Origin of the sequence: Microbacterium sp. 4NA327F11 (assembly GCF_005503465.1) — a bacterium.
Lineage (GTDB): Bacteria > Actinomycetota > Actinomycetes > Actinomycetales > Microbacteriaceae > Microbacterium > Microbacterium ginsengisoli.
Genome location: NZ_SCOB01000003.1, coordinates 1 through 57,671, shown reverse-complemented (window position 1 = coordinate 57,671; position 57,671 = coordinate 1). Strand labels below are relative to the sequence as shown.

Sequence of the window (57,671 nt, the reverse complement as noted above, 5' to 3'; positions counted from 1 at the left end):
ATCCGCTCATCGTCATGCGACGATCCTCCGAGATACCCACCGGGTGCGCGTGCGGGCCCGGCGGAACGGAGGACCCCGCGGTCCAGATCCGCGCGGGGGAGGAATCAGGGGCTCGTCAGCGGCGAGCCCTGCTGGGTGCCCAGCACCGAGACGCCCGTGCTGTCCTGCTGCCAGGTCGTGCCCGATCGGATGAACACGGTGCCGTTAGCGTCGAGCACGCGGGCGATCGTCGGCAGGTTCACACCGGCGATGGCCACGGCTCCGGGTGGAGCATCGGCGGTCGTCGCGACGCCGCCGATCTGCACGGTGGTGAACTGCGCCGACGATCCGCTGCCCGAGATCACGCCCAGCGTCGACTCGTCGAGCCAGGCGGCATCGCTCGCGCCCGCCGGGAAGCTCAGCAGCGTGACGGCGTCACCCAGCGACTTCGGAACCCCCTGCGCGTCGCGCACGACGCCGGCGACCATCAGGACCGACCGGCCCCCCGAGATGACGAGCGCAGCGATGCGTGTGCCGTCGCGCGAGACCTGGAGCGCGTCCACGCGGCTCGCACCTCCCCACGGCGATGAGATCGCGATGCGCGTCGCCCCCGTCCCCGCCGCGACGAGCGCGGACGGCGACGTCTGCGGGACACTCCAGATGTAGCCGAACGGATCGATCGACGGCGCGATCAGTCCGGCGCGCTGGTCGAGGGCTGCGGGGCCGGCGGCATCCACCCGGGTCACCGCGCCGTTGCCCGCCAGCACCGCCGCCGTCGTCCGGTCGTCGCTCAGCTCCACCGAACGCGGGGAGAGAGCGGCCACCGCCGCCGAGACGCCGGGCAGCTCGTCGACCTGCCCGGCGGCGATGAAGCCGAAGCCCGTGGCGGTGAGGGCGAGAGTGCGGGAGTCGACGCGGGTGTCACGCGACGGCGCCGGAGTCACGTCGAGGGCCGAACCGGCGATCGAGAGTGTCACCGACGTCACCTGCCCGGTCGAGGCGAGACTGTCGGTGAGCTGTGCCTGCATGCGCGACAGCGTGGTCTGATCCGACGTGAGAGCCGACTCCTTGAGGTCCACCTGCGCGACACCGTTCACGACCGGCACCGAGGGGCTCCCCAGCGACACCGTCTCCGGGAACGCCGAGACGACGCTCTTGGCGAGCCAGGGGCTCGGCTGTCCGTTGATGAGGGCCGCGGCGATGCGCGTCGACGCGTTGAGGGTCGGGAACCAGCGCACGTCCGGCACGAGGAACGTCCAGGTCGGGTCGTAGTACATGAGCGAGTAAGCGCGGAAGACGCTCTTGAAGAGGTCCTGATCGAGCACGATGCCGTTCGGGGCCGAGGTGATGCGCCACCCCGCCGGCAGCTTGGTGAGAGTGAACGTGAGCGGCGGAGCAGCGGCCTCGGCGACCGCCGTGTAGGCGCCCTCGCCGTCGACCGTCGCGGTCGGCGAGAGCGAGACGGTGACGGTCGCCGAGCTCTGATCCGACGACGCGACGGCGATCGAGCGTGCGGAGAGCACGTCGACGGTCGCCCCCGCATCCGGGCGCCAGCTGTCCACTGCCGTGCCCGTGAGGAACTCCCGCGCCGTGGCCCACCCGCCGGCGGGTCCGGAGCCGGCGTTGAGGAACCCGTCCACGATCTGCTCGGGGGTCGCGCCGACCTGCGGACCGTTCGGCTTGAACTGCACGTCGGGCACATCGGGCTCGGCGGTGCTCGAGAGCCCCTCGTGCACGGCTCCCGTCATGGGCAGTCCCGCGCACCCGACGAGCGCGAGAGTCAGCGCGCCGACGAGCACGAGTGAGCGGATGCCGCGCCTCATCGCTTCTCCTTCGCGTCACGCTCGGGGGCGAGCACCGCGATCGGCTCGGTGAGACCGAGACTGTCGAGCACGGAGGTCTCGTCGGACACGTCCACGACGACCGGCGACACGAGCTCCCCGTCGATGTCGCGGCGAGGGAGGGTGAGGACGAAGTTGCTCCCGCGTCCGAGGTCCGACCACACGGCGAGAGTGCCGCCGTGCAGCCGCGCGTCGCCGAGGGAGATCGACAGGCCGAGACCGGTGCCGCCGATCGTGCGCCGCCGGGACGGATCCGCACGCCAGAACCGGTCGAACACGCGCTCGACGTCCTCGGGCCGCATGCCGAGACCGTAGTCGCGCACACCGAGGGCGACAGCATCCTGATTGCTGTCGACCGTGACGACGATCGGACGCCCCTCACCGTGTTCGATGGCGTTGCCGAGCAGATTGCGCACGATGCGACGCACCCGTCGAGGATCGAGATCGACGAGGGAGTAGCCGCCGGGCGCGACGAGCCGCACCTCGCTCCCCCGCTGGTCGGCGAGCTGCTGCATCGAGCCGATCACGTCCTCGGCGAGCTGGGCGATGCTCGTGGGCTCGCGTTCCAGCTGCACCGAACCGGCGTCATACCGGCTGATCTCGAGCAGGTCGTCGAGGAGGACCTGGAATCGCTGGACCTGGGTCGAGAGCAGCTCGGCGGCACGCGCGGCCGCCGGCTCGAAGTCGTCGCGCCGGTCGGCGAGCACATCGGAGGCGAGCCGGATGGTCGTCAGCGGTGTTCGCAGCTCGTGCGACACATCCGACACGAAGCGCTGCTGCACGAGGGAGAGGTCGGCGAGCTCCTTGATCTGCGACTGGATGCTGTCGGCCATCGCGTTGAACGACCGACCGAGCGTCGCGAGCTCATCGGCTCCCCGCACGTTCAGGCGCACGTCGAGGTCGCCGGAGGCAAGTTTGGCGCTGGTCTCCGCGGCCTGCGCGACCGGCACGGTGATCGAGCGCAGCACGAGCCAGGAGATGCCCGCGATGATGGCGACGAGCGCGAAGCCGACGATCCAGAGGATGCCCTGCACGAACGCGAGGGTCTGCGCGGCGGCGCTCAGGTCGTAGGCGATGTAGAACTCGTATGCGCCGACCCCGGGCACCGTCAGCTGCTGGCCCACCACGATGCCGGGAACCGTCGAGCCGTTGGCCAGCGTCACCGGAACCGACTGCCAGAACTGCGCGCTGGAGCTGCTCTGCACCTGCGACCGCAGCTCGGGGGACGGGGCGCTCGTCGGGAAGCCGGTGGAGGTGAAGTCGAGGGGCGCGATCGAGGAGGGCGCGGTGTCGGTGCGGAACGCGGCGATCAGATCGCTCGAGGACTGACGCGACAGCGTGACGAGCACGCTGTTCATCAGGTTGCGCACGTTCACGCTGTCGCCCTGCGTCTCAGACGAGTCGAGCGTGCGCTGCGCCTCGATGCGCGCGCGGCTCGCGTCACCGAGCGCCTGCTGCAACCGGGACTGGAACAGGTCGTTCTGGATGGCGAGGGCGAGCCCGACGCACGCCGCGATCACGGCGAGCGCGGTGAGGGCGACGGTCGCGACGACGGTGCGCACCCGAAGCGAGTGGCGCCACACGCCGGCGAGCCGACGCGGCCATTCCCGCCACCCGCGCAACGCGACCAGCAGACGATCGACCGGCGAACGCTGCGCGGACCCGCTCATGTCGTCACACGATCGCGCCGGCGCGGTAGCCCACACCGCGCACCGTGGTCACGATGCGCGGGTTGTCGGGGTCGCGCTCGACCTTGGCGCGCAGACGCTGCACGTGGACGTTGACGAGCCGCGTATCGGCCTTGTAGTGGTATCCCCACACCTGCTCGAGGAGCATCTCCCTCGACCAGACCAACTGCGGCTTGCCGGCGAGCGCCGTCAGCAGTTCGAACTCCAACGGGGTGAGCGCGATCGGAGCGTCACCGCGGCGCACCTCGTGCGCGGCAACGTCGATGGTCAGATCGCCGATGCGCAACGACTCGCTCGGAGCGGCGGGAGTCGGCCGGAGCCGGGTGCGGATACGGGCGACGAGCTCCTTCGGGTTGAAGGGCTTCACGATGTAGTCGTCGGCGCCCGACTCGAGTCCGCGCACGACATCGGCGGTGTCGGTGCGTGCGGTGAGCATGATGATCGGCACCCCGCTCTCCTCGCGGATGCGCGTGCAGATCTCGATGCCGTCCATGCCCGGCAGCATCAGGTCGAGCAGCACCAGATCAGGCTGCACCGACCGCCAGGCGGCGACGGCCGCACCGCCGTCGGCGCAGAACTCCGCGTCGAATCCCTCGGTGTTCAGCACGATGCCGATCATCTCGGCGAGCGCGGTGTCGTCATCGACCACGAGGATGCGGGAAGTCATGCGAGGTGTCGTCCTTGTTCTCCGTCGCCGGCGGCGGTGAGGCCGGCGGGCGGGATCATCACCCCAGAGTAGTCGAACGGCGGCCCGCTCCGAAGGGAGCGGGCCGCCGCGCGTCGTGGCTCAGACGAGGTCGAACCTGTCGAGCTCGGTGACCTTCGTCCAGGCCGCGACGAAGTCGCGCACGAACTTCTCGGTCGCGTCGTCGCTCGCGTAGACCTCCGCGACCGCACGCAGCTCCGAGTTCGAGCCGAACACCAGGTCGGCGCGCGTCGCCGTCCACAGGGCCTCGCCCGAGCCATCCGACGTCGCCTGGAAGGCGTGCGAGCCGGGATCGATCGGAGCCCACGTGGTGCCGAGGTCGAGCAGGTTCACGAAGTAGTCGTTCGTGAGCACGCCGACCCGGTCGGTCAGCACGCCGTGCGCCGAGCCGTCCCAGTTGGCACCGAGCACACGCAGACCGCCCACCAGCACGGTGGTCTCCGGCGCGCTGAGGGTGAGCAGGTTCGCCTTGTCGATCAGCAGATACTCGCCGCGCAGCGTCAGTCCGCGGCGCTGGTAGTTGCGGAAACCGTCGGCCGCGGGCTCGAGGTACTCGAACGACTCGGCGTCGGTCTGCTCGACGCTCGCGTCCGTGCGTCCCGGGTGGAACGGCACCTCGACCTCGACGCCGCCCTCGCGCGCGGCCTTCTCGACACCGGCATTGCCGGCGAGCACGATCAGATCGGCGAGCGAGACGCGCTTGCCCGCGGGCGCATCGGCGTCGAACGCCGCCTTGATGCCCTCGAGAACGGCGAGCACCTTCTGCAGCTGGGCGGGGTTGTTGATCTCCCAGTCCTTCTGAGGCGCGAGGCGGATGCGCGCACCGTTCACGCCGCCGCGCTTGTCGCCGCCACGGAAGGTCGACGCCGCCGCCCACGTGGTGGAGACGAGCTCGGACACGGTGAGCCCGGAGGCGAGGATCTTCTCCTTGAGGGATGCCGCGTCCGCCCCGTCGATCAGTTCGTGATCGACGGCGGGCACCGGGTCCTGCCAGATGAGCTCCTCGGCGGGCACCTCGGGGCCGAGGTAGCGCACCTTGGGACCCATGTCGCGGTGGGTGAGCTTGAACCAGGCGCGCGCGAAGGCGTCGGAGAAGGCGTCCTGGTCGGCGGCGAAGCGACGCGAGATCTTGTCGTACTCAGGATCGAAGCGCAGCGCCAGGTCGCTGGTGAGCATGCGGGGCTCGCGACGGCCGTCGGAGTGCGCGAGCGGTACGAGGTCGCTTCCGGCGCCGTCCTTCGGACGCCACTGCCACGCACCCGCGGGGCTCTTGAAGAGCTCCCACTCGTAGCCGTAGAGGATGTGGAAGAACTCGTTGTCCCAGCGCGTCGGGTGATAGGTCCAAGTGACCTCGAGCCCGCTGGAGATCGTGTCGTCGCCCGTGCCGGTGCCGTGCGTGTTCTTCCAACCGAGGCCCTGCTGCTCGAGCGGCGCACCCTCGGGGTTCTCCCCGACGGTCGTGTCGGGGGCTGCCCCGTGCGTCTTGCCGAAGGTGTGGCCGCCGGCGATGAGGGCCACCGTCTCCTCGTCGTTCATCGCCATGCGGCGGAACGTCTCGCGGATGTCGCGGGCCGACTTCAGCGGGTCGGGCTCGCCGTTCGGACCTTCGGGGTTGACGTAGATGAGACCCATCTGCACGGCGGCGAGGGGCTTCTCCAGGTCGCGGTCGCCCGAATAGCGCTCGTCACCGAGCCAGGTGGTCTCGGGGCCCCAGTAGACGTCGTCGTCGGGCTCCCAGACGTCGACGCGCCCACCGGCGTAGCCGAACGTGCGGAAGCCCATCTCCTCGAGCGCGACGTTGCCGGCGAGGATCAGGAGGTCGGCCCAGGAGATCGACTGGCCGTAGGTCTTCTTGACCGGCCACAGCAGGCGCCGCGCCTTGTCGAGATTGACGTTGTCGGGCCAGCTGTTCAGGGGCGCGAAGCGCTGCTGCCCGGCCCCGGCGCCGCCGCGGCCGTCGAAGATGCGGTAGGTGCCGGCGCTGTGCCATGCCATGCGGATGATGAGCGGACCGTAGTTGCCGAAGTCGGCGGGCCACCAGTCCTGGGAGGTGGTGAGCACCTTCGCGATGTCGGCCTTCACAGCGGCGAGGTCGAGCGCCTCGAACGCCGCCTTGTAGTCGAACTCCTCGCCCACCGGGTTCGCGACCGCGGGGTTCTTCGCGAGGATGCGCAGGTTCAGGCGCTCGGGCCACCACACGCGGTTCGCGTCGCCCGCGGTCGGCGAGGGAAGGCGCCCCTCGGGTGCGCTGTCGCCGGGGGCGGATCCGACGGGAAGGCGCGTCTCGTCGGCGCCGTCGTGGGGCACCGGGCAGCCGGTCGTGATGTCGGTCATCTCGTTCCTTTCGTGGGGGTCTGGGGGATGTCTGCGGGGGCGGCGCACGCGGCGCACAAGCCCCAGAAGGTCACGTCGGCGGTGTCGAGCACGAAGCCGCGCGTGTCGTCGGGCTGGAGGCAGGGCGCCTCGCCGATCACACAGTCGACGTCCTCGATGCGCCCGCACGAGCGGCAGACGAGATGGTGGTGGTTGTCGGCCACCCGCCGTTCGTAGCGCCCGGGGTGGCCGGCGGGCTCGATGCGTCGCAGGAGTCCCGCGCCGCTGAGGTCGCCGAGCGCGTTGTAGACCGACTGCAGACTCGTGCCGGGCAGTGCGTCGCGCACGCGCGCGAACACGTCGTCGGCGCCGAGGTGCTCGTCCGGGCGCACGGCGGCGAGCACCGCGCGCCGTGTCTCGGTGACCCGCAGCCCCGCTCGCCGGATGGCGGCATCCGCGTCGCTGTCGTGTATGTGGGGCACACCCCCACGCTAGCGCTGTTTTGAGTGAATCAAAAAAGAACGCGACGTGACGAGTCGGTGTCAGCGGGCCAGCGCGTCGTGGGTCAGCACGACCCACCCCTGCGGCACCGACAGGCGTTCGGTGTGCGCCGCGCACAGGTCGTGCGCGTGCGGATCACCCGCGCGTCCCAGCGGGCCGAGAGCGGCCATCCGGTCGCCGTAGTCGTAGGTCAGCGTCGCGACGGCTTCCCGGGCGCACCCGATCTTCGAACACAGTCGCCCTCGCACGGCTCGACCCTACGCGCGGTCGCGCATCGCCCGAGGCTGCCGCGCCGGGCTCAGCCGCCGAAGGCCGCGACGTTCCAGAGATACACGGCGAGCGCGAGCACCGCCGTGATCGCAGAGCCTGCGATCGGAAACCACACGGTGCGCGCACCGTGCGCCTTGAACGCCACCGCTCCCGCCGCGGCGACGAGCCACAGCACGACCGCGACGATCGTGTAGACCACGGTGTTCCAGTAGACCGGCGCCGTGCTGCAGCCCGGGGCGCACGACGGCGACAGCCACCAGGTCGACCAGGCGAAGAACGAGCCCGCCGCGGCGACCAGCAGCTGCACGACGAGAAGGATGCCGGTGGCCCGCGCCACACGCAGGTGCGTCGCGAGGGACGGGACCGAGCCGTCAGTGCGCGCGGAGCGTGCGTTGGAGGAAGGCATAAGCGTCATTCGTGAAATCCACCATGTACTCGTTGTGGAGCTCGATCGCGTTGGGGGCAAGACCGCTCTGGCAGAATGCATCTCCCGCGACGCAGTACGAGCGGATCTTGGAGGTCGTCTGCGGCTGGCTCGCTCCCGCAGGGGTGTCTTCCCACGTGTATTGAGCGAGCATCGCGAGGCTTTCGGCCCTGCGAGGGAAGATACCCCATCCGGTGCCGGAACCGGGAGCATTCCACGGCTCGCCGGGCACGTAGCTCGGATCGCCGAACAGCACGACACCCGTGATCATCGCGCGCTCCTGTGCCGTGAGACTGAATCCGCTGGGCGCGCCGAACTCGTTCTGCGGCGCAAGGGTCTGCAGGATGACGTGCGCACCCTGGGAGTGACCGGCGAGCACGACCTTGGGCGGAGTGGCGCAGCCGGCGAGTTCGTCCAGCTCGGCCTTCAGCGCCCGCGCGCCTTCGTTCATGCTGCCGAGGTAGAAGCCGTCCAGCGACGCCGGGTAGTCGAGGCTCTCGACCCAGGCGGTCGTCCCGGAGGCCGAGGCATCCATCGTGAACCGCGCCGCGAGCCCCGCGACCTGGCCGAATCCGCCGTCGTTCCACGTGCGCCCACCGTCGCCCGAATCGGTGCCGGCCGGCGCTCCCGTGCCGCGCACGCCGATGAAGACGACGTCGGCGTCACACTTCGCGGAAACCGTCGCGGCGGCGCGTGAGGAGGCGGTGGCGGGCGCGCTTATCAGCGCCACCAGTCCCATTCCGATCACCGACACCGCGAGGACGGCGGCAACGACTCGTTGCCTGAGCGAGCCCACGCCACCCCTTATCCCCGAGCATGGTCAAAGTACGCCCCGACCGTAGGTTACGGGCGACCCTGTGACCTGTCTGTAGGTAGATCGGGGGACAAATCGATGCGGCCGACGGCTCGTTAGGCTAGCCGAATGATGCGTCGACGTTCCCGCCGCAGTGCCCGTGCGCTGCCCAGCCGGCACGGACGACACGGCCGCGAGGGCCGCAGCGCCGTCGTCCGCCCGCCGCTTCCCCCGCTCGAGACGCGTGTCGACCGCTTCGACCTCGCTGTCGGGAGCACCGCGGAATTCCTGCGCGGCGCATGGGAGGAGCTGCGGGAGGTGCGGTTCGAGATCGCGGACCTGCCGTCCGCCGAGACGCCGACCGGAGTGCCGCGGTGGAGCGTCGATGCGACGCAGAAGCGCATCGTGCTCTATCGGCTTCCCATCGAGCGGATGAGCAGGCTCCATCGAAACGACGAGCACCACCGGCGCATGATCGTCGAGAGCTGCGTGTTCCGCGCGGCTGCAGAGTACCTCGATCGCGATCCGTGGGATCTCGGGCCCGAGCGGTTCCGTTTCCTCTGAGCTGTCTCAGCGATCGACGATGACCGTGACCTGCGCGGTCTGGCTGGCCGACGCCGCCACCGGGTAGGACGCCAGCTGCCCGGTGGCGCTGTAGCCTACGCTCGCGCTCACGGGCGCGCTCGCCGACAGCACGTAACCGGCGCCGCTGACCACCGGGACGGCGACGGACCCGGACGCGGGAACGGACACGGTGGTCGCCGAGCCGCCCGATGTCGGAGTGAGCGTGACGGATGCCGCCTCCTCGCCCGCCGCGATGGTGAGCACCGGTGACGGGCCTGCCGCGACGGCGACGATGGCATCGTCCGTGAGGCTCGGCGCCGCGGAGTACCACGCGAAGTCCGAACCCTCACCGAGTCCGGTGGCCTGCCACACGGCGGCGACGACCGGGGCGGACGCGGTGACGGTCACAGTGACGCTTCCGGCCGCGAGGCCCGGAAGCTCCAGCTCGGTGGGGATCCCGGCCGCGAGCGGGATCTGCCGTGTCGAGAGCTGGCCGCCGCCGACCGCCGCGACCGTCACGGTCGCCGTCGTCGCGACGTCGGCTGAGAGGGCGCGCAGCACCGTCACCGGCGACGAGCCCTGGGCGCCGACGGCCGATGACGGCATCGTCACTCCGGGGATCACGACCCGTGTCGCTGCCTCCGCTGTCGCGGTGATCTGGTCGATCCCACCAGGGAGCAGGGTGCGGGTGAGACTCGACTGCAGGGCGGCGACGATGGCGGCGCCCGTGGCGCTCACGCGCAGCACCGGAGCCTCTTCGCCGGGCACGAGGCCGGCAAGCGGCAGCACGCGCTGGGATCGCGCCGGGACGACGAGGTTCTGACCGCCGGTCGGGCTCAGCGCGCCCTGCGAGCCGTAGGCCGTGATGTCGACCGTGGCCGGTACGTCCTCGGGGTTGGTGAGCACCACGACATCGGCGTATCCGGTCGTCGCGGCACCGCCCACGAGCCACTGCTGGGAGCGAGACGAGGTGCAGGCGCTGGCGGCGAATCCGCGCAGATCGTCGGCGCTCACCGAGCCGGACTGTGCGGCGGCCACGCCGACGCGAGCGCCGTTGGCCGGCGCCTGAGTGATCGTGGCCGGCGCGGAGCCGGGCACGGCCGGGCTGGAGACCCGTCCGAGGACCGGGTCGCCACCCGAGGCCGACGCCGTCGTCACCGCGACCGGACCCGCGTTGTCGAAGGCCGCGATGTCGGTGGAGCTGCGCCCCACCCCGATGAGCGGGCCGGTGCACGCGAGCGTCGTCGAGGATGCGGCCGGGGCCGCCGTGACGGCCGACTTGTCCGCGGCGACGGTCGGCCAGGGCGCAGCCGCGGCGACTCCCACGGCGAGGACGAGCGCCACGGCGACGGCGGCGCCCACGATCAGACGCGTGGACGTGGCCGCCCAGAACACGACGCGTTCGCGGGTCATCGGTCGTCCTCCCGAGCGCGCGGACCCACGACACGCGGGGTCTGGCGGGCGAGTCGCCGAGACGCGGCGGTCGGCAGCGAGAGCAGCAGCGCGATGACGACGATGGCGAGCTGCCCCACCCCGACCAGCGTGGCGGTGGCGGTGACGGATGCCGCGGCATCCGCTCGGGGCACGACCCCGGCGCGCACGGCCCAGAGCTCCCCCTTGGGGGTGAGGCCGACATCCGCGAGCTGCGCGTTCTGGTTCAGGGCGGCGGCTGCGGCCAGACGGGTCGCGCGAGCCGCGTCGGTCTCAGAGCCCGGCAGCGTCGGGATGAGGATGTATCCCACACCGGCGGAGGCGAGCGCCGCGAGCGGAGCGTCGGCGCCGGAGGAGAGTGTGTCGACGACCAGACCGGCGAACTGGACGGACGCCCCGGACGCCGACGTACGCGTGGCGAGCAGGGTCGACTGGCCGTCGAGGGTGGCGCCGCCGTTCCAGACGACGTCGAGAGAGATCGCTCCCGAGGAGAGCGGAGTGACGACGGCGGTCGCGACGTTCGGCGTGGTACGGGTCTGCGCGTCGACGAAGGCGGGCACCGTCGAGTCGGGGCCGTTGGTGATCTCGAGCGCGCCACGCCGCTCGGACGCGAGCAGCGGCAGGACGGCTGCCGCGCCGAGCACGACCAGGACGGCGATCGTGACGCCGCGTGCCGCCGCGGCCCGGACCGGCAGCCCGGCATCGAGCGTGACGAGCGCCGCGCCGACGACCCCCGCCCACGCCAGACTGAGAGCCGCGCCCGGCCACAGCGCGACGGGCGTGCCGTCGGCGGCGAACGCGACGCTCACCCCGACGGCGAGGAACGCCGTGCCGAGACCGAGGACCACGAGGATGAGGGCCGCGGCCCCCACGAACCAGCGCGGCGTGAGCAGCGAGGCGAGCGCCACGATCGCGAGCGGGGCCAGGAGCAGCGCCGGCGCCCACGTGGGGAGCCCGGGCAGGTGAGCGGAGACGAGCTGCTCCCACCCCCCGAGTCCATCCACGGGGAATCCGGCCACGAGCGCCAGGCGACCCGCGGCATCCGCGCTCGCCCCACCGGAGACGGTGATGCCCGGGTCGGCCAGGAGGCCCCACGGAGTGCCGGCGTTGATCTGTGCCCAGGCGAGGGGCAGGAAGACGACGACGGCCGGGACGATCGTCCACACGACCTGCGCGACACCCCGCCCCCCGCGCGCGACCACTGCGGAGATGACGGCCAGCACCCACAGCGCCACGAGCGCAGGAGCGAGGGACGGCGACGCCGCCCAGACCACCACCATCACGAGGGAGGCCGTGCCGGCAGAGGCCCACGACCGATGCGCCACCGCGCCGGCGTAGAGCAGCCACGGGAGGGCGAGGTGCGCGATCAATGCCGCCGGCCGACCGTCGACGAGCGCCACCAGGAAGGTGGGTGCGAGCGCCCACAGCACCGCACCGAGGATGCGCAGCGAGTCGCGGGAGGTGATCCGGGTGGCGGCGAACCAGCCGCCGAGAGCAGCGAGCGGCAGCGCGGCGATCCAGAGCACGACTAGCGCGCGCGACGGTGCCCCGGGAGAGAGGGTTCCGATCAGCGCGAGCAGGGCGGAGAACGGATCGGACGGGATCGCGGCGTCCAATCCGACCGAATGGGCGCCGTACAGCGCGTTCGCCCAGAGCTGCGAGAGCGTCGATGACAGCGGAGCCAGTGCTCCTCCGCCGAGCGTGGGCCAGGCCAGCAGAGCCGGGAACGCCGCGATGGAGACCACGAGCGCGGCCAGCACGACCCAGGCTCCGCCACCCGCGAAGAAGCGCAGCTCCTCGCGCGTCGGGCGGGCCGCGGCATCCGGATCGCCATCGGCCTCGACCCGCGTTCGCAGGTCCGAGCGGGAGATGCGCAGCAACGACAGAGACGACCACGCAGCCACCCGCGCGCGGCGGATGCGTGAACGCGACCGGGCGAGCGCGGCTGGCCGCCAGGCGGCGACGAGACCCGCACCCCATTCGGGGAGCACGAGCGCCGGGCTCTTGGCCACCAGGTGCATCACCGTGCGCCACAGAGTGATCGGGAGCAGGGTCAGCCAGTGGAGCGGGACGGCGCCCGCGGGGGCGTACGCGAGGCGCCGATGCAGTTGGGCCGTGCGGGTCGCGAACGCCCGAAGCCGACGGCGACGACGGGTGTCGGGGCTCGGCAGACCTGCGACACCATCACCCGCCACCGCGACCACGGCGCGGGGCTGCACGGTCACGCGATGCCCGGCGAGTCGGGCCCGGATGCCGAGGTCCAGCCCCTCGTCGGCACCGGCGAGCGCGTCGTCGAGACCGTCGAGCGCCCGCCACACCGAGGTGCGCACGAGCATGCCGCGCACGTCGGCGCCGAGCACGTCTTCCACGTGGTCGTGCTGGCCCTGGTCGAGTTCGTCGTCCGCCAGGCCGATACGGCGCCCACCGTGGGTGAGGGTCTCTCCGAGCGAGACGATGAGCGCGGTGTCGTCGGCGCTCACGACCTTCGGGGCGACGACCGCGACCGTCTGGGAGATCTCCAACGCGCCGACCAGGCGCGCGAGAGCATCGGGGGCGGGGGCGGTGTCCTGCGCGAGAAGCCACACCGCGTCGCCCGAGAGGCGCGCAGTCGCGAGCCGCAGGGCCTCCGCGAACGAGACGGCCGACCCCGCCGTGATGACGCCTTCGGCACCGGAGGTCCCGGCGATGTCGAGCACTTCGCCGGTTCCACCGCACACGACGATGGTCAGCGCGTCGATCTGACGGGTCTGCCGGGAGAGGGCGTCGAGCGTGGCGCGAAGATGCGCCGCGGCCGGGACGCGCCCGTCGGGGCGGACGACGAGGAGGGCGTGGACACGGTCGGGCATGACGTGGTCAGCCTAGGTGAGCGTCGACGCACTCCCCCACGCCGCGCCGAGCGGCGCCGCATTGGGTGGAGGTCAGGCGCGACGCTTGAGCTTGCGGCGCTCCCGCTCGCTCAGCCCGCCCCAGATACCGAAGCGTTCGTCGTTCTCGAGCGCGTAGTCGAGGCATTCGCCGCGGACGTCGCAGGTGGAGCAGATGCGCTTGGCGTCGCGGGTCGATCCGCCCTTCTCGGGGAAGAACGCCTCGGGGTCCGTCTGCGAGCAGAGAGCGTCGGTCTGCCACGAGAGCGGATTGTCGTCGTCGACCTCGGGGCGGCGTACGCCCGGGACGCCCAGGAACACCGGATCGACGAACCAGTTGCCGGGAACACTCGATCGGTACTGCGATGCCGACATCTCGTTCTCCCCTCCGCGTCCACCTGAAGCGCGTATGTAAATTACAGCGGTGTCATTCGGATTGGTCAAGTCGCGGATCATAAACACTCAACCATGAGTCGAAGGTTTGCGACGCGCCGGTCTGGCAGAGGTTTCAGCCCGCGTTCCCACCCGGCTCAGCCACAAACGCCTCACCCACGCCCGACAGCCGCACGACGGACTCATCGGCTGTCAGGAACACCGCGCCCCCGGGGACGAGAGCGATGGAGGTCGCGGCCTCACCGCCCGCGACCGACGGGGTCCCGGCCGTCGCCAGCACGATCGCCGGACCCGAGATCGGCACCTCGACCGCACCGCCCTCGAGGCTCACCCGCGTGAGCGCGAAGTCGGGGATCGCCGGCGCGTAGCGTCGTACCGCGCCGGACGCGACAGGCGCCAGCAACGGTGGCGCCGACGGACGGGTGTCGACGATGCGCAGCAGTTCGGCGACGTCGATGTGCTTCGGCGTCAACCCTCCTCGCAGCACATTGTCGCTCGCGGCCATCAGTTCCACCCCGAGGCCCGACAGGTAGGCGTGCAGGATGCCGGCCGGCAGGTAGACGGCCTCGCCGGTGCCGAGAGACACGTGGTTCATGAGCAGCGCGACCACGACGCCGGGGTCGCCCGGATTCATCGCCGCGACGCGGGTGAGGGCCTCGAGGCTCGCGGTGGGCTCGGCGGCGAACGCCACGCGGGCCGCGGCATCCGGGGACTGCAGCGCCGCACCGACCGCGGCGGCGACCTCGTCACCCTCGCCCAGCACCCACGCGAGCACGTCGGCGAGCACGTCGGCATCGTCGTCCCCGGCGAGCCGGTCGGCGAGAGCGGAGACACCGAGCGCCTCGACGAGAGCCCGGGATGCCGCGACCGGCCGCAGCCCTGCCAGCGCGTCGAATCGGGCGCTCAGCGCCACCAGGATCTCGGGCTTGTGATTGTCGTCGCGGTAGTTGCGCGCCGCGTCATCGCGCGCGAGCCCCGACGCCTCCTCCGCGGCGAACCCGGCCTCGGCCTCGGCCTTCGACGGGTGCACCTGGATCGAGAGGGGCGCCGCGGCGGCGAGGAGCTTCAGCAGATACGGGAGGGGGCGCTCGCCGCGCGCCGTCAGCCACGCGTCGAGCGTCGGGGACCCCGGTGCGCCGACGAGCGCCGGAGACGCCGGATGGTCGCCGAACCAGGTCTCGGCCTCGGGCCGGCCCGACGGCGCACGGCCCTCGAGGTCGGCGATGAGAGTACTCGAACCCCAGGCGTAGTCGCGCGGAGCGTTGGACAGCGTCACGATCACCCTGTCAGCCTAGGCGGGCGCGACTACGCTGAGATCACGATGGCCGTGCACTCGAGACACCCGATCGCCGCGCCGCCCGCCGCCCCGCTCCGCGAGACGACCCCGCACCTGCTGCTGCGCGCGTGGTGCCTCGTCGCGCTCGTCATCCTGGTGGGTCTCCCTCTCTGGGCATCGCTGCTCGGCCCCGACGTCGCCGAGCTGCTGCTCGCCGCCTCGCTCGTGGCCACGCTCGCGATCTGGCTCTTCGGCCGCGGGCGCCTCGCCTGGCGCCGGCTGCCGTGGGCGGCGCTCGCGTTCGTCGTCGTCGCGGCGACGACCATCGCCCTCTCCCCCGATCGGGCGACGCTCTGGCCCGCGGCACTCGCTCTCGCGTCCGCCGCGGTGCACGGCCTCTTCCTGGCGAGTGTGCTGACGTGGGTCGAGCTCGTGATCGCGCTTTCGTCGGCGGCGTCATGGGTGCTCGGGGCCGGACTCGCGCTGGAGGCGTGGGCGGCGACCGTGCTGCGCGGACCTCTCGAGGGCGCGACCGGGCTCCTCGTGAGCGACGGATCGCTCTGGCGTCTCGGCTCGATCACCGGTGGCCTCGGATCCCCCGACGTCCTCGCGGCGACGGCCCTCACCGGCCTCATCGCGACCGGCGCCCTGCTGCGTGCTCGGGCATCACGGCGCGGGGTGCGCGGGATCGTCCTGGCGCTGCAGCTTGTGATGTTCGTGCACGCCTGGTCGCCCGCGGGCGCGGCGGCCGCACTCGCGGTCGGGCTCGTGCTCACCACCCAGCTCCTCATGCGGACCGTGCGGCGTTTCGGCGGACGCACGCCGCTGTACGCCGCGTACGCGGCCGCCGCCGTGGTGCTCTCGCTCATCGTGTTCGTGCTGTGGCCGCGGGAGGTGACCATCGCTCCGGCGTGGAGCGGCCTCTGGCTCACCGCCGGCCCCGTCGCGACGGTGCTCGGCGCCGCGGCACTGGCCGGCGCCGTGTGGCGATCGTGGTTCTTCGGCGCGGACCGACCGAGATGGGACATCCGCGACGACCGCCCCTACTCGGCGCTCACACTTGTGCCGACCCTCGCTCTGACGGTGACCCTCATCCACTCGGCGACCTCGCCGGCCGGGCTGCCGCCCTCGGCGTGGGCACTCATCGTCGCCGTGACGTTCTCGATCAAGCGCGCGCCGCGCGTGACCGGCGATGCGCCCGCGCGCGGCGCCGCCTCGGAGCAATGGCGGTCTCGATGACGGATGCCGCCTCCGCCCGCCCGCCCGCACACCCCCTGACCACGCTCCTCGGCTCCGACAGATTCGCGCACGCCTTCACGATGACCGCTTTCCTGGTGGTCTGCTGCCGCACGGTCATCGAACGGACAGCGGGTATCGCGACTTACGTCACCATGGTGGCGGTGCTGTCGGTGCTCGCGGTGGCCGTCCTCCTCGCCCACCGACGCGTCATCTCCCTCCCCCGGCTGACCACGCCGCTCGCCGTCGGATTCGTCGGGTGGGCCGCCCTCAGCCTGCTGTGGAACACCGACCCTCAGGCCGGCCTCGTCTCAGCGGTCTCGATCGTCGCGATCGCGCTCGTCGGGGTCGCGATCGCGAACACCCGCGACACACTCGAGGTCGTGCACGCGCTCGCCAACGTCGCGCGCATCGTGCTCGTGCTCTCGCTCGCCCTTGAACTGCTTGCGGGTGTCTTCCTCGACCATCCCATCGACATCCTCGGCATCCAGGGCAACATCGCCTCGCTCGGACCCATCCAGGGCATCTTCGGCACCCGCAACGCCCTCGGGTTCACGGCGGTGATGGCGATCGTGACCTTCGTGATCGAGTGGCGAGCGAACACGGTCTCCCCGTGGCTCTCGCTGGGCTCCGTGCTGCTCGCCGGAGCGCTCGCCCTCCTCACGGGATCGCCGATCGTGCTGGTCGTCGCGATCGCCGGCGCGGTGGCGACATCCGTTCTGCTGATGGTTCGGCACACACGGGCGCCGTATCGGTCCGCCGTGCAGTGGACCCTCGGCGCCGCCGTGCTCGCCAGCATCGTGCTGGCCTACCTGCTGCGCCAGCGCCTCATCACCCTGATCGGCGCCGACGACGACATCAACGCACGCTACGACCTGTGGCTCACGGTGCTGCGATTCGTGCGCAGCCACCCCTTTCGAGGATGGGGCTGGTTCGGACCGTGGATCCCCGGCGACATGCCGTTCTCGGCCATCAACGCCAGCCTGGGCACGACCAACCTGTCGGCGCTGAACGCCTTCTTCGACGCGCTGCTGCAACTCGGCTGGATCGGGTTCGTCCTCTTCTTCGCGCTCTGCGCGACGGCCTTCGTGCGTTCATGGATCGACGCATCCAACCGGCGCTCGGTCGTCTACGCGTGGACGCCGCTCGTGCTCGTCGCCCTCATCGTCTACTCCTTCTTCGAGAGCTTCGCCCTCTCGGGATTCGGATGGCTGCTGCTCGTCGTCTGCGCGACGCGCGCCTACGAGCACCAGTCACTGTGGGAGTGGCGAGGAAGGCTCGGTAGGATGTGAGGGCTATGGCCGCCGCATCCCCTGCCTTCGACGTGCCCGCCACCACCTCGTTCGACCCCGCGTCGGCGACGATCGCGATCGTCACCTACAACCGGTCGGCGCTGCTGTCGAAGCTCCTCGACAGCATCATCGCGATGGATCCGAAACCGGGCCACGTCGTGATCGTCGACAACGCGTCGGGCGACGACACCACGGCGGTCGTCGAGAGCTACCGGGAACGTCTCGGCACCGAGCTCGTCTACCGCCGGCTCGAGGAGAACACCGGTGGCTCGGGCGGGTTCAGCGTCGGGATGCAGGTCGCGTACGAGCTGGGCAGCGAGTGGATCTGGCTCATGGACGACGACGTGGAGGTCATCTCCGACGGACTCGCGCGCATGGGCGCGTGGGCACCGCGGTTCAAGAGCATCCAGGGGCGCCGCTACGACTACGACGGCAGCGAGTTCTACTGGCAGTACCGCCTGTCGATCCCCCTCGGCATCCCGATCCCGTTCGCGCCCGCGGGGTTCGATGGCGCCGGCTACCGGGAGATGAACTCCGGGTGCTTCGAGGGCATGTTCATCCACCGCTCGATCGTGGCCGAGATCGGCCTTCCCGACCCGCGCTTCTTCATCTACTGGGATGACTCGGTCTACGGCTGGCTCGCCTCGCTGCGCACCACCGCGGTCATCGTCAACGAGTTCGTGCTCACCCGCACGCGCGAGATCCGCCAGTGGGACATGGGCACCCGGCACCTGAACGCATCGAGCGACGCGTACCGCTACTACATCATGCGCAACCGCGGGATCATGCGGCACTACTTCGCCGAGCACGGCGCCTACCGTCCGGTGCGTTTCGCGCTCGGCACCGCGCTCACGTTCGTCAAGGAGATCATCCGACTGCTCATCGTCGAGCGGAAGGTGCGCGGCACCAGCAATCTGTTCCGCGGCATGCGCGACGGCCTGCGCATCGCCCGCGACCGCTCGTGGGCGATCATGCCGCCGCTCGGGGACTGAGCGTGACCGGCGAGCGCCGCATCCGGGTACTCATCGTGACCGGAGACCTCATCGGTGAGAAGATGGCCGGTCCAGCGATCCGCGTCTGGAACATGGCCGAGGCTTTGGCGGATGTCTGCGACGTGCGGATCGTGTCCTGGAACCGCATCGAGCGCGCCAGCGAACGCTTCGGCCTGCATGCCGTGCATGAGTCGGATGACGCCGCGATCGCGGTCCATGAGCAGTGGTGCGACGTCATCGTCGTGCAGGGCGTCTCGTTCCGCATGTTCCCGTCGGTGCGCACGTCGGCGAAGATCATCGTCGCCGACCTCTACGACCCGTTCCAGCTCGAACAGCTCGAGTTGAACAAGTTCTCCGATGAGCGCACCTGGAACGAGGAGGTGCGGAAGGCCGTCTCGTTGATCAACGAGCAGCTCCTCCGCGCCGACGTCGTGCTCTGCGCGTCGGAGCGTCAACGGGACCTGTGGCTCGGGGCACTCTCCACCCTCGGGCGTCTCAATCCGACCACCTATCTCGCCGATGAGACCTTCTCGTCGTTCGTGCGGATCGTGCCGTTCGGTCTACCGGCGGTGGCACCAGTTCGCACGCGTCCGGCGCTCAAAGGCATCGTCCCCGGGATCGATGACGGCGATGTGGTGCTGATCTGGGGCGGCGGAATCTACAACTGGTTCGATCCGGTATCGCTCGTCGAGGCGATGGGCGTGCTCCGCGACTCGCATCCCCGGGTGAAGCTCTTCTTCCTCAGCGCGAGCCACTTCAACCCCGATGTCCCGGAGATGCAGGTGGTCGCCGACACGGTCGCCGCTGCCGAGCGCCTCGGCCTGCGTGACACGACCGTCTTCTTCAACGACTCCTGGGTCGACTACGACGACCGCGTCAACTACCTCCTCGACGCGGACATCGGCGTCAGCACCCACGTCGTGCACGCCGAGACCCGATTCTCGTTCCGCACGCGCCTGCTCGACTACCTGTGGGCGGGGCTCCCGATCATCGCGACCGAGGGTGACACGTTCGCTGAGGTCATCACCTCACAGGGACTCGGCGCCGTGGTTCCCGAGAAGGATGCCGCAGCACTCGCGGCGGCGATCGCGAGCCTCGCGGAACCTGTGACGCGCGCGGCCGCCGCGGAGCGGGTGCGTGCCGTGGCGGAGGCCTACACGTGGCCGCGGGCCCTGTCGCCCCTGGTCGACTTCTGTGCCGCCCCGGCGCACGCAGCCGACCACACCTCCCTTCCAGCGGGGCTGACCGGCGGCGACCGCTTCGAGCGCATCCTGGCGATGCCGCGCGGGCGACGGCGGGACCTCGCGCTGCTGCGCTATTACCTCACCAGCGGTGGATTCCGCCTCGTGCGCGAGAAGGTCGCCGAGCGGCGCGAGCGGCTCGGACGGAACGTCTGACCGGGTCGGTCACCCGGTGGTCAGCGGACCGCACTGCGTGATCTCGAGCAGTGACGTGTCGCCGTCGGTCGCGACCGGGGTGAACAGACCTGCCTCGACGGCGGCGTGCACGCCGGCGAAGTGGTTCCCCGAGGGGTCGCCGCCGCCGAAGGCGTGGGGGTTGTAGAGCACGTACCGCACGCGCAGGTCGTCGAGGGCCTGACACACGGCCGGGTCGGTGCGGATGTCCTGCAGGTGGAAGGCGAGCAGCAGCCGCTGCGGATCCCACTGTCCGTTGACGTGAGGGAAGACCGGCTCGCGGTCGCCGAACAGCAGCGACAGCCCCGACCCGTCCCACGGGTCGCCGATGACGCGCTGGCCCACGGGAACGATCATCGGCAGACGCGATGTCATGAACTCGATCTGCGCGGCGGAGACGATCGCCTCGGTGGCGTGCGAGACCGGCATCGCGAACACGCGCCCGATCGAGGCGGACGCGCCGCCGGCGACCAGGGCCACGCCGGAGGTCGCGGTGACGACCCCGGCGAGGGCGAGCGCGCCGCCGCTGCGCGCACCGGCGCGGCGCAGCCACGCGGTCGCGGCGAGCACGCCGAGGGTCGCGAGGGTCACACCGATGACGGGCAGCACCGAGTCGATGCGGTAGCGGTCCTTGTACCAGAGCGCGGTCGCGAGCTTCGTGACGACGTCGTCGGAGCCGGCAGAGGCCGCGAACAGCAGCGCGAGCACGGCGTAGGACACCACGATCCATCGAAGCCCGCGGGTACGCAGTGCGACGAGGATGCCGCCGACCACCGCCGCGGCGAGCAGCACCGCCGGGAAGGTGACGGTAGAGCCCGTCGGCCACGCCTGCAGCAGCACCTGACCGAGGCCGTCGAGCACGCTCTGAGTGGCCTTCGCCTGCGGTCCGCCGAGACGGTCGTCGAGGGGGCGGGCGAACAGGCCGAGGCGCGCGACGAGGTACCAGAAGCCGACCGCCGCGACCACGACGAGGGCGATCACCACTCCGATGAGGCTCCACGTCACCGCGCGACGGGAGCGCCCACCGCGACGCCATCCGGCGCGCACGAGCGAACCCGCGGTCGCGAGCACGAACGGCAGCAGCAGCACCGCCCAGCTCACCAGTACCCGTGGCTGGCCGAAGCCGATCGCGGCGGCGGCGGTCAGCGACATCCCCCCACCCCAGAGCAGCGCGGCGACACGGCGAGGGCCGCGCTCCGCGACGACCGCTCGCACCGCGAGCACCACGACCGCGACGCCCGCGGGCAGTAGCGCCGCGCCGAGGAAGGTCGGGTAGAGCGTGCCCCAGCTCAGCAGGGCGTAAGGCATCGCGCCGAAGGCGGCGCCGAGGGGAAACGCGACGAGCGCGACGAGACCGCGCGGATGCCGCGGCACGAGCGCCTGCGCGAGCCAGGCCGCCCCGGGCAGCCAGATGCCGGCGACGACGGCGATCCACGCCGCGTTCACCGCGACGGGCACGGTCGCTCCGGTGACCTGCACGGTCGCGGCGACGATCGAGTGCCACCCCGACGGGTAGAACGCGAAGGTCTTGCCGGTCTCGATGATCGAGCGCAGCGTCAGCGAGGAGGCGTCGCCCGTGGAGAGGATGTGCGCGATCGCGGCCAGGTGGAAGTTGTTGTCGTAGGTCTGGCTGAACAGATCGGGCGACGGAACCTGCCAGAACGCGATCACCGCGACGGCGAGCGCCGTGAGGATCCAGACGGGGAGCAGCCACACGACCCGCACACCGTCGGGGCGCACCCGGATCCCTGGAAGGAGGCGGGTCGTCACGAACAGCACGATGGCGACGACGAGCGCGACGATGATCGGCGACACGGCGCTGAACGGCAGGTGCAGCGGCTGCGACACGATGCCCGCGACGCCGATCGCCGTCACCCCGATGGGCCCGGCGAGCGCGACGCGCGAGAGCAGCCCCATGCGCACCGGCAGGGTGGCCGCGATCCCCGGGATCAGCACGACGGCGAGCGCGCCGACGACGACGGGCACGACGGCGAACCAGGCGGTCACGTCGCGTCCTCGATGATTCGCTGCCAGGCGGCGACGGATGTCGCGTCCCCCGCCGACGCGCGGAACCGCGCCGACAGGCGCGGCCAGCCGAGCAGCAGGCGCGCGTGCCGCGCGGCGCTCGCGGCGGCCGCACCGATCAGGGCGACGGCGGTGCCTGCGGGCGAACGGCGGGAGGCGGCATCCGTCATCGCGGTCATCGCCGCACGCACCGTCACGACACGGGTCGCGAGCCAGCCCGGGAGTGCGTCCGGTCCGGCGACGGCGTCGCGGGTCGCCCGTGCGCGCAACGCCACCGGTGCGGTGTGGCCGCGGGAGAGGAGCTTCAGATCGCCGAGGAACGCGTGCAGCACCGTCAGACGTCCGTATCGGCCGGTCGAATGCAGCAGGGCGGTGATGAGCCGGTTGCGGTGCAGGAAGTACGCCTCCCACGTGTGGGTCGGGAGCTTCGATCCCCAGCCGAGGTGCCAGACGGCGACGCCCGGCAGGCTGACCGTCTCGACGCCGGCCGCCGCGGCGCGCAGGCCGAACTCGACGTCGTCGCCCTTCAGGAACAGCGGCAGGGCGAGCCCCACGCGCCGCAGCACCGCCGTCGGCAGCAGGCACATCCACCAGCCGTTGAAGTCGGAGCGCTCGACGCGGTGAAGGATCTCGTGGCCCCGCCACGGCGTCTCGGCGAAGTCGACGTCGTAGGCGCCGTCGCGTCCGAGCGCGAACCACGAGATGCGGTCGTCCCACTGCTCGCTCTGCGCATACAGGCGCGTGGGCGCGTCGATGTGCAGCATCCCGCCGCCCACGACGACCTCCCGCGCGGCGTACCGGAAGAACGCGATCGCCCGCGCGATCGCCTCCGGCTCGGCCCGCGCGTCGTCGTCGAGCAGCAGCACGGCGTCGCTGTCGCCCGCGGCGAGCGCCTCGAGCATCCCGCGCGAATAGCCGCCCGCCCCACCCAGGTTCGGCTGACGCACGATGCGCAGGCGGTCGCCGAGCAGAGCGGATGCCGCGGCGAACCCGTCGGCGTCATCGGGGTGGGCATCACCCTGGTCGACGACGACCACGCCCGCGAGAGAGGCGACCAGCGCCGGGTCGCCGCCGACCGCACGCAGCTGGGCGACGCAGTCGTCCGGCCTGTTGAAGGTCGCGATGACGACGGTGACGGCGCCGCCGCGGCGGGGCGCGGCATCCGTCGTCCACCGAGCGGAGCGCAGCTCCAGCCCTTCGACGGAGCGGAGGTCGAGCCACAGTGCGCCGCCGTCGTCGAACCGGGCGAGGTCGAGCTCGACTCTCCGCTCGCCGGACCCGTCGATCGGGATGCGCTCGACCACGGCCTGGTGGCCGTGCGCGTCCGAGGCCACGACCTCGATCGTGCCGCGGCCCGCGGCATCCACCGTGAGAACCACCCGGTCGAGCGCCGCGTACCGGCGCCAGTAGGTGGCGGCGAAGGAGTTGAAATAGGTGCCGAGCGATACGGTGCCGCCCCCGGCGACGTGGAGAGTCTCGCGGGCCGCGATCTCGCCCGGCCCGTCGACGTACAGCGCGCGAGCCGCCGTCTCACCCTCGGGCGGGAAGACGGTGCGCTGCAGGACGAACGGCGCGGTCATCGAGCGCTACGCGAGCGTGTTGTTCCACAGCGACAGCGCGGAGCCGATGGCCATGTGCATGTCGAGGTACTGGTAGGTGCCCAAGCGCCCGCCGAAATGGACGTCCTTCTCGCCCCGGGCGAGCTCACGGTACGCGAGCACGCGCTCGCGATCGGCGGGGGTGTTCACCGGGTAGTACGGCTCATCACCGGGCTCCGCGAACCGCGAGAACTCCCGCACGATCACGGTGCGGTCCTTCGGGTAGCGGTCGGCGCGCTCGGGGTGGAAGTGCTTGAACTCGTGGATGCGGGTGAACGGGACATCCGCGTCGGCGTAATTCATGACGCTCGTGCCCTGGAAGTCCGCGACCTCCAGCACCTCCTGCTCGAAATCGAGCGTGCGCCACGACAACGCGCCCTCCGCGTCGTCGAAGTAGCGGTCCACCGGCCCCGTGTAGACGACCGGCACCTGACCGACCACGGCCTGCTTGTGCAGCGGCTGCGACGCGTCGAAGAAATCGGTCGACAGCTTCACCTCGATGTTCGGGTGATCCGCCATCCGCTCCAGCCACGCCGTGTAGCCGTCGACCGGGAGGCCCTCCCACGTGTCGTTGAAGTAGCGGTTGTCGTACGTGTACCGCACCGGCAGCCGGCTGATCACCTCCGCCGGCAGCTCCGCCGGCGCCGTCTGCCACTGCTTCGCCGTGTAGTCGCGGATGAACGCCTCATACAGGGGCCGGCCGATCAGCCCGATCCCCCGCTCCTCGAGGTTCGCCGCCGCACGCGCGTCGAACTCACCCGCCTGCTCCGCGACCAGCGCCCGCGCCTCGTCAGGCGTGTACGCCGCTTGGAAGAACTGGTTGATCGTGCCGAGATTGATCGGCAACGGGAACACCACACCACGATGCGTCGTATACACCCGGTGCACATACGACGTGAACGCCGTGAACCGATTCACGTACTCCCACACCGTCGCGTTCGACGTGTGGAACAGATGCGCGCCGTACCGGTGGATCTCGATCCCCGTCGAGACCTCGTCCTCCGAATAGGCGTTGCCACCGATGTGATGACGGCGCTCCAGCACCGTAACCCTCCGACCGGATGCCGCAGCCCGCTCCGCGATCGTCAGACCGAAGAAGCCCGAGCCCACGACCAAAAGGTCCATCATCCTCCGATCATCCGGATGTTGCCGCTGTGGCAACCACGGCCAAGCTCAGCGCTCCGCTCGAACGGGGGTCGTCGACGACTGTGAATGATGCGGCCTGCGCCTCGGCACTTACCGTCCGACCCACCCCGTCAATCACGACGACATTGACGAAGTATCGCCCGCCGCCAAAGCAGGTGGCCTTCAGCGTGAAGGTGACGACGCCCGAACTCGAGATGCGCGGCATAGCGACGTCATTACGATCCGTTCCGGTTTCGAACACGCGCAGGCCCATCGGGTCGTCGATCTGAATCCCGCACACCCAAGGACCGTCAAGGTTATCGGCAGAGAGACGGACATCGATCTCGAGATCGTCGCCGCGCATGAGAGCCTCGTCAGCACCTCGTCCGACGGCGCCCGCAGTCACGCCAACGATCGCCGCGGACGCGCGATCCACCGTCCGGAGACTCTTGATCTCGCGGAGACGCCGATCTTCGAGGACATCCCTGAATCGTGACACGGCCTCGGCGGGATGCCCATCGAACACGATGGAGCCCGCATCGAGAAGAACACCACGCGTGCACAGTTCCGAAATCTGGCCGAGTGAATGACTCACAAGTACAATTGTCCGCCCCTGCGACTGGAACAGCCGAATCCGATCCATGCATTTCCGTTGGAAGGCTTCATCTCCCACCGCGAGAACCTCGTCCACGAGGAGCACGTCCGGATCGGTATGCACGGCCACCGCAAAGGCGAGCCTCACGTACATGCCGGAAGAATAGAACTTCACTTGAGTGTCGATGAAATTGCCGATCGACGCGAACGCGACAATATCGTCGAAACGGGCGTCGGTCTCTTCGCGGGACAGCCCGAGAACCGACGCATTGAGATACACATTCTCGCGCCCGGTTAGGTCGGGATGAAAACCGGCTCCGAGTTCCAGAAGCGCCGCGATTCGACCACGCTGGAGCACCGAACCGCTGGTGGGATCAATGATCCCGCCAATCGCCTTCAGGAGAGTGCTCTTGCCAGAACCGTTGTGGCCGATCAAGCCGATCGTCTCGCCCGCCCGAATGTCCAGGTCGATGTCCTTCAGCGCCCAGAAGTCCTCGCGAAACCGGCGTCCCCTTCTACCGAAGGTGATGATTCGCTCTTTGATCGAGGAGTCCTTGCGCACAACAAATCGCTTTGACAATCCCCTAATTCGCACGACCTCGGGCACCTCGGTCTGCTCCACAGGCTCCGGAGAGATATTTCCCATTTACAGCTCCTGCGCAAAGTTGCCCTGCAACCGCAGGAATAGACGATGGCTAAGCAGGAGGAGAACTATTCCCACCAAGAGCGCGATACTCACGCGGAGCGCATAAAGGGGAGGAAGACCGAGCGAGTCTCCGGCCACCCAGAACGCTCGCTGGAATCCCAAAACCGCGAGCGTCAGGGGATTGTTGGTGTACGCCTCCAACAGCCACGGGGAACCGACTAGTGCGCTTACCATCTGCCAGGAGTAGACCACTGGGCTAGCCCAGAACAACAACATCGTGCCAACCTCGACCAGATACTGAGTGTCACGCAGATAGACGTTCAACGCACTGAACATCAGTGCAAACGCCGTGCCGTAAACGACGAGGAGGACAAAGGCAGGTATGGCAAGAAGGATTTCCCAATGAAGTGGAAACTTGCCCACGAGAAGAGTTGCCGCGATCAGCACGAGAACCTGCACCGCGAAGTTGAACAACGCCGACCCGACGCTTGCGAGAGGGAACAGTTCTCTCGGCGTGTAGACCTTCTTCACGAGCCCCGCGTTTGCCAGCACCGAGCCGGTCCCGGAGACGACGATCTCAGTGAACAGTCCCATCGCCGTCAAACCTGCGAAGACGTAGACGGCGAAGTCGGGGATGCCCTTGGCAGCCTGCAGAAACTGCCCCATGACGACAAAGTAGATCGCCAGCTGAATGAGCGGTCGTACAAGCGACCATAGGAACCCGAGCGCGGAGTCCTTGTACTTCGCCTTCAGGTCACGACGGACCAGAAGCGCGAGCATTTCGCGGTGGCGCGCGACATCGGCTATCGCCGACGCGGCGCTGCGGCGGCCCCCTGTTCCACCAGCCCCTGCCGGCAGCAACGGCAGTGAAGACAGGCGCAGCATCCGCGCGGCGGCATCGTCTTGAGCGGTGGACATCTCGTCGATTGTAGATGCGCGAGGACGATGGTGCGCACTGCCGGGCTGCACCGAGATCAGACAGGTGCGTCCTGCTATCCTGGCGCCCGACTTACTAGGAGCTCCCTTCAATGCCGTCTCGCGTGACCGACCTCGTCTCAGTGATCATCGTCAACTTCAGAGGCGCGGACGACACAATCCGGTGCGTCGAGGAGTTAGAGAGCGTCGACTGGCCGCGTGAGCAACTAGAGATCATCGTCGTCGAGAACGGCTCAGGCGACGACAGCGCGCAGCGCCTGTCCTCCCTGGGGCGTCGAATCAAACTGATTCGTAGCGCAAAGAACCTCGGATTCACGGGTGGATCTAACCTCGGAGCTTCCAAGGCCCGTGGCGAGATCATTGCCTTCCTCAATAACGACTCGCGCCCTGACCGGGGCTGGATCCGCGAAGCAGTGAAGGGCTTTCATACCGCCGGGCAGGTCGGCGCCGTCGCGAGCAAGGTGCTGAGTTGGGACGGCACTCGCGTTGACTTCGCTGGCGGCCAGCTCACGTGGTTTGGGATGGGCTACAAGGGCGAGGAAAGTGGAGATCGAGAATCCCTCCTGGACGGCCCACGGGATCTGCTCTACGGAACTGGTGCCGCGCTCTTTGTGCGGGCATCGGTGTTCGAGGAACTCGGGGGTTTCGACGAGCGCCTGTTCATGTTCTACGACGATGTCGATCTCGGATGGCGGCTCAACCTGCTCGGCTACCGCGTTCGATTCGCACCCGATTCAGTGGTCTTCCACAAACACCATGCCTCCATGCATCGCTTCGGCGAGCATCGAGAGACCTACCTCCTCGAACGTAACGCGCTGATCTTGCTGTACAAGAACCTCGGCGAGGAGAATCTCACAAAGTTCCTCAGTGGTGCGCTGAGTCTTGCTGCGAGACGAGCCACCGTGCGCTCCGGGTTCGACCCTGAGATCTTTGACATCGCGGACGGCGATGTGCCCCCCGACGAACTCGTCACTGATACATCGTTCAACAAGTCCGCCATCGCGACACTTTTCGGAATCGATCAGTTCGTCGATCAGATGCCGAGTCTCAAAACCGAGCGCGATCGAATTCAGGCGACGCGCGTCGTCCGCGACGAGATGATCATCCCGCTGTTTGGCAACGCAAACAACGGCCTCCATCAGGACCCGCGAGTCCAAGAGGGCATCCGCGATATCGTCGAGGCGATCGGGATCGCCACCCCGCCCGGACGCGTGCGAGTTTTGGTCGTCACCGGCGACGTGATCGGCGCGAGGATGGCAGGCCCGGCAATCCGAGCCTGGACGATGTCCGAACATCTCGCGCTGCGCAACGACGTTCGCCTCGTGTCGCCGGCCGCGCCGAAGCGCGCATCCGGGACCTTCTCCGTGCACCGCGCATCTAGTGACAGCGAGATGCGAACCCATGAGGAGTGGGCCGACGTCATCGTCATTCAAGGCTACGTGATGAGGCAGTATGCAAGTCTTGCAAAGACGAAGAAGATCCTTGTCGCGGACATCTACGACCCGCTTCATCTGGAACAGCTCGAACAAGCGAGGGATACCCAGTTCGATCGCTGGAACTCGCAAGTTCTGACGGCGACTGAGGTTCTGAACGAACAACTTGCGCGAGCAGACTTTTTTATCTGCGCGTCGGAGAAGCAGCGTCTGTTCTGGCTGGGTCAGCTCGCGGCAGTCGGCCGCGTAAATGCAATGACGTACGAATCGGACAACTCACTGAGCGATCTGATCGCAGTCGTTCCGTTCGGCCTTTCAGAAGACATTCCCGAGCAGCAATATCACGCCATCAAGGGCACTATTCCCGGCATCGAGCCCGACGACAAGGTGATCCTCTGGGGGGGAGGAATCTACGACTGGTTCGACACGGAGACCCTGCTGAGAGCGATTCGAAAGGTCGCAGACACTCATCCTTCAGTACGCCTGTTTTTCATGGGCGTATCGCACCCAAATCCAGACGTACCGCAGATGAAGGTCGTCGGCCGAACGTTCGAACTCGCCGATCAGCTGGGACTCACCGACAGGTTCGTCTTTTTCAACCGAGACTGGGTCGCGCTGGATGAGCGTCACAACTACCTTCTCGACGCGGACGCTGCAGTGAGCACCCACTACGAGCACCTCGAGACGGTATTCTCGTTCCGGACGCGGATTCTCGACTACTTGTGGGCTCGGCTGCCGATGGTGACGACTCGAGGCGACGGCTTTGCCGATCTGATCGATGCGGGTCCGCTGGGGATCACCGTCCCCGAACGCGATGTCGATGCACTCGCGGAAGCCATTGTCCGAGTGTTGTTCGACGACCAGTTCCGTGCACGGGCCCGAGCGAACATCGAGCCGGTTCGCCAGGCATTTTCATGGACGCGCGCATTGGAGCCCCTGACGCAGTTCTGCGCTGCGCCGTTGCCCGCGGCCGACCGAAACGGGCTCCGAGACGGACACCTCCTGAGCGTTTCCGACCCTGCAGCTGATGCCATCCGGGCCCGGTATCGCGGAGTTCGCAAGGCAGCGCGCCTCGCACGCCATTACTACAACAGAGAGGGGCTCCGCGGGGTCGCGCGACGCATCCGAGCTCGTCTTGTCCGGTAGGAAAGCTCTACTTGCCGACGGCACGATCGGCGCCAGGTCACGCGAAGATCACATGCCGCGAGAGCACCTTTGCGCTCTTTGCGTCTCCGGCTCGAAGCGCCGCGGGTAGCATCGTCAACGCATTGATCCGACTCGACAGGTGTACGCGCGCGGCTCTTTCGGCTTTGCGCCACGATTGCGCCGCGAACAGCGACGCAACCTCCCGGAAGTAGTCCCCCTCTTCCACAAAACGGCTTCCGTCCTTCGCGCGCCACGACGACACGCTCGAGACATGACGTCGATACTCAAAAGCGACCACGTCGTCGACGAGGAGGCCACCCCCGCGGATACAAAGGTCGATGACGAGAGCAAGATCCTGCACGACGTGATAGCCGGGGCGAAAGCCGACCGATCTCAAGCTCGCACCATCCCAGGCGACCGCAGGAAAGTTCATCCAATTGCCTCGTATAACGCTTCGCGCAAGCGCCTCTCCCGACAGCAAGACCGAGCGACCGCGGGCACTCGGGCGGTAGAAGCGTTTGGCCGTGTCGACCAGAGTTGTCGCTGGCGCTCCGTCCGCGTCGATGATCTGCACACCTGGATGAATCATCGAAGCCTCAGGATACTCGATGGCCAAGGCCTTGACCCGGGCCACATAGTTGGGGCGCATGAAGTCGTCGCACCCGAAGATCGTCACTAAGGACCTCGTCGACAGTGCCACGCACTCTTGGAACGACGCGTTGATTCCTCGATTTGACGCGTTTCGGCGTATCTCGATTCGCTCGTCGTCCAAACTCGCAGCCCACTCGACGCCTGCCGGGTCGGGGTTTGCGTCATCGATGATTGTGAGGTGCCAGTCCGGATCGCTCTGCGCCAGAACACTTTCAACCGCGGCAACGAAGTGGTCCGTGCGCCCGTAGAAGGGCAGCATGATGTCGATGGTCCGCGAGGTCAAGGCGGTCTCCTTAGCAACTGACGGCGACGGTTTCTGCACGTCTCGATTGAGCGATAACATCGCATGACATGCGCCGCAAATCTCTGCTCAGCGACGCGATGCTGTCCACCGTTGGCGTGCTCGCACAAGGACTGTCCAGGTTCGCCTACACGGCTATTGTAGGACGTCTCCTCGGGCCACCTGAGCTCGCGTTCGTCAACTCAGCCTTCGCCCTCGCGATACTACTCTCGCTGCTATGGCCCACCGCCCTCGGAAGTGTGTCCAGCGCTCTCCTGCGGCCCGAAGACACACGACTCCGGCGACGCTTGAGCCGGAGTCTGCTCGTGTCGCTTCTGGTCGTTGCGCTTGTCGCTGCGATCGTGTCTGTGGCGCTGTCCCTCTCACCATCCCAATGCGTGCTCATCGCGCTCTTGACCATCGCGTGGTCGTCGTACATCGCCGTGCGTGGAGCGTGGATCGGCATCGGGCAGATGCGCAACGTCGCGCTGTGGGATCTCCTATCGAGCGGCGCAACCATCGGCCTGCTCTTCGCGATGGTGATACTCGGCGCCAACGAGCTCGCCGTAGCGCCCGCGATTGTCGGATACCTGCTCTTCGCCGTGGTCGGCTGCCGCGCGGTCATTCTGGCGACTCGCGTTCGACCTCCGTCGGTCGACGAGGTGCAGAAGCACGCCGCGCCAACCAAGCTCATCGCATGGACTTCGGTCACCATGTTGGCCACGAATGGGATCATGCAGGTACCCATGGTCGTAGCGTCCGCCTTTTCGGACCCTCATTCAGCCGGTCAGTTCGCCGCCGCCCTTTCACTCGCGACCCCGATCGGAATGCTCGCGCAGGCACTCACTCAGGCACTCCTGCCACGATTCGGTGAGTTGGCACTCCAGCCGAAACGAGCCCAGGCTGCGTTCCTATGGCGTTCGCTCGGAATCGTCGGCGGCTTGGTGAGTGCAGGCTGCATTGTGATAGCGGCGTGCCTCCCCATCGCGCTGCCGCTCATCTTCGGACCCAGTTTCGACAAAGCTGTCCCCATCGCGCAGATGCTGATGGTCGCCGTTCTCGGCAACTCGACAGCGGTGCTCTTGGGGGCGGCGTTGTCGATCCTGCGACATGAGGTGGCGGTCACTGCGATTACGGCGGGCGGCTCGACGGTCGGCGTCGGCTTGATGGTGGCCATCGCCGTCGGACTCGACGGGGTGTCCGGCGCGCTGGTCGGCGCCATCGCGGGCACAGCTCTCACTGCGCTGGGACTACTCGTCTACAGCGTTATGGCAATGCGGGAGCGCGGGCACGCAGCTTCGCTTGACTAGTATCGACTGCTGGACCGTCGAGCGAGTGGGAGTCATGGACACTAATCAAGACGTTGAACTGAGCATCCTTATGCCTTGTCTCAACGAAGCCGAAACTCTCGCGATCTGCATCGGCAAGGCCCAGTCGTACCTGGCGCGCTCCGGAGTGTCAGGTGAGGTGCTCATTGCGGACAACGGCAGCTCGGACGGCTCGCAACAAATTGCTCGCGACCTGGGCGCGCGGGTTGTGGCTGTCGAACGCAAGGGGTATGGCGCGGCGCTGATCGGTGGCATCGAATCAGCTCGCGGTCGATACGTTGTCATGGGCGACGCGGACGACAGCTATGACTTTACGAACCTGGATCCCTTCCTCGAGCGGCTTCGCGCCGGCGATGACCTGGTGATGGGAAACCGGTTCCGTGGGGGGATAGAAGCGGGCGCGATGCCCCCGTTGCACAAGTACCTCGGCAATCCCGTCCTGACATGGATAGGTCGCGTCCTGTTCCGCTCGCCGATTCGCGATTTTCACTGCGGGTTGCGCGGCTTCAACCGCCAATCGATGTTGGCCGCGGAGCTCCATACGACCGGGATGGAGTTCGCGAGCGAAATGGTCGTGAAGGCGTCACTGTCGGGCATGCAGGTGAGCGAGGTCCCGACCACGTTGCGTAAAGACGGCAGGAGCCGACCGCCACACCTGCGCAGCTGGCGTGACGGATGGCGACACCTTAGATTCCTCCTGGTCTACAGTCCGCGCTGGCTCTTCCTCTGGCCCGGACTCGCGACTTTCCTTCTCGGTGTGGTCGGAACGTTCGTGCTCGCATTCGGGTCGGCGCAGATAGGTCAACTCGGCCTCAACGTCGCTACACAGACCTATACGTCCGCGCTTGCGGTCGTCGGCTTCCAAGCAGTTTTGTTTGCGCTCCTCACGAAGATGTACGCCGAGCGCGAAGGTTTCAGACTGCCACGAAGTCGAAGCTTCGCGTGGCTCGCCGAACGAGTCAGTCTTGAGTCTCTCTCGATCGTCGGACTACTGCTCTTCTGCGCAGGCTTGGCCATCTTCGTGGGTCAGTTCAGCCTCTGGGCCGCTGCAGGGTTTGGAGCGCAAGACACTCAGGCGACGCTCCGCATCGCCATCCCTGCCACCCTTCTGATGGTGCTCGGCGCGCAAACCGTGATGTCCGGGATGTTCCTCGGCATCCTCAACATCGCGACCAAATAGCAGGCCAGACTCGATCTCGAATTTGAGAGAAGCCCATCCTTATGCTATCAACCACCTGAGAGCAGTTGGACGATGGGGGAAGCGTGCTGTCCTTTTTTCACGTAGTCATGGCAGGTGTTGTCGCTCTCACGGGCACCTCACCACTCGGCACCGCTGCTCCATCTGCCCCTCCCGCGCTGTCGAGCTATGTCAGAACTGCATACGATGGCGTGATTTATGAGCTCAATGTCGGGGGCTCTCGAGCTCTGACCTGGACGGATTGGGAATCCCTGGGATTTCCGGCGTTCTCCGACGCTGAAACCGACTACTTCAAGGTGCTCGACCTACCGACGGTGTATGCGTACACCTACTTCGAATCGACTGACGAGGAGGTCCTCATGTCAATCGACTTCAATCAGTGGACCTCCGCCGGATGGCCGGTTCCCGCTCGCCTGGCCTGGGCGGACTGGATCATCGCGTACAAGTGGCCGACCTCGCCAGAGATCTTCGCGACGGACTTCTCGGGAAGCGTGCAGAAGCTCACCTTCTCGCAGTGGCGTGACGCTGCGTTCCCGACATTCGAGTCCCGAGACAACCGCGGCTTCGTCGCGATGAGCTGGGACAAGTCAGGCGCGATAGCGTACTTATGTGACGCGCGCAGCGGCAAAGGCGGGCGGATCAGTTATGCCGATTGGCTCGCGTGGGGCTCGCCGACACCGCAGGTGGTCACGCGAACCACGAACGATCACATCGTCCAGTGGGATGTCGACTTGCGCCGCGCGACGGGCGAGATCGACTACATAGGGCCCGCGTCAATCTCCTATACGCGCGCTGTGCCCTTCACCCCTAGCCCAACCGACATGTTCGGGCGCCACTTGAGTTTCACTGAATGGTCCGCAATGGGCTCACCTGCGCCGGCGAGGACCGCAGCATTCTCACCACTCGTAAACGACATCTACTGCGGATCTGCGGATCCGTCACCCACCGATAGATAGGTGCAGAGGGCCGGGCGGCGTCACGCAGACGCCACGTTTGACCCTCCCGGCAACGCGGATGTGTGACCGCGGTGACCTTTGCTCGCGAACGGCCCCTCCTCTGCTGAGCCTCTCACCCACGACCCGTGCGATCGCCATCGAGCGTGAGCTCGCCCGGATCCCCCCACGATGACATTGATGTGCGTCGCCATCCGATCGCGACCGCCAAGGCTCCGATCGGCAGAAGCGGAAGGCCGTACCTCAGCGGTGCGTCAAAGTTGAAGCCACCCTGCACGAACTGAAGAACCGACCAACCGATACTGAATATGACGGCGATGGACAACCACACGACTGCCAGGTGAAGGGATCCTTGGCGCCAGGTCGACTTCCGCGCGATGGCGATACCAATTCCGATGAGAAAGACGGTGTTCACGGCGAGGTACACCTGGCCGTGCGGGGTCAGCCCATTCGCCGATCCATACCAATTGTTGGTCAGGTTCACGAAGGAACTCACAACCGTAGACCACTGAATGTACGGCACTCGGGGCAAAAAGCCTCCCAGCGCCTCCTGGACGATCGACGCGGGAATCAGCTCACGTACCGATTGCCAGATGGTGAACGCTACGGCGACGATCGCAGAGACCGTCGCTGACGTGAGGAGGAACAACGACCTCGGCGTCAGAGCAAACCGCCCCATGTCGCCGAGGAGGCCTTGAAAGGAGACCTTTCGCGGTCGGAAGGTAAGGACTGCCAATGCGATGAAAGCTCCGGCGGGCAACAGGATCATGTATCCCTTCACCCCGCCGAGTACTACACCCACTATGACCCCCGCCACAAGTGCTGACGGGCGACGATTCAGCTTCTCTCTCGCAACGAGCTGCAGTCCCAGAATGAAGACAAGCGCCGACACCAGCGTGGCAGCATCGTTGCTTACAGTAGAGAACGCGTGAATCGTGATCGGCGCAAGAAGCGTAAGCCCCGCGAGCGTCAGGGTTCGGAAGAACCCAAAGCGCGCCTGACTGGCAATGCTCACGATCAGCACTCCCGCAATCAGGAGCAGGAGAACACCACCGACATCGCGAACGATGTTCAACTGCCCGGAGGGCGAAAGCCCTTCGGAGAGCAGGTAGCCGGGTACATAAGCGAGGTATCCGAGTGGGGGCTGTTGCGCTTCATAGCTGTAGCCGCCTGCGGCGAACGATCCCGGGGAGCGTTGCTCGATCGCGCAGTCGCCCTTGAGACCCGTCGCACTGTTGCCGAGACAGTCCCACAGAAGCATGGTGTCTTGATCGAGGGTGCTTCCCCACGCCGGGATATGCCCGTCAGCAAGCTTCAACACATAGTCGTAGTGCGCGCTCTCGTCGAGCACGTCGAACCAGGGATTGCCGCGTTGCTCCTGCTGAATTCCCAGGAGCGCGATGAGAAGCACTCCCGCCACCGCCACGATTTGACCTGCAAGTCTCCACGCCCGGGACCGCTGAGTGAGGTCGCGTAGGGCACTCAGTCGCATTGCACTTCTTCCTTCGTATGGGGGGACATCTACTACCAAGCTCCGGTCGCGATCCACCGACCGGCCCTGTCGTCCCGTCACGCCACCCGCGTCAACTCAGACTGCGATGCACCTGCACGGCGTCCCGCCAGCGGTCACGGTTCGGATCATGCAGGATGTCCTCTCCCGCTCGCAACGCTCACCTGCCTTGCTCGAGCGCCTTGAGCAGATATGCGCCGTATCCGCTCTTCACGAGGGGTTGGGCGCGCTCACGCAACTCGTCGTCGCTCAGGAACCCGAGACGCCAGGCGACCTCTTCGGGGCACCCGATCGACAGGCCCTGACGCTTCTCGACGGTGCGGATGAAGTCCGTCGCCTCGCTGAGCGAGTCGAACGTTCCGGTGTCGAGCCAGGCGGTGCCGCGCGGCAGGAGTTCGACCTGAAGCCGACCCTGCTCGAGGTAGGTCTTGTTGACGTCGGTGATCTCGAGCTCGCCGCGCGGCGACGGGGTGAGGTTCTTGGCGATCTCGACCACGTCGTTGTCGTAGAAGTAAAGTCCGGGCACAGCCCAGTTCGACTTCGGGTGGGCGGGCTTCTCCTCGAGGGAGACGGCGCGCCCCGCCGCGTCGAATTCCACCACGCCGTAGGCGGTCGGGTCGTCGACCCAGTAGCCGAACACGACGCCGCCCTCGAGGTCGCTGTACTGACGCAGGCGAGTGCCCATGCCCTGGCCGTAGAAGATGTTGTCTCCGAGCACGAGGGCGGCCGAGTCCGAGCCGATGTGCTCCTCACCGAGCACGAATGCCTGCGCGAGCCCGTCGGGCGACGGCTGCTGCTTGTACGTGATCGACACGCCGAACTGTGAGCCGTCGCCGAGCAGGCGCTCGAACTGGGCGGCGTCGTGCGGCGTGGTGATGACGAGGATGTCGCGGATACCCGCGAGGATCAGCGTCGAGAGCGGGTAGTAGATCATCGGCTTGTCGTACACCGGGACGAGCTGCTTCGAGACACCGAGGGTGATGGGGTGCAGCCGCGAGCCGGTACCGCCGGCCAGGATGATTCCGCGCATGGACTCCAGTCTCCCCGATAAGGCCGAGCCTGACCAAACGCCGACGGATCACTGAGGACGCGCACGGTAGCCTTCTGGCGTGGCCAAGCTTCTCGTCACCGGCGGTGCCGGTTTCATCGGTTCGAATTTCGTGCACCACGTGGTGGCCCACACCGACCACCACGTGACCGTGCTCGACAAGCTCACCTATGCGGGCAACCGCGCCTCGCTCGACGGGCTCCCAGAGAACCGGGTCGCGTTCGTGCAGGGCGACATCGCCGACGCCGCCCTCGTCGACGAGCTGTTCGCGGGCGTCGACGCGGTCGTGCACTACGCAGCCGAGTCCCACAACGACAACAGCCTCAACGACCCGCGGCCGTTCCTCGACACCAACATCATCGGCACCTACACGCTGCTCGAGGCGGCACGGCGTCACGACACCCGCCTGCACCACATCTCGACCGACGAGGTCTACGGCGACCTCGAGCTCGACGACCCGGCGCGCTTCACCGAGTCGACCCCCTACAACCCTTCGTCACCGTACTCATCGACGAAAGCCGGCTCGGACCTCCTCGTCCGCGCCTGGGTGCGCTCCTTCGGGGTGCGGGCCACGATCTCGAACTGCTCGAACAACTACGGACCGTTCCAGCACGTGGAGAAGTTCATCCCGCGCCAGATCACGAACGTGATCCGCGGCATCCGCCCCAAGCTCTACGGCGCGGGCGAGAACGTGCGCGACTGGATCCACGCCGACGACCACTCGTCGGCGGTGCTCACCATTCTCGAGAAGGGCGAGCCCGGCCAGACATACCTCATCGGCGCCGACGGGGAGCGCAACAACAAGGATGTCGTCGAGCTCATCCTCGAGACGATGGGGCAGCCCCGCGACGCCTACGACCACGTCACCGACCGCGCCGGGCACGACCTGCGCTACGCGATCGATTCGACGAAGCTGCGCACCGAGCTCGGCTGGACGCCGCAGTTTCAGGATTTCGAGTCGGGTCTGGCGAACACCATCGACTGGTACCGCGCGAACGAGGCCTGGTGGGCGCCGTCCAAGGACGCCACCGAGGCGTTCTACGCCACGAAGGGGCAGTGACCCGTGGTCGACGTCGGCAAGGCCCTCGCTCGCCGTGAGACCGCGATCCCGGGCCTGGTGATCTTCGATCTGCCCGTGCACGGCGACAACCGCGGCTGGTTCAAGGAGAACTGGCAGCGCGAGAAGATGCTCGCCGCCGGACTCGAGGACTTCGGGCCGGTGCAGAACAACATCTCCTTCAACGACGCCGTCGGGACCACCCGCGGCATCCACGCGGAGCCCTGGGACAAGTTCGTCTCGGTCGCGACCGGACGCATCTTCGGCGCCTGGGTGGACCTGCGCGAAGGGCCGACGTTCGGGGCGGTCGTGACCGCGGAGCTCGACGCCTCCACCGCCATCTTCGTACCGCGCGGTGTCGGCAACTCGTACCAGACGCTCGAGCCGAACACCGCCTACGTCTACCTCGTCAACGACCACTGGTCACCGAGCGCGACGTACTCGTTCCTGAACCTCGCCGACGAGACCGCCGCTATCGCCTGGCCTATCCCGCTGTCCGACGTGGAGATCAGCCCCAAAGACCTCGCGCACCCGCGCCTCGCCGACGTCACCCCGATCCCGCGCCGCAAGACCCTCGTGCTCGGCGCGAACGGGCAGCTCGGCCGCGCGCTGCGTCAGCGATTCGCGGATGCCCCCTGGGCCGAGTTCGCGACCCGCGACGACATCGATCTCACCTCCGACGAGCTCGCATCGGCCCGCCGGTGGCGCGACTACGACACCATCATCAATGCCGCCGCCTACACCGCGGTCGACAAGGCGGAGACCCCGGAGGGACGGGTCGCGGCGTGGGAGGCTAACACGACCGCGGTCGCCGCGCTGGCCCGGATCGCGACCGCGAACGGCATCACGCTCGTGCACGTGTCCAGCGATTACGTCTTCGACGGCACGAAGAGCGATGCCTATCTCGAATCTGATTCGGTGGCGCCACTCGGGGTATATGGGCAGACCAAGGCAGCGGGCGACGCCATCGTGGCGACAGTTCCCCGCCACTACATTCTGAGGACGAGCTGGGTCATCGGGGACGGAAAGAATTTCGTTCGCACAATGGCGTCACTTGCCGCGCGTGGGGTAGACCCGTCGGTCGTCTCAGACCAGGTCGGTCGATTGACGTTCGCATCGACGCTCGCATCCGCGATTCTGCATCTTCTCGACGTTCGCGCTCCGCATGGTGTCTATAACGTTTCGGAGGGTGGAGAGAGTTCGAGCTGGCACGCAATCGCAACTGAGGTGTTCCGGCTTACGGGTCACGACCCTGAGCGGGTCAGCGCGACGACAACTCGGGCGTTCTTCGCGCAGGCAGACTACGCGGTGGCGCCTCGACCGATGAACAGTGAATTGTCGATATCGAAGATCGCGTCAACCGGATTCGCCATCGACGATTGGCGCACGTCCCTCGCGGACTACCTCAGCGAATAGCCCACGCTGCCTTTCCGCCAAGTTGAGCACCACTTCGCGTCAGCGGCTCGCGAATACAAGCTTGTTGCAGAACACCGAGGCAAGGGTGATCAGGGATGGCGCTGTCGTTCGGGAGAGTTGACCGTTCTGAGCGATGTAGCTGGTCGATCCGCACATGACCGTCGTCGCCAGATCCGACACCGTGGCCGGAGGCGAGACTTCCGAAGAAGTGGTGACGGCGGTGCTCACGCCGAAGGCTCGAGCTACGTCAAAGCTCGGAAGGTAATAGTAGGCCGTGCCGTCCCAGAGATACACACGATCCGAGGTAGGAGACTTCACGAGCTGGCCTGCCAGCCAGTATGGACCGGTGTTCGCAATCGTCGCCAAAGAAGCATCAGTCACCTGGATGATCCGCGGGTCAGGAGCCCCTCCGGCAAGTTCTGTGAGAGCAGGCATCGACACCACGTGAGAACGACCTCCCCCACGAAGGGTGAAGACATCTTGGCTCGCGGCCGTCTTGAGGAATATCGGCGCACTGGGGGTGCTGCTCATGTTGAGGCGAGCGCATGTGTCACTGTCTAGCTCGAGCGTGGACATCCCTCCGACATCGCTGGCCGCGTAGAGAGTGCCTTGAGAGCCGAAATAGCGTGCAGCATTGCAAGTCACCGCCTGTGTGAGCGGCGTCTGCCGCGTGAAAGCGGCGACACGGTCGGAGGGCACTTGAGACACGCTCAACGGGATCCCCAGGTCCGTCGCCACCGTGAATGAAGGAAGGTAGAGCAAGCGCCCGTCAGACGTCGGCAACCAGACTCGAGAATCTCCGGGCAGGATGATCAGTTGCGCGGGGACAAACCGCAGTGGCGCACGCGAGTAGTTCGCAGCGACGCTGCTCGATAGACCACCGATGTACGGCACTGATCCGCCATTGAGATACGACACGGTCGCCATGTCGAAGAGCGGCGCGAGTGCCCCGTTGGAGATCAGATACACCGTTGGATCAGATCCCACCGTTCCGAACGGGGCCATCTCCGGCCCTGAACCGACGACACCGAACTCTGTCGACGACAGCACCGTGAGAGCGGAACAACTACCACCCCACGCGGCAACCAATGCACATGTCGGAAATCGGTGCAGCTTCCCGGCGTCGAGGTATGCCACAACCGACGTGTCGCCATTGAGGACATACCGCGACGCATCACCGCTGTCAGTGAACTGACTCAAGTAGGTCGTCGATACCGACGCGGGCTGTCCGAACGCAGCGTTATAGGCCGGCCAATCCGCGAGCGTCACATGGTACCGGCGGCCCCCCGATACCACGTAGATGTCTGCACCCAGCGATACGAGCGGTCCGGCCGACTGAGTGGACCCGAACCAATCCGTGAAGTAGTTGAAGAAGTTGCGATTTCCGTAGCTCGAACATGAGTCGCCGGACCCGTATCCGGCAGCCAAGGCAGCGGAATTTGGCTGGTACGGAGTGTAGTAATAGAGATCGGCGGTGGCCTGATTCTGGATGTAAACGGGGGAAGAGCCGCATGACGCGCTCGGATTGTACTGCACATTCCAGGTCTTGCCAGGCGAATACCACGTGAAATACGCCGAGGTTCCCGGGGGATTTCCATAACGTTTGAACTGCCATGCCGCGCCGTAGACCTGATTGAAGAATCCGTAATAGGTGGTGTTGCATGCCGCCGTGTCAGGGCATCCCTGCCCCATCGCGATCGTGTATCTCCACGTCGATGGCCACGTGTTGGTGACGAGCCCCTGTTCCTTCTGCAGTGTCACGAGGATGACCTGCGGATTGATGCCGCACGCCTGCGCCACCTTGTAGATGATCGCGGAGGCGCGTTCGCTGGTGCCCCCTTGATAGGCGCCGCACATGGCGTCCGCGGATGTCGATCGGCTGGTGTCGTACCAATCCTTCAAGCAGGTGTAACCCGATTGACAGGACGGGACCTTTGCCTCGAGGAAAGCCTGTATTTGCGCCTGGGTCATCGACGCGCTGTTGAAGAAGACCGCGTTGCTGATGATGTTGCCGGCCTGGAACTGGCTCAGGTCGGCGGCGGGCGTCGCGGCGACAGGACGCGAGGCTTGCTCGTTCACCACAGCTATCCCGACGAGCGTGCCGAGGGCCACGGCAAGCGAGGTCGCCACGACCGCGATCGTCACGAAGAGGCGATGAGGTCTCATGCGTCGTGTCCCCGGTCTACTCAATGTGCCGCGAGGTCCCTGACGCATTCGAATGCTCCCCGCACGCACATCCTTTCCCGGAATGTGCGGCGCTGTTCGAAGGCGCGCCGTCCACCGGTGCTGTTGTGACTATTGTGACTGACGTTGCACGAGTGTCAAGAAGTGGACCCACCTCACAGCTCCGCGTGGAGCTCCCAGACCCGCGCGGCGTGGTCGGACCACGAGAAGCCGCGTCCGCGATCGCGGGCCAGCACCCGCAGTCGCGCGCTGTCGCCGATCGCGTCATGCAGCGCGGCGCCGAGCTCGGCGGGGTCGACGAGAACTCCCCCGTCGACGATGATCTCCCGATGGTCGTCGCAGTCCGCGGCGATGACCGGCACCCCCACGGCGAACGCCTCGAGGACCCGCCATGGGAACGCCGAGGCCCGCGAGGGTGCGACGACGGCGACCGCCGCATCCAGCACCGCCGCGCGGTCGTACGCGTCGAGCCCGGCGAGCACTCGCAGGTGGGCGCTCGGCACCCCGGCCTGCTCCGCCCGCGCCCTCACCCGGTCGACGCGCAGGTCGCCAGCGCCCAGCACGACGATCGGCACATCCGGGGCGCCGCACAGTGCCGCCGCGAATCCGGCGTCGAGGTCGGCCTCGGCACCCGCACCGTCGAGCACGAGCACGCGGTCGGGCACGACGAGCGCGCGGCGGCGTCCGATCGCGTCACCGGGAACGGCGAACCCCTGAGGTGCCGCCCCCGCGATCACGCGTACACGGCCGCGCAGCTTCGTGGTCGCCGCCAGTCGCTCCGCGATCGCATGGGTCGGGACGATCACGGCATCGGCGTGCCGTTCGGCGCGCTTGAGCATCGCCTTGTGCGCGAGCGCAGCGGTCTTCGACGCGGCATCCGAGAAGTCAGGGATGTCCCAGAGCGTCACGACCGTCTGGTCGTTGTCGTTGATGCGGTCGTGACGCACGAGCGGCGCCGCCAGCGTCGGCGAATGGATGAGTCCGCCGCCGACACCCGGCGCGACGCCGAGCTGCCAGGAGGCGAGAGCGGCGGCCCGCGGCATCCCGACCGTGTCGACGCGGGCGAGCCCCGGAACCTCGCGCGCGAGCGCGGCGGCGTCGCCGGCCGGCACGAGGGCGGCGACCTCGCAGTCCCGCGGCGCGGTCGCGATCAGGGCGCGCGCCACCTCAGCGGATGCTGCCGTGAGTTCCGACGCGGGCGCCCCGACCAGTTGATCGAGCACCACGCGCAGGGTCACCGTCATGGTCTCGAGCCTACCCACCGCGTGTCGGGCGAACCCGAGCGCGCGCTCAGCCGGTGGGGCTCGGAGTGGCGGAGGACGGATGCAGCTTCTCGGCCACGAGCGCGCGCGTGACGGTGAAGTCCGGCTTGTCGGGGTCGATGTTCGCACCGGCGGGCGTGAGCTCGAGCGACTGCACGGGCTGACCCTTCGCCTTGATCGCGAGATCGAGGAAATAGCCGATCATCGAGTCGGGGATGTCCGTTTCGATGATGTGGGTGCCGGCGTTGGCGACATCCTGGAAGCGCGAGAGCACGTTCGCCGGGGTGAACTGCGCGAGGATCGCCTCCTGCAGCTGACGCTGGCGGAGCATCCGGTCCCAGTCGCTCGTCGTGTAGCGCGAGCGGGCGTACCACTGCGCCGTGTCGCCGTCCATGTGCTGCGCACCCGGCTCGATCCACCCGATCGCCCACTTGCTCGCGGGCTCGTTCGTGTACGTCGGCCCCCAGCCCTTCGGGAGTCGTTCGGTGACGGTGATGTCGATGCCGCCGAGCGCGTCGATGAGGGCCGCGAAGCCGTCCATGTCGATGAAGACGTAGTACGGGATCGTGAGTCCGGTGACGCCCTCCGCGGCATCCTTCACCGCTTCGATACCGGGGCTGTATTGATACGTGGTCGCGTCGGGATAGATGTCGGTGCCCTTGCGGAGCACATTCACCTCGGTGAAGATCTCGTTGATCGCGCAGTGGGCGGTGCCGCAGTTCTTGCCCTTGTAGCCGTCGGGGAAGAGCGTCTGCATCGGCCCCGGCGCGAACGGCACGTCCTTCATGTCGCGCGGGATACCGGTGATGGTGACCTGTCCGGTGTCGGCGTTGACGGATGCCACGGAGATGCTGTCGGGGCGCATCGAATCGCGTCCCGCTCCGCTGTCGACGCCCAGCAGGAGGATGTTGTAGTACCCGTCGGTCGGCGCGACGGCCGGGCCGCCCGCGCTGAACACCGACCCGAGCGCATTCCGTGCCGAGCCGACCAGCACCGCCGCGTACCCCGCGCCGCCGCTGACCACGAGCGTCACTGCGACGACAGCGGCCGGCACCGCGAGGCGTGCCCACGGGCGCGTCTTGATGAGCCGCACGAGCCGCAGCGTGTCGAGGGCGAGCACGATCCAGAGCACGGCGTACGCGACGAGGGCGATCTGGATGATCAGCAGCACGAGACTGTTCGTGACGACGGTGAGGAAGAACGGTCGCCACACAACGGCGACGAGCACGGCCAGAACCGCGAGCACCCACATGACGAGGGTCGCACCGAGGCCGAGTTTCGCGAGGCGGCGGTTGCCCGCCGCGGCCTGTGCCGAGCCCGGGATCAGGAGGTTCACGACGACGAGCCACCAGGCCCGCCGCGTCATGACCGCCGGCGACGTGCTGTCGGGGTAGCGGATCGGATAGGGGTTGACGAGACCCCGTTCGTCGCCCGGCCACCGGGGGGTGCGGGGGGCGACGGTCACAGGCTGTCCTTCAGGCGGCGGTTCTTCTGCGCCACCTGATCCTCCAGCTCGCGCGCGTACGCCTCGACCCTGTCGGCGAGGCGCGGATCGGAGGCGCCGAGGATGCGCACGGCGAGCAGCCCGGCGTTCTTCGCGCCGCCGATCGAGACGGTCGCGACCGGGATGCCGCCGGGCATCTGCACGATCGACAGCAGCGAGTCGAGCCCGTCGAGGGTCGCGAGCGGCACCGGCACCCCGATGACGGGGAGGGCGGTGACGGAGGCGAGCATCCCGGGGAGGTGCGCGGCACCGCCGGCGCCCGCGATGATCGCCTTCAGGCCGCGGCCGCGCGCCTCACGCCCGTAGGCGATCAGCTTGTCGGGGGTGCGGTGGGCGGAGACGATCTCGACCTCGTGCGGCACGCCGAAGTCGCTCAGCACCTGGGAGGCGTCGGCCATCACCCGCCAGTCGGAGTCGGAACCCATCACGACCCCGACGAGGGGCGCGTCGGAGGAATGCAGCGCGCGCGTCACCCGTCCAGGCTAGGGCGCTCGTGCTGGACATCACCGCAACGGCGCGCGGTCACGGCATCCGGGCGCCGGCCGCCCGGCGCACGCCTCAGTCGAGGAAGAAGGATGCCGCGGCCACGGCGTCCGCGCGGACCGCGTCGAGATCGCTCCCCGACACGTTGACGTGGCCGACCTTCCGCCCGGGTCGGGGCGCCTTGCCGTACGTGTGCACCTTCGCGTCGGGGTGCGCGGCCATCGCCGCAGCGAAGCGCTCGTCGAGCGATCCGGCGACGGGGCCGCCGAGCACGTTGATCATGACGGTCCAGGGCGCGCGCGCGGCGGTGTCGCCCAGGGGCAGATCGAGCACGGCACGCAGGTGCTGCTCGAACTGGCTGGTCACCGCGCCGTCCTGCGTCCAGTGGCCGCTGTTGTGCGGGCGCATCGCGAACTCGTTGACCAGCACGCGTCCGGAGGCCGTCGCGAACAGCTCGACCGCCAGCATCCCGGTGACGCCGACGCCGTGCGCGACGCCGGTCGCGATGCGGGTCGCCTCGGCGGCGACCTCGGGGGCGAGGCCCGCCGCCGGGGCGACGACCTCGGCGCACACGCCGCCGCGCTGCACCGTCTCCACGACCGGATACGCGACGAGCTCTCCCGAGGGGCGGCGGGCGACCTGCGCGGCGAGCTCGCGGTCGAAGTCGACGAGCTCCTCGACGAGGAGCGCACCGCCGCGGCCATCCTCGGCGAGCGCCGCGAACCAGTCGTCGGCGTCGGTGGCCGCACCGACGACCCGCACGCCCTTGCCGTCGTAGCCGCCGCGCGGAGTCTTGACCACGGCGCGGCCGCCGTGGGAGGCGAGGAATGCACCCAGCGCCTCGGCGTCGGCGACCTCCGCCCAGTCGGGCTGAGGGAGGCCGAGCTCGGCGACCTTGCGGCGCATCGCGAGCTTGTCCTGCGCGTACTGCAGGGCGTCCGGCCCGGGGTGCACGGCGACGCCGTCGGCGATGAGGGCGCGCAACACGTCCTGCGGAACGTGCTCGTGGTCGAATGTGAGCACGTCGACGTCTTTCGCGAACGCCCGCACCGTCTCGGTGTCTCGGTAGTCGCCCACGGCCGTCGCGGCGAGCGCCGCCGACATGCCCGGCTCCTCCGCGAGCACGCGGATCTCCACGCCCAGCTCGACCGCCGGGGCGATCATCATGCGGGCGAGCTGCCCGCCCCCGACGACTCCGACGCGCACGGTCATGCGTCTCCCTTCGACCGATCCATTCTGCCGCAGGCGTCGCGACGGGTGCGCGTCAGAGGGTCTCGCCGGTGGTGTGACTGTCGCGGTGGGCCAGGATCTGTCCGACCTCGACCTGGTCGACGAGCACCTCGTGCACGAGGTTCACGTCGCGGATGCCGCGCAGCACGAGAGGTTTCTCGGTGCCGGAGGCGAGCTCGATCGTGCCCGCGCGCCACAGACGCTGCCACAGGCCGCGCCGGACGGTGATCGCATAGCCGCGCGTGTGACCGACCTCGCGGTGGGTGCGTGAGAGCAGACCGCTGCGCTCGATGACCCGGCGCGTCGTGATCGTGTAGGTGTGCGCGGACCACGCGAGATACGGCAGTACGACGAGCAGCACGATGACGATCGCGGCCACGGCGGGGACCACCCAGATCGGCAGCCCGAAAGGCGGGTCGAACAGGAAGTAGCCGGTCGCGCCGCACACAGCGATGAGCAGAAGCGCCGACCAGAACAGTCCGGCACCCACCGGTCGCATCCGGGCGATGCGCCGTTCGGGCGCGTCGACACCCGGGGCGGGGGTCTGCGGCCGGCCGTAGCCGTAGGCCGAGGTGTTGCTCACCCTCTCATTGTGGCGGCCGGTACCGACGGCGCGAGCTGCGCCACGCGGGACCGGAACGGCGAGCGACGCCCCACCTCACCGCACGTGGGTGACGTCTCCCGCTGCGACGGCCGTCTCACCCGCAGCCCCGCGCACGACCAGGCGTCCGTCGGTGTCGATGCGCACGGCCTCGCCCACGAGCGCGGAACCGTCGGGGAAGGACACGGTGACGGCGCGCCCGAGCGTCAGGCACAGCGCCTCGATCTCGCCCCGCAGACCCGCCGCCGACGCGTCGCCTCCGGCTGCCGCGAGCGCGGCCAGCTGCTCGTCGAGAGCCGTCAGGTAGTCGGCGATCAGGCGATCCTCGTCGACGGCGACCCCGAGGGCGGCGAACGAGGTCGCGGTGGTCACGGGCAGGTCGACCGCGGCCATCCGCGTGTTCACTCCGGAGCCGACGACGACGGTCGAGGGCGAGCCGGCGACGGCTTCGGCGAGGATGCCGCAGATCTTCAGTCCGTCCACGAGCACGTCGTTGGGCCACTTCAGCCCGGCGGAGTTGCCGGTTCCGCGCAGCTGCGCGGCGACAGCGCGGGTCATCGCGGCGCCGGCGGCGAGCGGGATCCAGCCGCGGGCCGCAATCGGGAGCCCGGCGACGTCGACGACGACGGACAGGGCGAGCGCGGCGCCGGGTGGCGCGACCCAGGTGCGGTCGAGGCGACCCCGCCCCCGACGCTGGTCGGTGGTCAGCAGCGCCGACAGGTGCGGCCAGTCGCGGGGCGCGTCGCGCACGGCGGCCACGAGGTCGGCGTTCGTGGAGTCGGTGTGCTCGGCGACCTGGAGCCTCGGGCTGACCGCGGCGGCGAGGGGGAATCCTGCGGCGGGAATGGGCATGCCGCCACCCTACGCGCGGGCTCCGGGCCGCCGGCATCCACCGCCATGTCTCAGACGAGGAACAGCGGATGCCTCCGCCTGTTGTCCGAACCCTCCAAGCGTCGGACGGGGCCGGTGGATAGGGTGGAATCCGTGACCGACACCCCCGACCTCACGACCACCGCTGCCAAGATCGAGGACCTGCGCCGCCGTTACCGCGAGGCGGTCGTCGACGCCGAGACCGTCGCGCAGACCAAGCAGCACGCCAAGGGCAAGCTCACCGCCCGCGAGCGCATCGAGATGCTGCTCGACCACGGGTCGTTCACCGAGGTCGATGAGTACGTGCGCCACCGCACCACCGCGTTCGGCATGGAGAAGTCGCGTCCCTACGGCGATTCCGTCGTCACCGGCGTCGGCACGATCCACGGTCGCACCGTCGCCGTCTACTCGCAGGACTTCTCGACCTTCGGGGGCTCCCTCGGCGAGGTCGCGGGCGAGAAGATCATCAAGGTCATGGAGCTGGCGCTGCGCAGCGGCATCCCGATCATCGGCGTGCTCGACTCGGGCGGCGCGCGTATCCAGGAGGGTGTGGTCGCGCTCGGCAAGTACGGCGAGATCTTCCGCCTGAACACCGCCGCGTCGGGCGTGATCCCGCAGATCTCGATCATCATGGGCCCGGCTGCGGGCGGTGCCGTCTACGGCCCGGCGCTCACCGACTTCGTGATCATGGTCGACAAGACCAGCCAGATGTTCGTCACCGGCCCCGACGTGATCAAGACGGTCACCGGCGAGGACGTCGGGATGGACGAGCTCGGCGGCGCCCACACGCACAACACCCGGTCGGGCGTCGCGCACTACCTCGCCGACGACGAGGAGGACGCGATCGACTACGCGCGCTCGCTGCTCGCCTTCCTCCCCGACAACAACATGTCGGAGGTGCCCGACTACGAGTCGGCGTTCGACTTCGAGACGACCGACTCCGACCGCACCCTCAACACGGTCATCCCCGACTCCCCCAACCAGCCCTACGACATGCACGGCGTCGTCGAGCACATCGTCGACGACGGCGACTTCCTCGAGGTGCAGCCGCTGTTCGCGCCGAACATCCTCATCGGGTTCGGCCGCGTCGAGGGCCGCTCGGTGGGCATCATCGCCAACCAGCCGTCGCAGATGGCAGGCACCCTGAACATCGACGCAGGCGAGAAGGCGGCGCGTTTCGTGCGCTTCTGCGACGCGTTCTCGATCCCGATCGTGACGCTCGTCGACGTGCCCGGCTACCTCCCCGGCACCGACCAGGAGTGGACCGGCGTCATCCGCCGCGGCGCGAAACTCCTCTACGCGTATGCGGAGGCGACAGTGCCGCTGGTGACAGTGATCCTGCGCAAGGCCTACGGCGGCGCGTACATAGTCATGGGCTCCAAGCAGCTCGGCGCCGACATCAACCTGGCCTGGCCGACCGCTGAGATCGCGGTCATGGGCGGCCAGGGCGCGGTGAACATCCTCTACCGCGGCGAGCTCAAGCGCGCCGAGGAGGCCGGCGAGGACGTCGCCGCCGTGCGCGCCCGCCTCGCCAACGAGTACACCTACAACGTCACCTCCCCGTTCCTCGCCGCCGAGCGCGGCGAGCTCGACGGCATCATCGAGCCGGCGCAGACCCGCGTGTCGATCGCGAAGGCCCTGCGGGCGCTGCGCGGCAAGCGTGCGTCGCTCCCGCCGAAGAAGCATGGGAACATCCCCCTGTGAGCCTGTTCGACGAGACGGATGCCGCGTCCCCCGTGCCCGTGCGCATCGACGTGCGTCGCGGCAACCCGACGGACGAGGAGCTGGCGGCGATCGTCGCGGTGGTGACCGAGGCGTTTGCGGCCGAACAGGCGGGAGCGGTCGCCGCTCCGGCGCGGCGACCGAGCGGATGGCAGCTCACCCGCCGTGCGCTGCGCACATCGTTCGACCGCAGGGGCGGCTGGGGCGGCTTCCGCGGTTGATCCGACGCTGTCGGAACGATGTCACCCGAAGTACCTACATACAGGCGCGCTGAAGGTGCGAATACTGATATCGCTGGGTTTCCCAGCGAGAGCTCGACCTGACACTGTTGCGGGGTCAGGGAGCCACTCGCAGACGATATCGGGTAATTGTCTGCTGGCGAGGGGCAGGCGCATCCGCCGCCCCTCGCCTCTCTTTTTGTGCGCGGCAGGTCTGCGCGAGCACTCCGAGCGCTCAGCGCGGCGAGCGCTCGATCTCGCGCCACAGGTCGACACTGTCGTCCTCGTCGAGGCCGATGGTGCGGGCGGCGCGCCCGACGACCGTGACGGCGACACGAGGATCGCTGCTCGTGCGCACGTACACACGGTCCGACCGAGCCGAACGCAGGGTGTCGGCCAGCTCGGCCCGGATCTCGCCCAGCTCCTCCTCGCCGATGTCGTCAATCGCCCCGTCATCGGACAACGACACGGATGCCCCGCGTCGGCGCACGCTCTCGAGCGCCGCCCTGACTTCGGGATCGAGCAGGCGCGCACCGCGCAACTCGTCGCGCAGGCGCCCCTCCACCACGCGCGCCTCGATCCGTTCGTCGTCGGAGAGGACGCCCCGGCGATCGATGACCCGGGCGAGCGCGTCGCCAGCGCTCAGAAGCACACGGTTCACCTGCACGCGGCGTTCGTGGGCCTGCGCGCCCTGCGCGGCCGATTGGGCCGAAGCGACACGCTGCACCTCGCCGAGCCGTTCCGTGTCGAGCGCGGCACGGTCGAGTGCGAGCACCAGGAACTGCGCGGCGCCCACCCAGACCGTCGACCCGACGAGACCGAGACCGAGCGCGGTCGCCGGGCCCAGCAACGAGATCGACCACCCCGCGAGCACGACGATTCCCGTCCACGCCATCCAGGGGCGCCGGCGCACGGTGAGCGTCGCCATGAGCGCGCCGATGGCACCGAGGTACCAGGTGGTGTGCGTCCCCGGCGTCGTGTGGGGGCCCGCGCCGTAGGCGACGAGCGGGGGCAGGGCCACCGTCGCCGCGAGGGCGAGCAGCGCCAGCGGGATGGGCAGGTGATCGCCCGAACTCGACACCGTCTCCGGCTGGCTCGACCGCGTGATCACCGCGGTCCAGCCCCACAGAATGCACAGCCACGCCACCGCCAGGTACCCGAGCATGCAGCCCAGCAGCAGCCATCCGTCGTCGACGGGCGCGCCGATCCACATGCCGCGGAGCGTGAGTGCGACGCTGAACGCGACCGCGAGGAGTCGGATGACGGAGGCCGTGGACATCAGGAGACCGTCGCCTTCCAGATGAGGTCGATGACCGTGCCCGAAGCATCCGAGGAGATGCGGGTCTCGCCGCCGAACGCGGCCACGCGCGCGATGATCGACCCGCGCACGCCCAGGCGGTCATCCGGGATCTCGTCGATCGAGAAGCCGGGCCCGGTGTCGCGCACGGTCACCGTCACCCGGCCGGGCGCACGCTCTCCCGTCACGGTCACCTCGAGCCCCGCGCCGTCGGCGTGGGCGATCGCATTGACGATGGCCTGGGTGCCCGCGAGCACCATCGCCCGCATCGCACGGCCGGGGACATCCGGGGTGTCGGGGGCGATGCGACGGCGGACCGCGGCATCCGACCCCGCCTCGACGAGCGCGCGCTGCAGCTCGTCCGCGAGCGATGACGCCGACCGGGGATGGTCACTGCCCTCGCCCGCCGTGACGTCGACGTTCGCGAGGCGGTTGAGCGCGTCACGTGCCATCTGCACGGCCAGCTCGCGCTCCCGATCGGTCCCCGCGCGCTGCGCGGCGATGAGCGCCGCGATGACGCTGTCGTGCATCAGAGCGGCGACGGCCACACGCTCGCTCTCGGTCGCAGCCATCGCCGCCGCCCGCGCGGACGCCTCGATCGCGCGTTCGCGATGCTCGTCGATACGGCTCGCCGTGGAACGGAACGTCCAGGCGAGCGCGAGCAGCACCGCGCCGAAGATGACCAGGAACGCGACGTCGAGCGCCGTCGGCAGCCAGGCCGCCGGCGCGAAGCCGAGCTCGACCATGCGCATCGCACCGTAGACGACGGGGATGCCGACCGTCGCGATGACCTGCCACCGCCTCGGGAGCGCGACGACTGCGGCGAGGGTCGCGACGTTGCCCAGCACGTAGGGCCAGGCGTGCGAGGTGGCGGGCGATCCGTGGCCGTAGGCGCCGACGGGCCACAGGACGAGGGCGATCGTATAGGCGATCACGAAGATCGTGCCGGCGAGCTCCTTCTGCCGCCCCGTCGCGAACGAGACGATCGCCAACGCGAGGGGGACGAAGATCAGCAGGATCTCGATCGTGTTCCAGAACGGATCGATCGCCTGCGCGGCGATCGCCTCGACGATCGTCTGGGCGCCGAGCACCACGCTCGCGAGCGCCACGGCTCGGCCGAGCACCATCTCGACCCGCTCGCGGGTGAGGGATCCGTCGCGCACGATCGCGTGGGGCGCCGGCAGCACCACGGGGCCCGAGTCGAAGCGGATGCCGCTCATGACCGCGCCCCGGACACACCCGCGTCGGGGTCGATGACGCCGTCCTCGACCGCTCGCTGACGGAGGTCGATCTTCGTCGGGGCGGGCCTGCCGACCTCGATGTACTTCGCCCGGATGCGGGAGATGTTCTCCTTGGCCGTGTTGTACGTGATGCCGAGGCGCTGCGCGACGAGTTTCAGCGGGAGTCCGGCGGCGTAGAGCGCGAGCGCCTCGCGCTCGCGCGCCGAGAGCTGGGCATCTCCGAACGCGCTGTCGCCGGCGACCGCGCTCGCCCACTCGATGTTGTTCAGCTGCTCCCCGGCGGCGACCGTGCGGACGGCGTCGACGATGTCATCCATCGGCGCCGACTTGCTGATGACACCCGCCGCGCCCGCCGCAAGCGCCTCGCGCACGGCGACGAGCCGGTCGGCGACGCTGTAGATGACCACCTCGGAGCCGTCGGACTGCAGCGACTGGATGTTCTCGCTCACCGTCGTGCCGTCGCCGAGGGTGATGTCCAGGAGCGCGACCTGCACCGGGTCGGCACCGGAGTCGCGCAGCCACCGCCGGTAGTCGCGCACACCGCTGCCCGAGAACACGACGTCGATCGTCGCGTCCCGCGAGCACGCCGCCTCGACGCCGAGTCGCACCGACTCGTGGTCGTCGATGGTGGCGACGCGGATCATGCGCTCATGCTATCCGCGGGGCGCGACCGGAGTCAGGGTCGCCACGGCCTCGATGTGATGCGAGTGCGGGAACAGGTCGATCGCCCGCACGCTGGAGGTCTCGTAGCCGGCCTCGCGGAAGAACGCCAGGTCGCGGGCGAGGGCGGCAGGGTCGCAGGCGACGTAGGTCACCGCAGCGGGCGCGAGCGCGACGAGAGCCCGCACGACGTCACGGCCCGCGCCCGCGCGCGGCGGGTCGAGCACCACGACTCCGCGGGAGAGCCGGTCGCGGTCGCGCGCGGAGGCTCCCGCGGCGAGCGAGGCGAGCCATCGGTCGACGCGACCCGTCTCGGCGCGAGCCCCCACCCACTCCGACAGGTTCTCGCCGGCGTGCTCGGTCGCGCGCTCATCGGCCTCCACCGAGACCACCTGAGTCGCCTCGCCGCCGAGTTCGGCGATCGTCGCGGCGAACAGTCCCACCCCGCCGTACAAGTCGAGGTGGCGCCCCTCGGAGTCGACACCGACGACGCCGAGCTCAGCGGCGACCGCAGCGGTGAGGGTCGCGGCGGCGAGGCGGTGCACCTGCCAGAAGCCACCCGCATCCACCCGGAACGCACGCTCCCCGACCCGTTCGACGACCGGCTCGAACGCCGGGTCCTTCGGGTTCACGGGCCGGCGCTGGCCGCGGGCGAGGGCCGGCCGGTTGATCACACGCACACGTCCGTCGGCGGGCTGGACCAGGTCGATGCGCCCTGGGCGCTCCCCGATGATGCGCGCTGCGGCGCGCTCGATCGCCGCCGTGGCCAGGGGCAGCGTCTCGGTGCGCACGACGCGGTGGCTGCGCGAGGCCATCGGCCCGACCGTCCCCGATTCGTCGACGTGCAGGCTCACGCGGGTGCGCCAGCCGCCGCGGTCCGCGGGCTCCGGCGCGAGGCCGTCGACGGGCGCGGGGGCCTCGATCGTGACCGGAAGGTCGAGGCGTCCGACGCGGCTCAGCGCGTCGGTGACGACCTGCTTCTTGAGCTCGAGCTGCCGCGGCAGCGCGATGTGACCGAAGTCGGCGCCGCCTGGGCGGCGGTCGGCCGGCACGTCGAGCCCCGCCTCGGCCCACACGTGGGGCACTCGGTCGGGCGAGGCATCCAGGATCTCCACCGGCTCGGCGCGCCAGAACGACTTGTCGCCCGCCTCGGTCACCCGCACCCGCACCCGCTCGCCGGGGAGGGTGTCGGGCACGAACACGACGCGCCCGTCGCCCCCGACCCGGCCGACGAACACGCCGCCGTGCGCGACGCCGGTGATGTCGAGATCGATCAGGTCGCCAGCAGAAGTCATCCCCCGAGCCTCCCACACCGGGGCGCTCCGCGCGGCGGATGCCGCGGGCTACCGTGGTGCGCATGCGCGTCGTGCTCGCCTCCACCTCTCCCGCCCGCCTCATGCTGCTGCACCAGACCGGCATCGACCCCGAGACCCGCGCCCCGCAGGTCGACGAGGAGGCGGTCGTCGCGGCGGTCGAGGCATCCGAGGGGCGCACGCTCTCCCCCGACGAGCACGTGCTGCTGCTGGCCCGACGGAAGGCGGCGGATGTCGCGGCCGCCGTGCGCGCCGACGACCCCGCGTTTGACGGCATCGTCATCGGCGGCGACTCGATGTTCGCGCTCGGTGACGAGATCCTCGGGAAGCCCTACACCGCGGAGGCGGCGACGGCCCGATGGGAGCAGATGCGCGGCCGCACCGGGGTGCTGCACTCCGGTCACAGCGTGTTCCGGCTCACCCCCGACGGCGGTCACCGCGAGGAGCACGCGGTGGCCGCGGCATCCGTCACCTTCGCCGCCGACGTCGACGACGACGAGATCGCGGCCTACGTCGCGACGGGCGAACCACTGCTCGTCGCGGGTGCGTTCACCCTCGACGCGAGGGCCGCCGCCTTCATCTCCCACATCGACGGCGACCCCTCGACGGTGGTCGGGATGTCGCTCCCCACCCTGCGCTCGCTGGTGCGTCGGCTGGGAGTCGACTGGACGTCGCTGTGGGTGGCTTCGTAGACATCCGCACACGCTTCCGCCGAGTTCTTGTGAGGGACGGTCAAATTCCGCCGGGAATCCGTCGGTAGGCTGGCACTCATGCCTCGAATCGCCAAGGTCCTCGTTGCCAATCGCGGTGAGATCGCCGTCCGCATCATCCGCGCGGCGCGCGACAGCGGCAGGTCCTCAGTGGCGGTCTACGCCGACCAGGACCGCGACGCACTCCACGTGCGGCTCGCCGACGAGGCATACGCCCTCGACGGCGCCACGAGCGCCGAGACCTACCTCTCCATCGAGAAGATCCTCTCGATCGCCCGGCGCTCCGGCGCCGACGCCGTGCACCCCGGCTACGGCTTCCTCGCCGAGAACGCCGAGTTCGCCCGCGCCGTCATCGACGCCGGCCTCGTGTGGATCGGCCCCTCCCCCGACGCCATCGAGGCCCTCGGCGACAAGGTGACGGCGCGACACGTCGCCGAGAAGGTCGGCGCCCCCCTCGCCCCCGGTACCCCCGGACCCGTCGCCGACGCGTCGGAGGTCATCGCGTTCGCCGAGCAGGTGGGTCTCCCGATCGCGATCAAGGCCGCCTACGGCGGCGGCGGCCGCGGCCTGAAGGTCGCGCGCGAGCTCGACGAGGTCGCCGAGCTGTTCGAGTCCGCCACCCGAGAGGCCGTCGCCGCGTTCGGCCGCGGCGAGTGCTTCGTCGAGAAGTACCTCGACAAGCCGCGCCACGTCGAGACCCAGTGCCTCGCCGACGGCGCCGGCACGGTCGTCGTCGTCTCCACCCGCGACTGCTCGCTGCAGCGCCGCCACCAGAAGCTCGTCGAGGAGGCCCCGGCGCCGTTCCTCACCGAGGCTCAGCGCGAGACGCTCTACAGCGCGTCGAAGGCGATCCTGAAGGAGGTCGGCTACATCGGCGCCGGCACCTGCGAGTTCCTCATCGGCGCCGACGGCACCATCTCCTTCCTCGAGGTGAACACCCGCCTGCAGGTCGAGCACCCTGTCTCCGAAGAGGTGACCGGCATCGACCTCGTGCGCGAGCAGTTCCGCATCGCCGAGGGCGAGCTGCTCGGCTACGACGACCCGGAGCCGGTCGGCCACTCCTTCGAGTTCCGCATCAACGGCGAGGACCCGGGCCGCGGCTTCCTTCCCCAGCCCGGCCCCATCAAGGTGTTCAAGACGTTCGGCGGGCCGGGCACCCGGCTCGACTCCGGCGTCACCGCCGGCGACACCGTCTCGGGCGCGTTCGACTCGCTGCTCGCGAAAATCATCGTCACCGGTCGCGACCGTCAGGAGGCGCTCGAGCGCGCCCGCCGCGCCCTCGACGAGTTCGAGGTCGCGGGGCTCCCGACGGTGCTCCCCTTCCATCGCAAGGTCGTGCGCGACCCCGCCTTCACCGCCGAGAACGGCGAGTTCGGCGTGTTCACGCGCTGGATCGAGACCGAGTTCGACAACGACATCGCGCCGTGGGACGGCGAGCTCGCCGACCCCGCGCCCGCCGAGACGCGACACACCGTCGTCGTCGAGGTCGGCGGCAAGCGACTCGAGGTGAGCCTGCCCGATCGCATCGCCGGCTCCCCGGCCCAGGTCGGCCGCCCCGCCGCCGTGCCCTCGTCGCGCCGCTCGCACCAGACGTCCGCCACCGCGGGCGCCTCGGGCGACGCGGTCAAGTCGCCGATGCAGGCGACGGTCGTGAAGGTCGCGGTCGAAGAGGGTCAGCAGGTCGTCAAGGGCGACCTCGTCGTGGTTCTTGAGGCCATGAAGATGGAGCAGCCCATCCAGGCCCACAAGGACGGTGTCATCGGCGCGATCAACGCCGATCCCGGCACGACCGTGTCGGCCGGCCACCAGCTGCTCACGATCTCCTGACGCACACGGCGAGGCCGCGGCATCCGATCAGCCGATCAGGATGCCGCGGCCTCGTCGTTCGTCAGTTCTCGTCGCCGCTGGAGCGCTCGACGCCGTGCATCGCGCGCACGGCGTCCTGGATGGAGCCGGTCAGCGAGGGGAACACCGCGAACACGCGCGACATCTGGTCGACGGTGAGGCGGCGCTCGACGGCGATCGCGAGCGGGTAGATGAGGTCGGAGGCGCGAGGACCGACGATCACACCGCCGATGACCGTGCCGCTGCCCTCGCGGGCGATCACCTTCACGAAGCCGTCCTTGATGCCCATCATCTTGGCGCGGGCGTTGGCCGCGAGCGGAAGCTTGTGCACGATGCCGTTGATGAGACCGGCGGCGATGTCCTTCTCCTGCCAGCCGATCGTCGCGATCTCGGGCGCGGTGAAGATGTTCGCGGTGATGCGGCGGGACTCGAGCGGGATGACGACGTCTCCGAGCGCGTGGAAGACCGCGGTGCGACCCTGCATCGACGCGACCGACGCGAGCGGCATGAGCGTCGTGCAGTCCCCGGCCGCGTAGATGTTCGGCACCGATGTGCGCGAGACCCGGTTCACCCGGATGTGACCGGAGTCGGTCAGCTCGACGCCCGCCTCGGCGAGCCCGATGTCGTGGGTGTTGGGGATCGAGCCGACCGCCATGAGGCAATGGCTGCCGACGATCTCGCGGCCGTCGGCGAGGAGCACGCGCACGCCGTCGTCGGTGCGTTCCACGCGGTCGGCGCGCGCCTTGGCGAGGAGGGTCATCCCCCCGCGGCGGAAGACCTTCTCGAGCACGGCGGCCGCGTCGGGGTCCTCACCCGGGAGCACCTGGTCGCGGCTCGAGACGAGGGTGACCTTCGCCCCGAGGTTCATGTAGGCCGAGGCGAACTCCGCTCCCGTGACGCCCGAACCGACCACGATGAGGTGCTCGGGGAGCGTCGTCATGTCGTAGAGCTGGGTCCAGGTGAGGATGCGCTCTCCGTCGGGTTTGGCCTGCGGGAGCTGGCGGGGCGAGGCGCCGACCGAGACGACGAGGGTGTCGGCCTCGACCCGGTCGAAGGCGGTGCCCTGCGGTCCGGTGGAGACGACGACCGCGCCCGGGCCGTCGAGGCGCCCGTGGCCGGAGATGATGCGCACGCCCGCCTCGACCAGCGACGAGCGCATGTCGTCGGACTGCTGACGGGCGAGCGCGAGCAGCCGCTTGTTGACAGCAGCCAGGTTGATGGCGATCTCGGGGGTGAGAGGGGTGCCCTTCGCGCCACGTGCGAACAGCTGCACGCCGAGGTCGCTCGCTCCTGCGATGGCGACGGCCGCATCGGCGGTGGCGATCAGGCTCTTCGACGGCACCACGTCGGTGATGACGGCGGACCCGCCGACGCCGGCGCGCTCGACGAGGGTGACTTCGGCGCCGAGTTGGGCGGCGGCCAGGGCCGCCTCGTAGCCGCCGGGTCCGCCTCCGATGATCGCGACCCGCTGGGCGTTATCGAAGCTCGTCGACATGCCTCCATTCTGGTGCGTCCCGTCGCGCGCAGCGAACCGGGACCGACTGGCCCCGTCCGAGCGGTGTTCCTAGAGTGAGGGGATGACGCACACCGCCCACCCCCTCGACGACCC

General features: G+C 68.8%; 48 protein-coding genes (1 of these 48 running past the window's edge). 15 read left to right on the top strand and 33 right to left on the bottom strand.

Annotated features, from left to right (window positions below):
• The 9 genes from FFS51_RS02995 to FFS51_RS02955 form a co-directional block, all read right to left on the bottom strand.
• On the bottom strand, nt 1–16 hold the 5' portion of the coding sequence (locus FFS51_RS02995; protein WP_137877481.1) for a phosphoribosyltransferase family protein. 647 nt of this gene lie to the left of the window's left edge; 16 of the gene's 663 nt are visible here — the first part of the coding sequence; it begins with the start codon at nt 14–16; its stop codon lies off the left edge, out of view.
• Between the two features lie 88 nt (nt 17–104).
• On the bottom strand, nt 105–1,802 hold the full coding sequence (locus tag FFS51_RS02990) for an LpqB family beta-propeller domain-containing protein (RefSeq protein WP_137877480.1): 1,698 nt from the start codon (nt 1,800–1,802) through the stop codon (nt 105–107).
• Entirely contained in the window at nt 1,799–3,490 is a 1,692-nt protein-coding gene (mtrB, locus tag FFS51_RS02985) for an MtrAB system histidine kinase MtrB (RefSeq protein WP_137877479.1), read from the bottom strand. Before mtrB ends, FFS51_RS02990 begins: the two co-directional genes overlap by 4 nt.
• 4 nt (nt 3,491–3,494) lie before the next feature.
• A complete protein-coding gene (gene mtrA / locus FFS51_RS02980) occupies nt 3,495–4,175 on the bottom strand; it encodes an MtrAB system response regulator MtrA (protein ID WP_056518926.1) in 681 nt (226 codons plus the stop codon).
• Nucleotides 4,176–4,295: 120 nt separating this feature from the next.
• Nucleotides 4,296–6,548, bottom strand: coding sequence for a catalase/peroxidase HPI (katG, locus tag FFS51_RS02975; RefSeq protein ID WP_045248278.1), 2,253 nt, complete (start codon nt 6,546–6,548; stop codon nt 4,296–4,298).
• The gene (locus FFS51_RS02970) at nt 6,545–7,009 is read right to left on the bottom strand and encodes a Fur family transcriptional regulator (RefSeq protein WP_200930831.1); all 465 of its coding nucleotides are present in this window, start codon (nt 7,007–7,009) and stop codon (nt 6,545–6,547) included. The genes katG and FFS51_RS02970 overlap by 4 nt, the downstream gene beginning before the upstream one ends.
• A gap of 60 nt (nt 7,010–7,069) precedes the next feature.
• Nucleotides 7,070–7,276 carry a DUF3499 family protein gene (locus FFS51_RS02965; RefSeq protein ID WP_048808919.1) on the bottom strand — a complete coding sequence of 69 codons (207 nt, stop codon included), beginning with the start codon at nt 7,274–7,276 and terminating at the stop codon, nt 7,070–7,072.
• A 50-nt stretch (nt 7,277–7,326) separates the two neighbouring features.
• Nucleotides 7,327–7,635 carry a hypothetical protein gene (locus tag FFS51_RS02960; RefSeq protein ID WP_137877478.1) on the bottom strand — a complete coding sequence of 103 codons (309 nt, stop codon included), beginning with the start codon at nt 7,633–7,635 and terminating at the stop codon, nt 7,327–7,329.
• Between the two features lie 34 nt (nt 7,636–7,669).
• Nucleotides 7,670–8,452, bottom strand: coding sequence for a cutinase family protein (locus FFS51_RS02955; RefSeq protein ID WP_171006082.1), 783 nt, complete (start codon nt 8,450–8,452; stop codon nt 7,670–7,672).
• Between the two features lie 192 nt (nt 8,453–8,644).
• On the opposite strand from FFS51_RS02955, the gene FFS51_RS02950 reads away from it, so the two are divergent.
• Nucleotides 8,645–9,079: a metallopeptidase family protein gene (locus FFS51_RS02950; protein ID WP_416361461.1), complete on the top strand. Its 435-nt coding sequence runs from the start codon at nt 8,645–8,647 to the stop codon at nt 9,077–9,079.
• Between the two features lie 6 nt (nt 9,080–9,085).
• Here the strand turns inward: FFS51_RS02950 and FFS51_RS02945 are convergent, their stop codons facing one another.
• From FFS51_RS02945 to manA, 4 genes are all read right to left on the bottom strand, one after another.
• Complete coding sequence (locus tag FFS51_RS02945; RefSeq protein WP_137877476.1) at nt 9,086–10,492, bottom strand: DUF5719 family protein; 1,407 nt, start codon at nt 10,490–10,492, stop codon at nt 9,086–9,088.
• On the bottom strand, nt 10,489–13,356 hold the full coding sequence (locus FFS51_RS02940) for a glycosyltransferase (protein WP_137877475.1): 2,868 nt from the start codon (nt 13,354–13,356) through the stop codon (nt 10,489–10,491). The genes FFS51_RS02945 and FFS51_RS02940 overlap by 4 nt, the downstream gene beginning before the upstream one ends.
• A 72-nt stretch (nt 13,357–13,428) precedes the next feature.
• Entirely contained in the window at nt 13,429–13,749 is a 321-nt protein-coding gene (locus FFS51_RS02935) for a WhiB family transcriptional regulator (RefSeq protein ID WP_048808915.1), read from the bottom strand.
• A 133-nt stretch (nt 13,750–13,882) separates the two neighbouring features.
• Nucleotides 13,883–15,049 carry a mannose-6-phosphate isomerase, class I gene (gene manA / locus FFS51_RS02930; RefSeq protein ID WP_137877474.1) on the bottom strand — a complete coding sequence of 389 codons (1,167 nt, stop codon included), beginning with the start codon at nt 15,047–15,049 and terminating at the stop codon, nt 13,883–13,885.
• A 39-nt stretch (nt 15,050–15,088) separates the two neighbouring features.
• On the opposite strand from manA, the gene FFS51_RS14620 reads away from it, so the two are divergent.
• The 4 genes from FFS51_RS14620 to FFS51_RS02915 are packed head-to-tail and all read left to right on the top strand — an operon-like array spanning nt 15,089 to nt 19,960.
• On the top strand, nt 15,089–16,282 hold the full coding sequence (locus FFS51_RS14620; protein WP_171006081.1) for a hypothetical protein: 1,194 nt from the start codon (nt 15,089–15,091) through the stop codon (nt 16,280–16,282).
• Nucleotides 16,279–17,571 carry an O-antigen ligase family protein gene (locus FFS51_RS14615; RefSeq protein ID WP_171006080.1) on the top strand — a complete coding sequence of 431 codons (1,293 nt, stop codon included), beginning with the start codon at nt 16,279–16,281 and terminating at the stop codon, nt 17,569–17,571. The genes FFS51_RS14620 and FFS51_RS14615 overlap by 4 nt, the downstream gene beginning before the upstream one ends.
• A gap of 5 nt (nt 17,572–17,576) precedes the next feature.
• A complete protein-coding gene (locus tag FFS51_RS02920) occupies nt 17,577–18,563 on the top strand; it encodes a glycosyltransferase (protein WP_137877472.1) in 987 nt (328 codons plus the stop codon).
• A 2-nt stretch (nt 18,564–18,565) separates the two neighbouring features.
• Nucleotides 18,566–19,960 (top strand): glycosyltransferase, encoded by a 1,395-nt coding sequence (locus tag FFS51_RS02915; protein WP_249352635.1) that lies wholly within the window; start codon nt 18,566–18,568, stop codon nt 19,958–19,960.
• Nucleotides 19,961–19,969: 9 nt separating this feature from the next.
• Here the strand turns inward: FFS51_RS02915 and FFS51_RS02910 are convergent, their stop codons facing one another.
• The 5 genes from FFS51_RS02910 to FFS51_RS02890 are packed head-to-tail and all read right to left on the bottom strand — an operon-like array spanning nt 19,970 to nt 26,884.
• The gene (locus FFS51_RS02910; RefSeq protein WP_137877471.1) at nt 19,970–21,985 is read right to left on the bottom strand and encodes a DUF6541 family protein; all 2,016 of its coding nucleotides are present in this window, start codon (nt 21,983–21,985) and stop codon (nt 19,970–19,972) included.
• The gene (locus tag FFS51_RS02905; protein ID WP_137877470.1) at nt 21,982–23,583 is read right to left on the bottom strand and encodes a glycosyltransferase; all 1,602 of its coding nucleotides are present in this window, start codon (nt 23,581–23,583) and stop codon (nt 21,982–21,984) included. The genes FFS51_RS02910 and FFS51_RS02905 overlap by 4 nt, the downstream gene beginning before the upstream one ends.
• A gap of 6 nt (nt 23,584–23,589) precedes the next feature.
• On the bottom strand, nt 23,590–24,726 hold the full coding sequence (gene glf / locus FFS51_RS02900; RefSeq protein WP_137877562.1) for a UDP-galactopyranose mutase: 1,137 nt from the start codon (nt 24,724–24,726) through the stop codon (nt 23,590–23,592).
• Between the two features lie 10 nt (nt 24,727–24,736).
• On the bottom strand, nt 24,737–25,966 hold the full coding sequence (locus tag FFS51_RS02895; RefSeq protein WP_137877469.1) for an ABC transporter ATP-binding protein: 1,230 nt from the start codon (nt 25,964–25,966) through the stop codon (nt 24,737–24,739).
• Nucleotides 25,967–26,884: an ABC transporter permease gene (locus tag FFS51_RS02890; RefSeq protein ID WP_137877468.1), complete on the bottom strand. Its 918-nt coding sequence runs from the start codon at nt 26,882–26,884 to the stop codon at nt 25,967–25,969. It abuts the gene before it with no gap.
• Nucleotides 26,885–27,006: 122 nt separating this feature from the next.
• On the opposite strand from FFS51_RS02890, the gene FFS51_RS02885 reads away from it, so the two are divergent.
• Nucleotides 27,007–29,481, top strand: a complete 2,475-nt coding sequence (locus FFS51_RS02885; RefSeq protein WP_249352634.1) for a glycosyltransferase — start codon at nt 27,007–27,009, stop codon at nt 29,479–29,481.
• 37 nt (nt 29,482–29,518) lie between these two features.
• Here FFS51_RS02885 and FFS51_RS02880 read toward each other — a convergent pair whose 3' ends face one another.
• Nucleotides 29,519–30,415, bottom strand: coding sequence for a glycosyltransferase family 2 protein (locus tag FFS51_RS02880; protein ID WP_171006079.1), 897 nt, complete (start codon nt 30,413–30,415; stop codon nt 29,519–29,521).
• 323 nt (nt 30,416–30,738) lie between these two features.
• Here FFS51_RS02880 and FFS51_RS02875 point away from each other — a divergent pair, with 323 nt between their 5' ends.
• The 3 genes from FFS51_RS02875 (at nt 30,739) to FFS51_RS02865 (ending at nt 33,894) form a co-directional block, all read left to right on the top strand.
• Complete coding sequence (locus tag FFS51_RS02875; protein ID WP_212742769.1) at nt 30,739–31,722, top strand: lipopolysaccharide biosynthesis protein; 984 nt, start codon at nt 30,739–30,741, stop codon at nt 31,720–31,722.
• A gap of 34 nt (nt 31,723–31,756) precedes the next feature.
• Nucleotides 31,757–32,920 carry a glycosyltransferase family 2 protein gene (locus tag FFS51_RS02870; RefSeq protein ID WP_137877464.1) on the top strand — a complete coding sequence of 388 codons (1,164 nt, stop codon included), beginning with the start codon at nt 31,757–31,759 and terminating at the stop codon, nt 32,918–32,920.
• Nucleotides 32,921–33,129: 209 nt separating this feature from the next.
• The gene (locus FFS51_RS02865; RefSeq protein WP_137877463.1) at nt 33,130–33,894 is read left to right on the top strand and encodes a hypothetical protein; all 765 of its coding nucleotides are present in this window, start codon (nt 33,130–33,132) and stop codon (nt 33,892–33,894) included.
• Nucleotides 33,895–34,006: 112 nt separating this feature from the next.
• Here the strand turns inward: FFS51_RS02865 and FFS51_RS02860 are convergent, their stop codons facing one another.
• Nucleotides 34,007–35,317, bottom strand: a complete 1,311-nt coding sequence (locus tag FFS51_RS02860; RefSeq protein WP_137877462.1) for a hypothetical protein — start codon at nt 35,315–35,317, stop codon at nt 34,007–34,009.
• A gap of 244 nt (nt 35,318–35,561) precedes the next feature.
• Nucleotides 35,562–36,431: a glucose-1-phosphate thymidylyltransferase RfbA gene (rfbA, locus tag FFS51_RS02855; protein WP_137877461.1), complete on the bottom strand. Its 870-nt coding sequence runs from the start codon at nt 36,429–36,431 to the stop codon at nt 35,562–35,564.
• 79 nt (nt 36,432–36,510) lie between these two features.
• Here rfbA and rfbB point away from each other — a divergent pair, with 79 nt between their 5' ends.
• Both rfbB and FFS51_RS02845 read left to right on the top strand, forming a co-directional pair.
• Entirely contained in the window at nt 36,511–37,509 is a 999-nt protein-coding gene (gene rfbB, locus FFS51_RS02850; RefSeq protein WP_137877460.1) for a dTDP-glucose 4,6-dehydratase, read from the top strand.
• A gap of 3 nt (nt 37,510–37,512) precedes the next feature.
• A complete protein-coding gene (locus FFS51_RS02845; protein ID WP_137877459.1) occupies nt 37,513–38,922 on the top strand; it encodes a sugar nucleotide-binding protein in 1,410 nt (469 codons plus the stop codon).
• Between the two features lie 39 nt (nt 38,923–38,961).
• Here FFS51_RS02845 and FFS51_RS02840 read toward each other — a convergent pair whose 3' ends face one another.
• The 7 genes from FFS51_RS02840 to FFS51_RS02810 form a co-directional block, all read right to left on the bottom strand.
• Nucleotides 38,962–41,067, bottom strand: coding sequence for a hypothetical protein (locus FFS51_RS02840; protein ID WP_137877458.1), 2,106 nt, complete (start codon nt 41,065–41,067; stop codon nt 38,962–38,964).
• Nucleotides 41,068–41,261: 194 nt separating this feature from the next.
• Nucleotides 41,262–42,350: a glycosyltransferase gene (locus FFS51_RS02835; protein ID WP_137877457.1), complete on the bottom strand. Its 1,089-nt coding sequence runs from the start codon at nt 42,348–42,350 to the stop codon at nt 41,262–41,264.
• Between the two features lie 46 nt (nt 42,351–42,396).
• Nucleotides 42,397–43,833, bottom strand: a complete 1,437-nt coding sequence (locus tag FFS51_RS02830) for an LCP family protein (protein ID WP_249352633.1) — start codon at nt 43,831–43,833, stop codon at nt 42,397–42,399.
• Complete coding sequence (gene purE / locus FFS51_RS02825; RefSeq protein WP_045248333.1) at nt 43,830–44,297, bottom strand: 5-(carboxyamino)imidazole ribonucleotide mutase; 468 nt, start codon at nt 44,295–44,297, stop codon at nt 43,830–43,832. The genes FFS51_RS02830 and purE overlap by 4 nt, the downstream gene beginning before the upstream one ends.
• 133 nt (nt 44,298–44,430) lie before the next feature.
• Nucleotides 44,431–45,567 carry a 5-(carboxyamino)imidazole ribonucleotide synthase gene (locus tag FFS51_RS02820; protein ID WP_137877456.1) on the bottom strand — a complete coding sequence of 379 codons (1,137 nt, stop codon included), beginning with the start codon at nt 45,565–45,567 and terminating at the stop codon, nt 44,431–44,433.
• 52 nt (nt 45,568–45,619) lie between these two features.
• Nucleotides 45,620–46,168: a PH domain-containing protein gene (locus FFS51_RS02815; protein WP_056207977.1), complete on the bottom strand. Its 549-nt coding sequence runs from the start codon at nt 46,166–46,168 to the stop codon at nt 45,620–45,622.
• A 75-nt stretch (nt 46,169–46,243) separates the two neighbouring features.
• Nucleotides 46,244–47,038: a biotin--[acetyl-CoA-carboxylase] ligase gene (locus FFS51_RS02810; protein WP_137877455.1), complete on the bottom strand. Its 795-nt coding sequence runs from the start codon at nt 47,036–47,038 to the stop codon at nt 46,244–46,246.
• A gap of 123 nt (nt 47,039–47,161) precedes the next feature.
• On the opposite strand from FFS51_RS02810, the gene FFS51_RS02805 reads away from it, so the two are divergent.
• Both FFS51_RS02805 and FFS51_RS02800 read left to right on the top strand, forming a co-directional pair.
• Nucleotides 47,162–48,760 (top strand): acyl-CoA carboxylase subunit beta, encoded by a 1,599-nt coding sequence (locus tag FFS51_RS02805; RefSeq protein ID WP_137877454.1) that lies wholly within the window; start codon nt 47,162–47,164, stop codon nt 48,758–48,760.
• Nucleotides 48,757–48,999, top strand: a complete 243-nt coding sequence (locus FFS51_RS02800) for an acyl-CoA carboxylase subunit epsilon (protein WP_249352632.1) — start codon at nt 48,757–48,759, stop codon at nt 48,997–48,999. The genes FFS51_RS02805 and FFS51_RS02800 overlap by 4 nt, the downstream gene beginning before the upstream one ends.
• A gap of 232 nt (nt 49,000–49,231) precedes the next feature.
• Here the strand turns inward: FFS51_RS02800 and FFS51_RS02795 are convergent, their stop codons facing one another.
• The 4 genes from FFS51_RS02795 to FFS51_RS02780 are packed head-to-tail and all read right to left on the bottom strand — an operon-like array spanning nt 49,232 to nt 53,489.
• The gene (locus FFS51_RS02795) at nt 49,232–50,275 is read right to left on the bottom strand and encodes a hypothetical protein (RefSeq protein WP_056207971.1); all 1,044 of its coding nucleotides are present in this window, start codon (nt 50,273–50,275) and stop codon (nt 49,232–49,234) included.
• A complete protein-coding gene (locus FFS51_RS02790; protein WP_137877452.1) occupies nt 50,275–51,513 on the bottom strand; it encodes a sensor histidine kinase in 1,239 nt (412 codons plus the stop codon). Before FFS51_RS02790 ends, FFS51_RS02795 begins: the two co-directional genes overlap by 1 nt.
• Nucleotides 51,510–52,178 (bottom strand): response regulator transcription factor, encoded by a 669-nt coding sequence (locus FFS51_RS02785; protein WP_137877451.1) that lies wholly within the window; start codon nt 52,176–52,178, stop codon nt 51,510–51,512. The genes FFS51_RS02790 and FFS51_RS02785 overlap by 4 nt, the downstream gene beginning before the upstream one ends.
• Before the next feature lie 9 nt (nt 52,179–52,187).
• Nucleotides 52,188–53,489 (bottom strand): class I SAM-dependent RNA methyltransferase, encoded by a 1,302-nt coding sequence (locus FFS51_RS02780; protein WP_137877450.1) that lies wholly within the window; start codon nt 53,487–53,489, stop codon nt 52,188–52,190.
• Between the two features lie 62 nt (nt 53,490–53,551).
• Here FFS51_RS02780 and FFS51_RS02775 point away from each other — a divergent pair, with 62 nt between their 5' ends.
• Both FFS51_RS02775 and FFS51_RS02770 read left to right on the top strand, forming a co-directional pair.
• Complete coding sequence (locus FFS51_RS02775; protein ID WP_137877449.1) at nt 53,552–54,199, top strand: Maf family protein; 648 nt, start codon at nt 53,552–53,554, stop codon at nt 54,197–54,199.
• 78 nt (nt 54,200–54,277) lie between these two features.
• Nucleotides 54,278–56,044 (top strand): acetyl/propionyl/methylcrotonyl-CoA carboxylase subunit alpha, encoded by a 1,767-nt coding sequence (locus FFS51_RS02770; protein WP_137877448.1) that lies wholly within the window; start codon nt 54,278–54,280, stop codon nt 56,042–56,044.
• Nucleotides 56,045–56,105: 61 nt separating this feature from the next.
• On the opposite strand, the gene FFS51_RS02765 is transcribed toward FFS51_RS02770, so the two are convergent.
• On the bottom strand, nt 56,106–57,557 hold the full coding sequence (locus FFS51_RS02765) for an NAD(P)H-quinone dehydrogenase (RefSeq protein ID WP_137877447.1): 1,452 nt from the start codon (nt 57,555–57,557) through the stop codon (nt 56,106–56,108).
• Between the last annotated feature and the right edge of the window lie 114 nt (nt 57,558–57,671).

Coding starts and splice junctions, on each gene's coding strand:
- FFS51_RS02990 (WP_137877480.1), bottom strand. CDS start 1,802: ATGAGGCGCGGCATCCGCTCACTCGTGCTCGTCGGCGCGCTGACTCTC.
- mtrB (WP_137877479.1), bottom strand. CDS start 3,490: ATGAGCGGGTCCGCGCAGCGTTCGCCGGTCGATCGTCTGCTGGTCGCG.
- mtrA (WP_056518926.1), bottom strand. CDS start 4,175: ATGACTTCCCGCATCCTCGTGGTCGATGACGACACCGCGCTCGCCGAG.
- katG (WP_045248278.1), bottom strand. CDS start 6,548: ATGACCGACATCACGACCGGCTGCCCGGTGCCCCACGACGGCGCCGAC.
- FFS51_RS02950 (WP_416361461.1), top strand. CDS start 8,645: ATGATGCGTCGACGTTCCCGCCGCAGTGCCCGTGCGCTGCCCAGCCGG.
- FFS51_RS02945 (WP_137877476.1), bottom strand. CDS start 10,492: ATGACCCGCGAACGCGTCGTGTTCTGGGCGGCCACGTCCACGCGTCTG.
- FFS51_RS02940 (WP_137877475.1), bottom strand. CDS start 13,356: ATGCCCGACCGTGTCCACGCCCTCCTCGTCGTCCGCCCCGACGGGCGC.
- FFS51_RS02935 (WP_048808915.1), bottom strand. CDS start 13,749: ATGTCGGCATCGCAGTACCGATCGAGTGTTCCCGGCAACTGGTTCGTC.
- FFS51_RS14620 (WP_171006081.1), top strand. CDS start 15,089: ATGGCCGTGCACTCGAGACACCCGATCGCCGCGCCGCCCGCCGCCCCG.
- FFS51_RS14615 (WP_171006080.1), top strand. CDS start 16,279: ATGACGGATGCCGCCTCCGCCCGCCCGCCCGCACACCCCCTGACCACG.
- FFS51_RS02920 (WP_137877472.1), top strand. CDS start 17,577: ATGGCCGCCGCATCCCCTGCCTTCGACGTGCCCGCCACCACCTCGTTC.
- FFS51_RS02905 (WP_137877470.1), bottom strand. CDS start 23,583: ATGACCGCGCCGTTCGTCCTGCAGCGCACCGTCTTCCCGCCCGAGGGT.
- glf (WP_137877562.1), bottom strand. CDS start 24,726: ATGGACCTTTTGGTCGTGGGCTCGGGCTTCTTCGGTCTGACGATCGCG.
- FFS51_RS02895 (WP_137877469.1), bottom strand. CDS start 25,966: ATGGGAAATATCTCTCCGGAGCCTGTGGAGCAGACCGAGGTGCCCGAG.
- FFS51_RS02890 (WP_137877468.1), bottom strand. CDS start 26,884: ATGTCCACCGCTCAAGACGATGCCGCCGCGCGGATGCTGCGCCTGTCT.
- FFS51_RS02870 (WP_137877464.1), top strand. CDS start 31,757: ATGGACACTAATCAAGACGTTGAACTGAGCATCCTTATGCCTTGTCTC.
- rfbA (WP_137877461.1), bottom strand. CDS start 36,431: ATGCGCGGAATCATCCTGGCCGGCGGTACCGGCTCGCGGCTGCACCCC.
- FFS51_RS02835 (WP_137877457.1), bottom strand. CDS start 42,350: ATGACGGTGACCCTGCGCGTGGTGCTCGATCAACTGGTCGGGGCGCCC.
- purE (WP_045248333.1), bottom strand. CDS start 44,297: ATGGGTTCCGACTCCGACTGGCGGGTGATGGCCGACGCCTCCCAGGTG.
- FFS51_RS02820 (WP_137877456.1), bottom strand. CDS start 45,567: ATGACCGTGCGCGTCGGAGTCGTCGGGGGCGGGCAGCTCGCCCGCATG.
- FFS51_RS02810 (WP_137877455.1), bottom strand. CDS start 47,038: ATGCCCATTCCCGCCGCAGGATTCCCCCTCGCCGCCGCGGTCAGCCCG.
- FFS51_RS02795 (WP_056207971.1), bottom strand. CDS start 50,275: ATGTCCACGGCCTCCGTCATCCGACTCCTCGCGGTCGCGTTCAGCGTC.
- FFS51_RS02790 (WP_137877452.1), bottom strand. CDS start 51,513: ATGAGCGGCATCCGCTTCGACTCGGGCCCCGTGGTGCTGCCGGCGCCC.
- FFS51_RS02785 (WP_137877451.1), bottom strand. CDS start 52,178: ATGATCCGCGTCGCCACCATCGACGACCACGAGTCGGTGCGACTCGGC.
- FFS51_RS02780 (WP_137877450.1), bottom strand. CDS start 53,489: ATGACTTCTGCTGGCGACCTGATCGATCTCGACATCACCGGCGTCGCG.
- FFS51_RS02775 (WP_137877449.1), top strand. CDS start 53,552: ATGCGCGTCGTGCTCGCCTCCACCTCTCCCGCCCGCCTCATGCTGCTG.
- FFS51_RS02770 (WP_137877448.1), top strand. CDS start 54,278: ATGCCTCGAATCGCCAAGGTCCTCGTTGCCAATCGCGGTGAGATCGCC.
- FFS51_RS02765 (WP_137877447.1), bottom strand. CDS start 57,557: ATGTCGACGAGCTTCGATAACGCCCAGCGGGTCGCGATCATCGGAGGC.